We start from the raw sequence: 57,671 nt of genomic DNA, 5'->3' as shown, positions 1-57,671 counted from the left end.
CTGCCGCGGTTTCCTGGCGGTGGCATAGGAGGAAGTCCTGGTCAGTGGTGAGAAGGTGGTCCCGAAATTCGCCCGGCTCGCCACCGTGCCGTTGCCCGCCCGATGTCGGTTGCCGGCGGCTCGCCGTAGAGCCACTCACGGGCCAGTCGATGCCAATTGTTGGTCGTCTCGAGCTGACCGAGTGCAGCGAAGGTGAACAACTCCGCCCGCCTGGAGAACACGTGCTCAGCCGGAAGCAGCTGATGCCGCATACCCCGGAACTCGTCCGCCCTGGGGTCGACGGCGAGCACCACTGCCGCGGTAGCGAGTTCGGGGGTGATCGTGATCTCCTCGTCGAGCAAATGCCAACCCGAGGCGGCCCACACGTATTCCAGGCATTCCTGTGGTGTGACGTTCGCATCCGGGTCGATGATGCCGCGGCCGACCCACGCCTGGTACAGATCCCCGGCCCGGTGTTCCCCGGCGGCCAGCAGGGACGCACGCTCGAACTCGGCGTCCGCAGGATCCATCCGGTAATAGAGCCCGAAATCCACGAAGGCGAGGCGACCGCCCCCATCCAGAAGAATGTTGCCGGGATGCGGGTCACCGCAGAACTCGTAGTCGGAGAACAGCGAACCGATGTAGAAACGGTAGATCAGCTCACCGATCCGATCTCGCTCGGCCCCGGGCAGAGCCTGAATCTCCTGGAAAGACCTGCCTTCGACGAAATCTGTCACAAGAACGTGGTGCGTGCAGTGTTCTCCGGCACTGTCGGGGACGGTAATGAAGGGATGTTCATGGAAGCGCGACGCGACTTCATGCTGAGTCCGCGCTTCGCGCAGGTAGTCCAGTTCACCGCCGATGTTGCGTGCGATCTCGTCCAGCACGGCGGCGTCGGCCGCACTCGGCAGCACGGATCTCCAAAGCTTCGCGAACAACTGCAAGTTACGCATGTCCGCCTGGACGGCCTCGTCCACACCGGGGTATTTCACCTTCACCGCGACCATGCGCCCGTCATGCAACCTCGCCCGATACACCTGGCCGATCGAGGCTGCGGCCACCGGCGTCTCGTCGAAATCGGCGAACACTCGGGACATCGGCCCGAGATCACCCTCGATGACCTTCCGCATCGCCCTGAACGGCACATCCGGTGCGCGATCTCGAAGTTCGGCGAGCTTCACCCGAAACAGTTCGCGGTGGGATTCGGGGACGAGGTCGACATCGAGAACCGACAGCATCTGGCCCAGCTTCATCGCCGCACCCTTCATGCCGCCGAGCACTGTCACCATTTGCTGCGCAGCTTGCAGAGCGGACCGCTCGGCGAGTATCTGCCGGGCTTCGTCAGGCCGACCGATCATAGACAACCTGGTCCCGACTCCACGCACAGCCTGCCCCGCGACCAGTCGGCTCAGCCGACTGCCCCGCACCAGTCGACCTCTGGGCAGCTGACCGGCCGCCATCATCACCTCCGTGGGCCAGCCCATGACCTATATCGCGCGCCGCTGGTGTCGGCCGTTCCCGCAACCTCGGCCGTCGATCCAACGGTCTAACAACTTACAACGAGTGCCGGTGATCGTCGACAGCTGAAGTTGATGTGAACAAAGCTCGGTTTTTGACCACAAGACAGGAAGTGTGATGCCGCAGAAGCCCCCTCGACAGCGGCGTCGCCCGACCCAGCAGCGCGCGAAGGAAACGAGGGAGCAGATACTCGAAGTCGCGGCGCGGTTGTTCGGTGAGTGTGGAATCGCAGGGACCTCGACGAACCGGATCGCGGCGGAGGCCGGGTTGAGCATCGGCACGCTCTATCGCTACTTCCCCGATCGGAACGCGATCGTCGATGAGCTGCTCGAGCGCCTTCTCGAGAACGCGGAGCGGCGCTTCACACACTGGGTGTCCGACTTGTCGCAGCGCCCGATTCCCCAACTGCTCCCTTCGGTTCCGAAGGTGCTCAGCGAGTTGCTGGAGCTGTTCACCGAAGAGTTGGTCGCCAACGCGTATCTGGTACGCGCGCTGGGCGACGGAGTTCGACCCTACGGCAGCGGCACTCCCCAGTTCGAACTGCGTCTGCGTCCACTGGTCAAGGCGCTGTTGGTCCAGCTCCTCGGTCCCGGGGACGATCACAAGTACGACGTGATGGCATATGTGCTGATCGATATCGGCTCCGCGGCGGTGCTGCGCACAACGGCCCGGGAGATCGACGACCATGAACGCCGCGAGGCTATCGCGATGACCGCTCAGATGATCGGCGCATGGCTCGAGGCGGAGCGAGCTGCGCAACGGACGTCACTGCCCTGAGCCCTGCGGCCAGGACTGTGTCAGCGCGTCCTGCGAGCCGCTCGATCCTCTGCGATCTGATGGACGATCCGTGTTCCGCGCCGAATCGGACATTCCACTCTCACAGACCAGCGGCCACTGGCTTCCACTGCTGGACCAGTGGCAGAAGGATTGCACAACTCCTGTCCGACGTCAGCTCCTCTCTGTGCGCCGCAAAAAATGAGCAAACGTCTCGCGTGATCGCCCGATAGTTTCTACGACCGCCGCGACAAACGGTATTCCGCCGCATGTTACCGCCGTGATTCACCGACATCGAACGGTTGACTGAAGAAGAGTGGAAGGTGAGTTCGGGATCCTCTTATCGTTGGACCACGACCGATGAGGACCACAGGTCGAATGCGTTCGCCGTGGGAGGTCGGCCGCCTCGCGCGGCTGCACCGCACCATCGGCCGGTAGAACCGCAGCAATCAGGCGGAAGGGAGTCGACGATGACAGCCAACGGGGCACTTCGAACTGGATTGACCGCCTCGAGCAACCGGACGCCGATACCCACACAAGGCATGCAGGTCGGGCACTCTATCGACAACGTGATGACCTCCGCCATGCTGCCCGGCGACGACGTCACCCGGGTATGTCTCGAGCTGTCTGCCGACATGCTGGACGGGCAGGATATTCCGGCGAAGACCGGCCGGCTGGCCGATGCGGCAACTGATTGGGCCCGGGAGGGCGTGCCGATCGACACGATCCTGCATTCCATCCATGACGGATTGAAGCTCGGTATGGATCTCATCTTCTCGAACGTGACGGCGAAGGACTACGCCACTCTGGTGGACGGCGTGAAACTGGTGGTGGAAATGCTGGACATCATGAGCGCGACTGTCGCCCGCGCCTATGTCCGTGAGCACAAATCGGCGGTCAGTGAGCATCACACCGCCGTGCACACTCTGACCTCCGCGCTGCTAGGGGGATACACCACCGCGACAACGGCCCGGGAAAACGGAATAGTCGTCGCCGACGAGTATTCGGTTCTGGCAGTGGATGTTCCAAAACACCCGGACGAGCAGCATCCGATGCTCGATGGCAGGGTCGTCGCCCGCCGCAAACTGCGCCGCCTACAGGCCGAACTCGCTACCCGCTGCGGCGAGAACGCACTCGCGCTGCTCAGTGTGGACGGCGGGACGATCCTGATCCCGACTGCGTCCCTGAGCGACGAGCGCCTGGACGAACTGCTCGCCCAACTTTCAGCGGCCGCGCGCGTACCGGTGACAGCGGTCGTGGTCACAGCGTCGGCCACTGGAGTGCCCGGTGCAGCCGACCGCGCTCACGAACTGCTCGACACGGTGCGGCGGCTGCAATGTGCCCCCGCTCTGTACCGTTTCGCCGATATGGCGCTGGAGTACCAGCTGACCCGACCGGGGCCGGGCCGTGAAACTCTCGGGTCGCGGCTGGACCCCCTCGACGATCACCCCGAGCTGCTCCAAACCTTGCGGAGTTATACCAGCAACAACCTCAATCGCCAGCGCACCGCCCGCTCGTTGCAGATCCACACCAACACCGTCGACTATCGGCTCAGGCGGATCAGCCAGCTCACCGGACTCGATCCCACCAACACATCGGGTGTGTGGCAGCTACGTTCGGCCCTCATCGCCCGCACGTTCAGCGAGCGCAGCCAACCTGATACGCAGGCCGACGCCGTGTGAACTGCCACTACGAATTCCGATCATTCGGACACGTCCTGGTGGTGGTTATCCGGCGTTTGTCGATGCCTCGATTTCGGCTTCGGCCCCTGCCGCGATCAGGCGGGCGGTCATGACGATGACCTCCTGGCGCTCGACGGTGTCGGCGTCGAGTAGCGCGGCGCGGACTGCCGCCGCGAAACCGACGTTGATCAGAACGAACGCTATCGCGTCGTGGCCATTTTCATTGCCAGGGCCGAGCACCCGGATCAGCAGAACTTTCAGTAGCGCGCGCAGGCGCGGTTCGAATTCCGGGAGACGGCTGTTGTAGTAGGCCAGCCCTCCCGCCAGCGCCCGCACCAGTGCAGCTCTGGCCACCAGTTCGTCGGTGATGGCCTCGAGAATGGTGACGGCCAGTTCCAGAACGGTTCTGCCGGCGGAATCGGACACGCTGCGAATGAGCTGCTGTTCGATATTTTCCAGCAGCCTTTCCAGCAGTTCGTCCACCATGACCCCGCGGTCGGTGAAGTGTCGGTAGACGGTATTGACGCTCACCCCGGCCTCGGCGGCGATCCGGTTGGTCGAGGTGTTGGCGATCCCGTGTTCTCCGAACAGGCCTGCGGCAGTATCGAGAATGTGCTGCCTGGTGACCTTCGCGCGTTCCTGTATCGGACGACGAGTCGCCTTCTTCGGCGGGGTCACGTACTCGCTCCTGTATGCAGGTCCGGGAGGCGGGGTACTGCGCGACCCGACGGTGCGCCGATTGTTCCGCGTTCGACCTGCGTCATGCCGAGTCCTGCGTGCGTTCGGATTCGATCCACGCCGCGACCGCACGCGCGGTGACGGTGAGTGCCCGGCTACGTTGCTGGTTGTCGATCTCGAGCACCGACGCGCGCAGCGCTGCCGCGATCCCGGTATTGACCAACACGACGCTCATGATGTCGTATTTGTGGTCGTCGCCTGGGCCCAGCAGCTGGATAACCAGCACCTTGGCGAACAGACGTAGACGGAGTTCGAGTTCGGGAATGCCGGTGTCATAGAACGAGACCCCGACCGCGAGCGCACGTATCAACTCTGCGTTCGCCACCAACTCGTCGGTGATGACCTCCAAGATGGACCTCACCAGCACTGCGGTGGTTTGCTCGGCGAGACCGAACACACGCTGCGTGAAGCGTTGTTCGGCGTTTTCCAGCAGCCGCTCGATCAGCTTGTCCACCATGACCGTGCGGTCGGTGAAGTACCGGTAGACAGTGCCGACGCTCACTCCGGCCTCGGCGGCGATCCGGTTGGTCGAGGTGTTGGCGATCCCGTGTTCTCCGAACAGGCGTGCGGCAGTGTCGAGAATATGCTCACGCGTCGCCTTCGCACGTTCCTGTGCCGGACGACGGGTCCCACTGTTCGGCGGCATAAGCTCCTCCTGCCCGCTGTCGCTGGGAATGTCCGACGTCGCCAACCCTACGGTCTGTGTCAGCGGCCGCGGCCCGGAACTTTCGACACCCACGCGAGACCCTGGCCACCGCCACACAGACCGATCTGGATCGCCGGCTCGACACCGGGAACCAGACTACTTCCGACTTCCACGGCGGCCCGCGGGTAGGTGTAGTGCCCGCCTTTCGTGAAGCGGACGACCGAGCCGTCCGGGGGTTCGAGCGGAATCGGTCTCGGCGGAATCGGTTTCGGCGGAGGCGGTGGCGTCGGAGGTAGCGGCGCGAGGTGGGCTCGCATGGCTGTCAGGTCGTAAGCGAGGGGATCGCCGGACGCGGGCAGCAAGCAGGGGACGACCGCCTAACTCAGCGTCTTCAGTGCCGCCGCGTCGTAAGGCTTCAGCTCGTCGATCCGCCCCGCCAGGACCTTGGACGCCCACTCCGGATCCTGGAGCAGGGCGCGACCGACGGCTATCAAGTCGAATTCGTCGCGCTCCAGGCGATCGAGGAGGTTGTCGAGGCTGCCGAGCTCGGCACCCTCGCCCGTGAACGCACGGAGGAAGTCGCCGTCGAGGCCGACCGAGCCGACGGTGACGGTGGGCTTGCCGGTGAGCTTCTTGGTCCAGCCTGCCAGGTTCAGGTCCGAGCCGTCGAACTCCGGGAGCCAGTAGCGACGGGTGGAGGCGTGGAAGACGTCTACGCCCGCCGCGGCGAGCGGAGCCAGGATCGCCTCCAGCTCCTGCGGAGTCTCGGCGAGCCGCGCGTCGTAGGCTTCCTGCTTCCACTGGGAGTAGCGGAAGATCACCGGGAAGCCGGGCGAGACGGCGGCACGAACCGCGGCCACCACCTCGGCCGCGAACCTTGTACGGGCCACGGTGCCGCCGCCGTAGACATCGTTACGGCGGTTCGTCCGCGCCCACAGGAACTGGTCGAGGAGATAGCCGTGAGCACCGTGCAGTTCGACGCCGTCGAAGCCGATGCGCTCGGCGTCCGCCGCGGCTTCGGCGAAAGCGCCGATGACGTCGTCCAGGTCACCCTGGGTCATCGCCTTACCGAGACCCTCGGTGCCGTCGACGCGAATACCGGAGGGGCCGACGGCGGGCGCATCGGGGTAGGGCGCGTCGCCCTGGTTGCGGACCATGCCGATGTGCCACAGCTGCGGCACGATCGTGCCGCCTGCCGCGTGTACGTCCTCGGCGACCTTCGCCCACCCCGCCAACTGCTCTTCACCGTGGAACCGTGGCACACGATCACTCTGCCCGGCGGACTCGTGGCCGACGTAGGTGCCCTCGGTGATGATCAGGCCCACGCCGGCGGCGGCGCGGCGGGCGTAGTACGACCGCACATCGTCACCGGGAACGCCGCCAGGGGAGAACTTGCGCGTCATCGGCGCCATCACGATGCGGTTCGGGACGGTCAGTCCGTTCAGCGCGACGGGCCGGGACAGGATCTCGGCTGCGCGAGCGGCGTCGGACGCGGTGACGATCACTGGTACTCCTCGTAGGTACAACTTCGATGGTTGAGAACTTCAAGCAATGGCCACACGCTAGGGGTAAATATTTGAGATAGTCAAGTTTCTGCGGATAGGCTGGCTGTCATGGCAGAAGCCTCCGGCGTCGACACGGCCCAGCTGATGGAGCTGCTCTCGGTGTCGCTCGGCGCCTACTACGGCGACTTCACCGTCGCGGCGGCGAGTGAGAACCTGACAGCGAGCCAGGGCAGGGCGCTGACCGTGCTGCGCCGGGGGCCCGTCGCGATGCGCGCCCTGGCCGAGACCTTGGCCTGCGACGCCTCCAACGTGACCGGGATCATCAACCGGCTGGAGAAGCGTGGCCTCGTGCGGCGGGAGGCCAGCGAATCCGACCGGCGCGTCACCAATCTCGTCATCACGCCCGAGGGCGAGCGGGTAACCGACACGATCCGGGCGAGAATGCGCGCCACCCGAGACGGCCTGAACAGGCTCGGTGACCAGGATCGGGACCGTCTGTACGCACTGCTGGAACGGGTTTTCGTTGCCGGGCTCGGTACCCGACCGGACTCACCTGGGTCGGTCGCCGGTCGCTAGGCGCCAACGACTCCCGTCCCACCCGCGTGCAGCGCACCACCGTCCACCACCGGCTGATTGTTGGCCAAGTTGCGCCCCACCCGGTCGGCCGAGCCACAATCACTCACCGGGTCGGAAGACACAACATAGTGGGAGCGCGTGGTCTCGGCTCTCGCTCAGCACCGAACTCGACATCACTTTCGCTGCTTCTGGGTCGAGCGCCAGAATGCGATCCCACGGCTTGCGGCGATGGTTGCCGGATGACTCGGACCGAGCAACCGAAGCCGTATCGCGTGTAACTCCTCGTACTCGGCAATCGCGCCGTTCATGTCGCCGCTGGCGCCGAGCCAGCCGGCCAGATTCTCCTGAGCGCGCAGCGTGTTGGGGTGATCCGGGCCGAGTAGCCTTCGTCGTTCCTCGACCTGATTTCGATACTCTGCGACCGCAGCCATCGGGCTTCCGCTCGCGCCACTCGGACCGGACCACCCTGACACGCTGTCGACAAGAGGCCCAGCAGCTATCAGGAACATCCCGGTCGGTCCGGACAGTGCCTGGGGCAGACGAGTGTTGCCGGCAGATTGGGGCTGACCTGCGTGGGGCAGCCGGCGAACGATCAGGAACCTTTCGGCCCTCGTCAGCGTCGGCCGGACGCCGGAGGCGAAAAGGCTTGAGGGTTCGCATATTTCAGTCGATCATCGACCGCGTGGACAACAAAAGCGGCTGGGCCGCGTGGGCGCCGAAGCTCGCCCCGATCTGTTTGGCGGTCATGCCGGTTCTCGCCGTTGGCATGGCGCTGGTCGGTTTTCGGGAAGGCGCTCTACAGTTGGCGGTCATCCCTGTGGGGTTCATCGGGATGGCCGTGTGTTTCGGCTACGCCTTCGCGTTGGCGAGCATATCGGAGTCGGCTTGGTCGTTTGCCCTGGCGATCTTCATAGCGTCTCCCGTTCTGCTCATCGGCCCGATTGCGGTGCAAGTGGTCCTGCTGACCACGATGGGTCGCACCGCCGATTGCGTTGTCCTCGATGTCCGGCGGACCGCACCCGGGGGACTGGACACCGTCGAGGTCGCACAGTTGCGATGCGAGGACGTACCCACCTCGATCACTGCCCCGAAGCTCCACTTCACCACGGCCGGGGAGGTACGGATCGCCGAATCCGTCCGCTATCACCCCGGCAACCTCGTCTCGGCTCTGCCACCCGACGAGCGACGGACCCGCACCATGTGGATGTGGACCTGGGTCGGCGCGTACCTCCTGCTCGCCGGCCTGGGCGCTCTGCACTGGCCGTACCGAAACTGGTGAACACCAGACCTCTGAGATTGCTGAAGCGGCAGCAGAGGAAGCCCGTGTCGCCACAACTGGGTGCCGCCCTTTTCCCGCAGCAGGATCAGCAACTGCACCGGATCCAGGTCCTGCGGCCGCAACGCCAGCGCCCCGCCGCGGCGGCACCCTGGTCTCGGTATGTAGTCCCAGCAACAACGTCAGAGGCAGGCCGGGTGCAGCGGAAACCGCTCGCTCGCCGACGGAGCGATCGACCGCGCAGAAGGACGGGAGCACCGGCAGAGTGGACCGAGGCGGGGGTTTGGCGGCGGTTACACCGGGCTGTGCTCGATGAGTTGGGTAGGCAAGGCTTGATCGACTGATCGCGCGGGCGGTGATCGACGCGGAACGCACGATTTCCTGGCTGACCGGCTACAACCGCCTCGACATCCGCGCCACGACCGCAAGCCCACCCACTTCCTCGCCTTCCTCACCCTCGCAGCAACATTGGACTTCCGGCTCACCGACGCGGGGCTCGCTCGGGTCACCGCACCCACACTCATTCTGTGGGGGTGACCCGGACACCTGGTTGCCCGCATCTCGAGCCGATGGACTGGCGGCGCGCATCCCGAACGCCATGTCCGCCGTCCTGCCGAACTGCGGCCACACCGCCCACAACGAATCTCATAATCAAATCTCATAATCATTAGTTTTTGAGATATCGGTAGACGGTTGCCCGGGAGACACCGAAACGGGTAGCGATGTCCTCGGCATCGTCACCGTCGGCGTGCATCGAGCGCGCCTGTTCGATCTGCTCGCCGGTGAGTTTCGCGGGCCGTCCCCCGTTGCGGCCCCTGGCGCGACCGGTCGGCCTGGGCTCGATGGGTTCGCCCAGCAGCGCCCGCGCGCCGTCCAGGATCAATTGCCTCAGCCGATCGACCGGTTCGTTGCGGAACAGGACGACGGGGTCGGCCAGGCCCGCGACCACCTGAGAGGCCCGCACCCGCTGCTCGATCCCGCTCCCGGGACCCGCCACCAGCTCGTTCGCCAAGGCGATCGCGGCGCGGAAACGGTCGGCCACCGGAGCTTGGACGAGCAGTGTCATATCTCTGACCAGCATGGTCAGGGTGTGCCGGTGGCGCAGGTGCACATCGACATAACCCTCGATCGCCCGCCACCGGACCTCCTCGGCGCTCGGTTCCGACTCGGCCTCGGCCAGCACCGCGTCCAATTCGTCCAGCAGCGGCAGCGTGAGCTGATGCAGGATCGCGTCCTTGGAGTCGAAGTGGTAGTAGAGGGCGGCTTTGGTGACGCCCACCTCGTCGGCGATGGCCTGCATGGATGTGGCTCGGTAGCCGCGGGTGGCGAACAGGACGCGCGCGGCCGCCAGTATGCGCTCAGGTGTCATGCAATCACTTACCTACGGTCAAAAAATCCGCTACGGTACTTACCAACAGTCAGTCTATGCCGCAGGGATGGCCCTTATGCGTACCAAGGTCTCGTTCGACGTCGCCGGTGTCCGGTGTGCCGGACGCCTCTTTCTGCCCACCGGCTCCGCTCAGTTGCCATGTGTGGTGCTCTGCCACGGTTTCAGTGGAACGATGGACCGGCTGTTCGACTATGCCGAGCGCTTCGCCGGCGCAGGCTTCGCGGCATTGGTGTTCGACTACCGTAGCTTCGGCGAGAGCGCCGGCGAACCGCGGCAGGTACCCGGGATCGCCGGTCAGCTCGCCGATATTCGCGCCGCTGTCGAATTCGCTCGCGGTCACCCACGCATCGACGCCGACCGGATTCTGTTGTGGGGTAACTCGCTCGGTGGAGCGCACGCTGTTGCCGTCGCGGCCGACGACCCGCGCTTGGGTGCCGTCGTGGCGCAGATCCCGTTCAACGGCTTTCCGAAGCGGGTCGAGGGGAGAACGGTCCGGGACACCGTGAAGCTGCTCGGCGCGATCCTCTGGGATCGGCTGCGTGGCGCGGCGGGCATGCGCCCGTACTACATCCCGATGGTCGGTCGGCCAGGGGAGCTCGCCGTGACCGCGACGCCGGAAGCCGAGCGTCACATTCAGACCCTCACCGGGGGTGGGGAAACCCTGTGGCGCAACATCATTGCTCCCCGCGCGCTGCTGGCGATGATGCGCTACCATCCCGCGGAGTCTGCTGCACGACTATCGTGCCCATTACTGGTCTGTGCTGCCGCCGAGGATCAGGAGACGCCGGTGAAGACGAGTCGCGCGCTGGCCGACGCCGCGCCGCGCGGCGAGTTGAGGGTATATCCCGGCACCCATTTCTCCTTCTACACCGACCCGGCCTTGCGGGACACCGTCGTAGCCGACCAGATCGACTTCTTCCGGCAGGCCCCGACCGGCGGCTGACAGTCCCCGCGCCGGTGCGCCATCGCCGCCTGGGGAATCGAAGCTACGCCACCCGCTGACTCGTCTTCTAGCTGTACTGACAACAAGCGTTCACCTCGAGGAGTCGTTATGAAGAACCCCATCGCAGACGTGTTGATCGTCGGAGCCGGCCCGGTCGGGCTCGCCGCGGCAGTCGTGCTCGAACAGCTCGGTCGCGAGGTGGTGATCGTGGACCGGCAGGCCGAGGGAGCCAACACCTCTCGCGCGGCGGTGGTGCATCCGCGCACCCTGGAAATACTGGAGCCCTACGGCGTGGTCCCCGCTCTGGTCGCCCGCGGTGTGCACACGCCGACGTTCACGATCCGCGACCGGGATCGGCTGCTGGTGGCGGTGCCGTTCAGCGAACTGCCCACCGCCTACCCCTACACGCTGATGATCTCCCAGGCCGACACCGAGAAATTCCTGCTGGACCGGCTCACCGAGCTCGGTGGCAAGGTGACCCGCCCGGCCACGGTCACCGGGATAACCCAGGCACCGGATTCGGTGACCGCCACCCTTTCGGAAGGCGAACCGATCCGCGCTCGCTGGGTCTCCATCGCCAGTCGGCTCACCGACCTCGCCACCGCATCGGCACGCGTTCGGCCGATGCGCAACACCGCCATGGCGCTGGCGGGCAGGGCTCCGGCAGTGCGCAACCGGCTGGCCTGGCGGCTGTCCGGGCTCGACCGCCGCTGAGCTCCAAACCGCCACGCGAGAACGGAAAACGCCGTGAAGATCGTCAACGACCACCTGGCCGTCAAGGCGCGCCTCATCACACCCACCGACAACGGATTTTTGCTGCTGGCCGCCGAAACAGGCGGCTGGGCCGGGCCGTTCCCGCTGCCTGCCCGATCACGACGCCGCGCCTCGGCCCTCGGTACCCTCTGCGCGCGGCTGGCCCGCCGAGACGATGTCCTCGAGGTGTCAGCGTTCCGGGCGGCACTGCGGCCTCCCGGCGAGGGCGGCGAACTGCTGCGCCGGGCCGGAGCTCGTCCCGCCCGCTACGACATCGTCGTACTCGTCCGCACCCGCACCGTCGCCGACCTCGACGCGGTCCGCGCCGACCCGGTATGGCAGGAACCGGTCGCGCTGCTGACCAGCAGCGCCCGGTACGTACACCAGATCGCCATGAGCAGTCCGGCCCGGATCGCCGATGTCACACACGATCCGGGTAACTGGTTCCTGTTCAACTACTTCCACTGCCCGAACCGCGACACCGTCTACGACGTCTGGGAGTACACCGCGGGCTGGTTCCAGCGCACAACCGCACTGCCGGACTCGGTTCCGATGCGTCCACTGCCCGGCGAACCGGACGATTACACGCTCGTCAACCACGCCGGCTGGCCCACCCTGCGCGCCTTCCTGCCCAGCCTGCTGTTGCGGCCGAGCTTCCGCACCTTCGTCCTGGCCAACTTCGCCGCCAACGATATCGCCGCCCAGCCGATCATCTACCGGCTGATCAGCGCAACAGCGACCGCCGCGGTCGCGAGGAGTTGAGGTGTACGCGATACGGCAGTACGAGTTCGGTTCGCCGAGCGGGTGGCCCGGAGCGACGCTGGTGACGACCAAGACGTCGCGGTCGACGACCCGCGTCGCCACGGCCGACTCGATTCCCGTCCCGCCCCGAGCGCGGACACGTCACGGACGTCGGCAGCGAACGTTGCGCCCGTAGCAATGAACCGGCGGTGGATGCGGCGTCCCGTGCAGCCGCGCCGTCCACGTCGAGGGTGGCAACCCGACCGTCGAGCCGGACGGCCTGGCGAGCCGTGCCGAAACCGGTTCCACGAGCTCCACCGGTTACGACGGCCGTGTGCCCGCGAGCATCTCCGCCGCATGCAACCTCCTGATGATGAAATAGTCAGATGTGACTCCAGCATCATGTGAGTGACTACTGATAGCCTCATCACACTTGATCAAGTAACTCAAGTGGAAGGGATGCGGGATGGCCAAGGTCTGCTGAGCGAGCCTTTGGAGATCGGACCCATGCGTGTCGAGGGTCGCCTCTACAAGTCGGCGACGAGTGAAACCCGCGCCACTGCGGACGGGTTCGTAACCGATGACCTACTGGCCTTCTACGAGCCGATGGCTGAGGGCCGCGACGCCGATGATTGTCACCGGCAACCTCTATGTCTCGCTCCAGGGCAAATCGGCGGGTAGGCAAGCGGGGATCGATGACGACGACAAGATCCCGGGCCTACGCGAGTGGAACTGGCTGAACCACCACGGGCCCTTCGCCACCGAGCAAGTCAAAACGCTCGGCGCTACCGCTACGTCCAGAGTCACACCAAGGATTCCACGATCAACCTGCTCCTCGCCACGCAACACGGCACCGGCGAGTCCTTCGACGGCATCACCGAAGTCTGGTTCCCCTCGGAACAAGCGCTCGTCATCGCGAGCGCCACACCCGCCGGGATACAAGCCAACCAAGCGCTGGCCCAGGACGAGAGGAACTTCATCGACCTGCCACGATCCTCCTTCTTCATGACCAAGGAGTTCGTGCTACTCGGTTGAAAGCCGATGGCGAGCAGCGGTCCTGCAGAGCCACCCACCCGCTTCCGGCGACCGTCCACCGCCTGTCGTGGCACTCGGACATTCGTCTGTTCTTGCGGGGGCATGCACGATGTTCAACTCGCCGTCTGGCTGGTCCATCTCGTGTAGGTGGATGCTCAGGTGTAGCGGCTGACGTCGACGACCGCTACACCGCTTCCCTCTCGGGCCCGGCGTCGGCGGCGACCGGCGGGCGAAGCGCGGGGCGCATGCGGCAGGTGCACGGGAGTTGGTGCAGAAGGTGTTCCAACCTACTGTTCGCGTGGTCAGTGCGCGTATGTATGCCGGAGCGGGAGTGGAGGTCGACCAGGCGTGGCGGCCGACTGCCGAGATCGACGCTGGACCTCGTCGACTGATCTGTTGTCGCCGAGCTGCCCGCCGGAGTCGACCGCCACGTCCTGCGCCGTTGGAGCGCCTTCGCGCTGTACCGGATTGAAGCTCGCGTGCCACCGAGTGCGGGGCCCGGGGCACCAGTTCATGCGGCGGTGGGGTCGAACTCGGCGGTGACGCGGTCCACGAGTTTCTTGGCTTCGGGGCTGTCGTGGTCGGTCGGCAGCTCCACGGGCTGTCCGTCGATCGGGACGGTTACCGGCCGACGGTTCGCCAGTACCTTCCTGACCTTCCCGTCACCGTCGCCGAGCGGTACACCGGCCGAGGCCAGGAGGCGGCCCATCACGGTGTCGGCGCCGACCGGCGGGAGGGCTACGACGCCCTGCGGCCACTGGACGCCTTTGATTTCGAAGAACGCATGGTAGCCGCCTATGTGCTGGTACCCGACCTGTTGCAAGTACAATTCGCCTGGCGTCGAGCCTTGCGTTTGATTTATCTCATTGTCGAACGTGCCTTGGAACACGCCGCTGGTGGGGGCGAAGTGTGCATATTGGCCTGATACGGACGCCTGTATCTCGAGCAGGTCGAACACAACCTTCATATCATCGGGAGCAGGCTGGTTGTTCTTGGAGTAGAGAGCCTTGGCGCCATCGATGTCGGGCGGGTTCCACATGTGCGGGACGATGTCGAGGTCGTTGGCGTAGCGCTGCACTCGTTGCAGGCGTTGGGTGGTGTAGTTGACGAATTCCTGATTGCAGAAACTCGGTCCGGCGGTCGAGAGCACGTTGATCCTGGCTTTCTCGGAATTGTCCCATAGCCACTGGGTGTCGCGCAGGAACAGGGCCAGCGTGGGTGACAGGGCACCGCCGAGGCTGTGGCCGGTGACGGTCAGGTCGATCGCCTTGTCGCCGAGCGTGCTCAAGAACTCGGGCAACGTGTGACCGGCACCGGGACGGGGGCCGGAGGGTTTGAGGCTTATGAGGGTTTTCACCCCGATGGCCGTGCCGATCGTGTGCAAGGCGGCGCTATTCGCGAACCACGGCGTCTGGAGAATGAAGGAGTCCTCGACGAGCCAGTCGAACACCAGTGCGTCACTGCTGCCGGCCATGGCGATCACGTACCGGGAGCGATCCTCGATGCTTCGCACCATGTACAGGGCGTTGACCGCGTACAAGTCGGTGTCGAACAACGCGACTCCGGGACCCCAGACGATCTCCCACCCTCCGATGACCTCCTGGTTGGTGTCGAGATACTGCTGGATCTTCTGATAGAGCGTCCCCTCCAGGTCGCTGTCTTCTTTGCTGATGCTGTTGACCAGATTCGCGTACTCGCACAGCTGGTATGTGATCTTGTCTTGCAGCGTCGGCTCATTGATCGTGGTGGATTGTGCGGTCATGTATCGCTCCTTACCGTATGAGTTTCATCCGAAACAGAGAGGAGAAAGCGGTGACGCGAATTCACACGCCGCGTCCGCATCGGGGACAGATCATCCTGGACCGGTAGCTGTGGATACGAGTCCAGAAGGAGCGTACGAACAATTGATCGAGTTGCGCTTCACACCTTTCGGATGAAACACGGAGCACCGCCCGGTAGGTCCCGCGTGGCCACCCGGAAACTGCCGGGGCTCTACAACGGCATGATGTCGGCGGCTTGCTCGCTTGGGCTGTCCGGCCCACAGTCGCATTCGTCCCGACCGATCCGGCCCTGATCGCCGGCTACGCCGAGGCCGGCGTGCAGCGCCTGCTTTTCGGCCTGCCGACCCTCCCGGAACCGGAAACACTGTGCACCCTTGATGAATTCGCGAAGATAGCCGACCACTACGTGGCCTGAAGTTCTGCACACGGCTGCGGCTCGGCTCGAGATCGGCAACGACGATCCCACCGCGTCAGGGCTTGCCTTGACGTCGGCGGCAAGGTCTACCGTTCGACGCTGGTGCGGTGATGAGGTCGCGGGTACGACGACGCGACCTCACATGACCGCTCCGCTCCCGTCCGATCTCTACCGATGGTTCCGCGCCCACGCGCATGCAAAGGAATATCTGTGAAATTCGCGATCAGCTACAGCACGCCGTTCAACGGAACCGATCCCGACCGGCTCGTCACGTTTGCCCAGCATGCCGAGGCGTGCGGTTTCGAGGCCCTGTATCTGCAGGACCACATCGCGCTGTATCCCGGCGCGTCGTACGGTGCCGGAGAACTGCCTCCGGCGTCGCCCTACTTCGATCCCCTGGACTGCCTGAGCTTCGTCGCCGCGGTCACGCAAAGGCTGCTGCTCGGCACCGGCGTCCTGCTGCTGCCGTACCGCCATCCGGTGGTGCTCGCCAAACGCCTGGCCACCGTCGATGTCCTGTCCAAAGGACGCATGCGGCTGCTCACCGTCGGACTCGGCACCCTGCCGGGCGAGGCGCAGGCGGTGGGAGTGGATTTCCACACCCGCGGTCGCCGCGCCGACGAGGCGATCGACGTGCTGCGATTGCTGTGGTCGGGCGGTCCCGACGGCGTCGACCATCACGGTGAGTTCTACGCCTTCGACAAGCTCTGCAGCTATCCCAAACCGCACGGGACAACGGAACTTCCGATCCACGTGGGCGGGTCCAGCCGAGCTGCCGCCCGCCGCGCGGGTCGACGGGGCGACGGCTACTTCGCGGGTGGAATGCTCGACGACGCCGAGCGCGAACTGCAAATCGAGCTGGCACGTAAGACTGCTGCGGAAGCGGGCCGCGACCCGGCCGCCCTGGAGTACACCCGCTGGGGCCCGTCCGATCTGTCGGTCGAGCAGGTCCAGCAGCTCGAAGAACAGGGGGTGACCCGGATCCTCGTCAACCTGGCCCCGGGAACCGCCGACGAGCAGCACGACCGAATGTCGGAGTTCGCAGAACGATTCGATCTCACTAATCGACACTAGCGACGCGGCTATGGAGGCGAACCGGCCCGCGACGCGGCCGGGGCTCCTCCCAGAGCCGACATCGCTTCGCGAGACCAACTCTCAGTACAACCTCACCCGGCAGCAGGGATCTCGCCCGCGGAGACTGCAGGTCCTCGTCGACGGCCCCCGCGCTGCCGTGGAAGAACAGATCGAGGTCGAGGGCGATCGGACTGCCGAAGGGCACGGGCTCCGGATCGGCCGGTGCCACCGCAATGCTCAGCGGCCGTGTTGTCGTTCGGCCGGGGTCGGGTTCCCGTGAGAGGACCGTCCGTCGTGTCGAGATTGCCGGGTGGAAGGTAGATCTCGTACCAGGTGTCGTTCATTCGCGCCCTTCGGTCGCGGTGCCGCCGTCGGCGCGGGCCGCGAGCTCGGAAACCAGGGCGGCGACTTTGGGGTCGCCGGATGCGATGGCCCGTTCCATCCAAACCTGCCCCTCCTCGTCCTGTCCGTTGCGGCGCAGGGCGACCGCGAGACTGAACATCGCCATGGGCTCTCCGGTCGCGGCGATAATGCGTAGTACGCGCTCCAGCCCGTCGGGATCGTGCGAGTGGCCCTGCAGCAACAGGCCGACGTATCTTCCGGCGGTATCGGCCCACTGCCGATCGAGATCGGCTTGCAGGGCCGCGAGATCTATCGACCGGACCGATGATGGGCGCGAGGGCGAATCCGTCTGCCGCGGGGGGCGATCGCTGCGGTCCAGCAGGTGGCGCAGGCGCCGCCAGGGGTTGAAGAATGTGGACACTGGACGCTGTCCTTTGCTCGATTGCCCCGGGGGCTACGTGGTTTCGTGGTGGCAGATGTTCATTCTGGGTGCGGTCGTCCGGGAAGTCGAGCCGATAATTTTCGCCCGTCGGGCCGGGCGGCGGTGGATCGGTCAGATGGCACCCGAGCGGTCGCGGCTCGAGCGCGCGTTCACGCTACGACCACTGGTTGCGCGGGTCGGTGACGGCCGTTACTGGGGGCTCCGGTGCGGCGCAGTGCGGCGTATTTTGCGTTACTTGCCGCGACGGAATCGGCCCATCGTGTGGCTGCGGCGATATTCGATCCGGTCAATCGGGAGACGATGGCAGCTGGCTCGGTCGGCGAGGTGAGCGTCATCGCGCGACAGGCGCGGTCGATCCTCGGACGGCTACAGCAGCCCGACGGAGCTGACGCCAGAGACAGATCTGCCCTACAGGCGTGGCTCACTAGGCTGGCTGGGTGGAGTTCACAACGGATTTCGAGCGTGGGGGGTGGCTGCTGGCGCGCGTCGGCGAACACGGGGTCGGCGGCGTCGCTGGTACCGGCTTTGAGGCTTATGCGCGGATCCTGCACCCGGTCGAGGCGACCCGCCGCGACGTCACGGTCACCGACGAGTGGGGCAATCCCGAGATCGTGGACGAGGCGATGTGGCCGTGGGCCGAGGTCGCCGTGCGCAACGGCAGAGTGATGCATCCGCTGGTGCAGTGGCGCAACCTTACCGACGATGAGGACGAGGCGGCGATGTCGTTCGACGACGGCTGGAAAGTCGGCCAGACCGTCGAGGGGTGGTTCGACCCATGCCTGCTGGCCGCGCTCACTGTCCACCTCCGCGCAGCCACCGAGGCACCGGAAGAGGTGACGGCTGGAGTTTGGAATGGATTCGGCGAGCTGAACACATCCTCGGGTGCGGTGTTCGTCGCGTCCACCGACGGCGATCCGCAGAACCTCGAGCGCGAGCGAGCTCGAATCGACGCCGAGCTGGCTGCCTCTGTCGCGCCGCAGGTCAGACGGGCGGTCGAGGCAGGGCCTTTCCTGCAGTGGCCGGGACGCGACTTCATGTTGTTCGACACCAGTCTCTCCGAACTCGCCGACCCCAGCTGGGTGCATGCGGCGGGCTTGGGATGGACGACCGATTTCCCCGGAGTGACGCCCCAGCTGCTCTGGCCCGCCGACCACGCATGGGTCGTGGCCAGCGAGATCGACTTCGACTCCACGATCGTCGCCGGCTCACGGACTCTGATCGACGCGGTTCTGGCCGACGATCGTTTCGAGGCCTTCGAGATCACCGAGAAATCGGATCTGACCTGGGACGGTGACACAATCAACCCCGCGCCGAAGGGCTGAGATGTCGGTGAGAGCTCGACCAGGGCGTGCAACCGAGGTCCGACGATCTCACGAACAGGGCGGCAGTGCTCATGGAGTCGGCGGCCGCACGCCTCGAGACGCTCAGTAGTCCGCGCGAGGAGCAGTGATCGGACGGCGACCGATGATTGCACCCACGCCCGCGGTCCACTTGCCGAGCACACGACCTCCGCGCGCCCAGCCGGGGGCCGGAACGTGTCGATGAGCCGGAATATTCTGTTGCGCAGGGGGATCCTGCATACCTCGGACTGGCATATCGGGTTCCAGATGCGCCGCGTGCCCCTGCTGGCTGCCCAACAGCTGATACCCGTCGAGGAGATCCCCGCGATCGTCGAGACGGGGCCTTGGGTGGGTATGAGGTCGACGACCACGGCACCCGCCGCCAACTGTGGCGCACCCCGGCCCAGACCAGCGCTGTACTGCTCGGGCAAATGCCCTGTCCGGGCCCACCGCACGCGCAATCTGTCGTCGGCACCAACCTGACCCCTCCACCAACTACGGCGGCAACCAGTGCCGCTGATTTTCAAGCCGACGTGACAGTCCATGTCGAGGGGCTGACCAGATGGTCTTCCAGCTCCGCTCGAGCAGGACCACAGCTTTGGGTTGCCGCGGCTGCCGAGCATGTTGCCGGACCCCGACTACGCACTTGAACTTCTCCGATCAGCGGAGCCCACACGACCACTTTCAAGGCCACGGTCGGCTCGAACGGGGTCGGATGATGCTCATCGTCGCGGTCCCAACAGGGGTTCTTCCCGTCCTGGAGACGTCGACGACGGCGGGACCCGGAGGTAAAAGCGTCGTGGGTTGCGCTCGACTACGTTTGGCCAGCCAGCCGCTTCCAATTTCGCTACCGGACCATCGCGCACGTCGGCCGCCGACGCCTTCGCGGGCACCGGTCGAGGGTCCTGGTGGCTGTTTTTCAATCTGTCGGTTGCTTTTCCCGTAGGCAGCATTATTACTGCCGAGCGCTGGAGATGATCACAGTCCGAACACCCTGTTCGCCGTAGCCATGACCCAAGGTGGGGCTGCGTTCGGTGCGGTCGCGGCGGCGGCGACAGTCGCCAGATAAGTCGACAGTCACCCTTTTCTGCGGCTGGACACCCCCTCTGTCGTGGTGCGGGGGATTTATTCAGTGAGGCCGAAGGCGAGTTGTTGGGCGACGGTGGTGGTGATGACCAGGTCGTCCCAGGTGGAGGCTTCGTATCGGTCCGCTCGGATTGCGTCGTCCAGGAGTCCGGCCGCGAGAACACCGGCGCGGAGCAGGGACGGGAACTGGACGTGTCGGATCGCGGCCGGGTGGAATTTGCCCTTGTCACGTTCGGTCGCGAACAGTTGTGCGACGGCCTTACCGGTGGACAGTGCGCCGACCAGTGCGTGTGCGGCCAGCAGCATCTCGGTTCGTTTCCGAGTGCGTCCGGGCGACAGGCCGGCTATCGTGCCGGTCTCTCGATAGGCCTCGGACGCGGCATGTGTTCGGAGTTGCGAGGGGGGTGTGCAGCGAATTCCGGTCGACATCGCGGCCCGGTTGCGCGCCGAGACGATGCACGGCCGACGCAGCAGTTCGCGGGCGGGGCAGGTCAGGTGCGTGCGGTACGCACCGCCACAGCTACAACTTAACGCAAGACTCTTGCGTTATCTAACGTGGGGTCGTAGCGTCGTGCTAACGCAGTGTTATTGCGTTAGGTGCACGGGTCTCGAAGGAACCGCAATGTCGTATCCATGGCCGCTGGACGCAGCGGAGCTGTTCGGGACTGATGATCGGCTGGCTTCCAACTCACCCTGGGCGGCCTCGCGTCCGGTTCGGCTCGTGAACCACGCCGGCATCGCTCGAGCCTCAACCAATTCCAAACGTCGGCGCCGCAGAATCCGGCAGCGAACGCTCCCCCGTCGATGCCACCGCTGTTCGATGCCGCGGCGGGTCATCGATACCGGCTGCGCGCTTCGATTGCTGGTCATGCGACGCCACCCCGGCTACCTCGACGCACCCCGAAAGGATCCACCGATGAATCGCGCGTCTCGGCTGGCGACGAAACTTTTCATCAGCACCGCGGCCTTCGTTCACGTCACCGAACGCCTGTCCACACCGATCGGTACCCGGTTCTTTTTGCCCGCGCTGTTCGTGGACCGGTTCTCGAATATGGGTGCGATCGACAAACTCGAGTTCACCCGTCAACTCGACCGGTGCCGTTCCTTCACCGACGAGGCCTGGTCCGGGTACTGGAACGACCTCGCCGAGCCCCACATCGCCACCGCCGACGCGGCCCTCGAACGCCTCGGCGGCCCGTCGGTGCGCGAGCTGCTCGACGACACCAATCACACCGCGATCGAGCACCTGGGCAAGCTCCTCGCCCCCGCGGTATCGATTCTGTCCGAGCGCGGTGGGCAACCGAATCCCGATCTGGTCGAGCGGTTCATCGTCGAACATCCCGCCCACGCCGATGCCGCCACCGCGGTCGACGCGCTGATCAAGACGACGGTCTATACCTTCGCCGCGTCTTGGCCCGGGTGGACACCGCACCGGCTGCAGGCCTACGCCGTGTCCCGGCGGCTGACCCATGTGCTGCTGCTCGCACTGGCCCCGGCGATGGACCTGGTCATCGAAGCCGTCGAGATCCCCGCCGGAAACGAAACCGTGCGCGGCTACACCCTCTTCCCGCCCGGGACCCACCGTGTGCCGACCGTGTTGGTCACCAACGGTATCGAGGGCACGATCGCCGAACTGCTGTTTCCCAGCCTCGCTCACCGTCCGGCCGGGCTGGGCGTGTTCGCCATGGAGATGCCCGGCACCTACGACTACACCCAACCGATGTCGCCGGCCTCTGAAGCGATCTACCACTACGTCATCGACTATCTCGCCGAGCATCCCCGCGTCGAGCCCACCAGCATCGGCATGTTCGGGCTCAGTTTCGGCGCTTATTGGTCTACCCGCATGGCCGCCACCGATGCTCGGCTACGCGCGGTGGTCTCCAACGGCGCACCCGCGGAGAAGACCTGGGCGCTGACCGGCTCGATCGGCGTTCCCGAAATCATGGCCTGGACCCTGGCCAACGCCGTGGCGGCCACCGGCACCTTCGACTTGCTGCGCCGGTTGTCGAGCTTGACCGTTCGTGAACTGTGTCCCCAGATCAGCATTCCGTTGCTGGTCATCAACGGCGACTCCGACACACTGGTGCGCACTCAGGACTCCATCGACATCGCCACGCTTGCACCCCGCGGACTGCTCAAGCTCTACCCGGGCGACGACCACTGCGCGATGAGCCACTTCGATGAGTGGCTGGGCATGTCGATGCGGTGGGTGCACACCCAACTGACCACCTGACCCTCCCACCTCTCCCCGGTATCGGCGGCCTGAAGCGGCTGCCGATACCGGAGCGTCGCGGCCAGCCGTTGAGACGGCCGGTTCAGCTGCGGCCAGGCGAAGCGTGAGGCGCGAACGGGTGGGTGACCCGTTCGCTGACACGGTGAGCGAGCGCTCCTGGTTGTCTACAGGCTGATTCCGTGGAGCAGTTGGTCGACCACACGCATGAGGAACGGCTCATCGACGGGCTGGCGGGTCAGTAGCGCCCGGAAATGCACCGGGGCGACCAGCGCTTCCAAAGCCGTTGCCGCGTCGACGGTTTCGGGGAGTTCACCGCGAGCGACGCCGCGGTCGATCATGACCCGGGCCTGGTCGAACCGGGACTGCCAGAACTGTATGCGGTTGCTCGTCAGCCCCGAATCGTCCTCGGCGACGGCCATGGCGCGCGCCAGCGCGATCCCGAGCGGACCCGCCTGATACGCCGCGATCGAGCGGGCGAAGTCGATCAGATCCTCGCGCACCGTCCCGGTGTCGGGTATCGGCAACTGCTGGGAGCTGTAGCTGAGCAACGCGTCGAGGATCAGGTGTTCGCGGGTGCCCCAGCGCCGGTAGATCGAGGTTTCGTGCACTCCGGCGATCCGGGCGACCTCCGGGATGCTCACCGCGTCGGGGCCGTTCTCGGCGGCCAGTTGCAGTGTGGCGTCCAGTACCGCTTGGCGGACCCGGGCCGAGCGGCCACCGGTTCTGCGGCGGACCTCTGACTCGCTCATTCCACACATTTTAACGCAAAGAGCTTGCGATAATTCGCCGCCTGGCTGTACGGTCATTAACGCAAGGTTATTGCGTTAACTTGCGGATCGTGCAAAGGAGCCACGATGTCCTATCAGTGGCCGCTGGACGCCGACGGACCCCCGAACCAGCGGCCGCGTGGTGGGCCGGGCTCTCGGGATGCGAGCTGCTCGGCCGAGACATCCACGCCGCCGTGATCCGTGACGACGACGTCCTCGTCCCCCGGCACTCCGCACCAAAGGAAACCGCGTGACCGATTCTGTACTCGATGACTACATCGCCCGCTTCAGCCGCTGGGGCAAATGGGGCGCAGACGACCAGCTCGGCGCGATGAACCTCGTCGGCCCCGACCAGGTGCGCGCCGCGGCCGCGTTGGTCCGCGACGGCCAGGTGATCTCGCTGTCGCTGCCCTACGACCAGGCCGGGCCCCAGCCCGGGGGGATGCGGCCCAACCCGCAACTGGTGACCACCGCGACCGGCACCGACCACCTCGCCGGAGTGCAGGAGAAGCTTTTGTCCGCGTTGGGCCCGACCGGCGGGTTCGGGTTCTCCGACGACATGATCGTCATGCCCACCCAGTGCGGCACTCAATGGGATGCGCTGTCGCACATCTTCCACAACGGCAAGATGTGGAACGGTTACAGCGCCGCCGAACACACCTCCCGCGGTGCGGTCCGCAACGGCATCCAGCACTGGCGCGACCGCCTGGTGTTACGAGCGGTCTTGGTCGATCTGCCCGTGCTACGCGGCGTCGCCAGCCTGGACCCCGGCTACGCCATCACCGTCGACGACCTCGAGGACGCCCTCGTCGCGCAGGGCTCCACCGTGGCGCCCGGTGACGCTCTGATCGTGCGGACCGGTTTCCTGGGTGCGCGCCGCGGGAACTGGGGCGACTACGCCGGCGGTGCGGCGCCGGGGCTTTCGCTGCACACCGCACCGTGGCTGTTCGAGCAGGAGATCGCCGCGCTGGCCACCGACACCTGGGGTGTGGAGGTGCGCCCCAACGAGATCGAGGCGTTCCAACCGTTGCATCTGGTCGCACTCGTGCACATGGGTTTGGCGATGGGGGAGATGTTCGACCTGGACGTGTTGTCGGCGGCGTGCGCGGCCGACGGCCGGTATGAGTTCATGCTCGCCGCGTCCCCGCTGCCGATCACCGGTGCGGTCGGCTCCCCGGTGGGGGCGGTGGCGATCCGATGACCACACCCACCCCAGCGGTGTTGTGGGAGCCCCACGACACCACCGGCACCGAAATCGCCCGCTACGTGGCCTGGTTGCGCACCGGCGGGCACCTCGACGGGCCCGTGGACTACGCCCGGTTGTGGAAGTGGTCGGTGGCCGACCCTGATCGTTTCTGGTCCACGATCTGGGAGTTCTTCGACATCAAGGCCGACGGTGACCCGCACCCGGCGCTCGCCGGTACCTCGATGCCCGGCGCGAGATGGTTCCCGAACGTCGCGCTGAACTACGCCGAGCACGCCTTGACCCACGACCGGCCCGACATGGCGCCTGCGGTGATCGCGCACAACCAAACCGATCCCGAGCCCACCGAGATCACCTACGGGCAGTTGCGTGAGCGGGTCGCGCGCGCCCGCGCCGGCCTACTCGACCTCGGGGTGCGGCGCGGAGACCGTGTCGCGGCCTACCTGCCCAACATTCCCGAAACCGTGGTCGCGTTTCTGGCCGCGGCCAGCATCGGAGCCGTCTGGTCCTCGTGCCCGCCGGAGTTCGGTACGACCGCGGTGATCGACCGGTTCGGTCAGATCGCACCGACGGTGCTGCTCGTGGTCGACGGCTACACCTTCGGCGACAGGACCATCGACCTGCGCGCCGAACACGCCGCCCTGCGTGCCGGGTTGGCATCGGTGACCACGACCGTGCTGGTGTCGTCGGTGTTCGAGGAAACGACACCGGTGGACATGCTGTCGTGGGGCGAACTGCTCGGTCATCCCGGCGAGCTGAGTTTCGATCGGGTTCCTTTCGATCACCCGCTGTATGTGCTGTATTCCTCGGGCACCACCGGGCTGCCCAAACCGATCGTGCACGGCCACGGCGGGATGCTGTTGACCACCTCAAAGACGGCGCCCTGCACTTGGACGTCAAAGCCGACGATCGACTGTTCTGGTACACCACCACCGGGTGGATGATGTGGAACACCGCGGTCTCCGGGCTGCTGCCGGGTGCTACGATCGTGCTGTTCGACGGCAACCCCACCTACCCCGACCTGGCCACCCTGTGGCGCCTGGCCGCCCACGATCAGATCACCCATTTCGGTGTCAACGCCGCATTCCTCATGGGATGTCGCACCTTTCAGGTCCACCCCCGTGATCACGGTGACCTCGCAGCGCTGAGGTTCGTCGGGTCCACCGGCTCACCACTTCCTCCCGACGGCTACCGCTGGGTCTACGACGAACTCGACCCACGAGTGCTGCTCGGATCGGTCAGCGGCGGCACCGATGTGTGCTCGATCCTGGCCGGCTGCTGCCCGATGACTCCGGTGTGGTCCGGTGAAATGTCCTGCCGCGCACTAGGAGTGCCCGTCGACTCATTCGATCCCGACGGCAAACCTATCGTCGGGGTCGACGGCGAACTGGTCATCACCGGCCCCATCCCCGCGATGCCGGTAGCCCTCTACAACGACACCGACTGATCCCGATACCGGTCGACCTGGTTCGACAACTACCCCGGCATCTGGCGCCAAGGCGACTGGATCACCATCACCGACCGCGGCTCGGCGATCATCAGCGGACGCTCCGATGCCACCCTCAACCGCGGCGGAGTGCGCCTGGGCACCGCCGAGTTCTACACCACCCTCGGCGCGCTACCCGAGATCAACGACAGCCTCGTCGTGCACCTCGACGATCCCACCACCGGGCACGGGCAACTGATCTTGTTCCTGGTTCCCGCGAACCCGGGTCAACCCGCCGACGAATTGGCCGCGTTGGCGGCGAAGACGTTGCGCGCCAAGCTTTCCCCCCGTCATGTGCCCGACCGCACCATCATCGCCCCCGAGATCCCCTACACCCGCACCGGCAAGAAGCTCGAGGTGCCGGTCAAACGATTACTCCAGGGCGCGGACCCCGACACCATCACCAGCCCCGGCGCCCTGGCCAACCCCGGCAGTCTCGCGTTCTTCCACGCCTCCCTGCTGACCCAGTGAGGCATGGACATGACACGCACGCATCACCACCTGCTGCTGGTGATCAACGGCGACACCCGACACCCCCGGTCAGCACCCAGCCACTCGATCGATCTCGCCACCACGCCCCCAACGCCGCGCTCGAGCACTACCGCGGCGATGACCACTGCGCGATGGACCATGTCGAGCAACGGATCGAACAATCCATCCACGTCCTCGCCCTGCACATTTCCGCACCCCACGACCACCACAGCCAGGCCAGCCTAGGGGGCGAAGTCACACGGTATGCGCACCTGCACCGACATCCACTCCATCATCGACGCCTCACCCGCCCGGGTGATGGACGCCCTCGTCGCAGTCGAACGACTCCCAGAATGGTCGCCCTCCTACAGCAACGTCCGCATCGCCGACTATGACGAATTCGGCCGCCCCCACCAAGTCTTCGTCCACGCCGAACTGCTCGGCAACACCGACCTACAGATCCTGGAATACGGATGGAGCCATAACCGCTGCCACTGGGTGGTCGCCGACAGCACCCCGGCGGGTCGAAGCAAACGGGTGGTTCGAACTCGAACCCGAGTTCGCCAGCACACACCTCTGGTACCACATCGATCTGTCCCTACCCATCCCACTGCCCGGATTCCTGATCAACCGAACCATGCGACGCTCCAACGAAACCGTGGTCCAACTTCATCGCCTTCGCCCGGACATTCCACCCACCGCATCCGCAGTCGCCCCGGCACCCCGCCGGTGAGAGACCGCGAATGATCGCCACGCCAAACGACCACCCACCGCGACGAACCGCAACCTGAACGCTGGAACCTGTGAAGGTGATGCCGACCCCAGCAACCGCGGCGAGCCCATCGGATTGCCGGAACGCACGAAGCAGCGCACGCGGTCCCAGAACATCGACACCACACCGCGGAAGTTCCTCGACAACTCGCGCTTCACCGCGACGTCGTCACCATGTCGGCCGGCACGCCACCACCAACGTCCACGCTCAATACAGCTAGTGCCTCGCCCGGAAAGGTCGACACGGTAATGCCTGGGGATAGCGATCAGCCATGACCGCCAATGGATGGTTCCCACCCGAAGGTGAGGTCCACGTGCGAATCCGGCTGGCCGGCGTCGTCTTCGACTACACGGCCACCACGACCGCAGTACGCAACCTGATCCACGATTGGAGACGAACCCACTGGTGCACAATCGAATTCACACGCGGCAACGTCGAGGACTGTCGGCCGCTGACGCGCCTGCCGCGCGAACGACTTTTCCTCGGACCCTGACCAGCAGCGCTATGGCCAACCAGGGGTCGAAGTGTGGGTGCCCGAGCTCGGCGGACGCTTCGACCCGCGCAACGTCACGCACTCGGTGATGATGAGTATGCTCGGCGGGCTCAGTGAGTCCCAACGCCGGCATGTTCAGCAACGCACCCGCGCCAGTATGGACCCTCAAGTCCTCGACGAAGGCCGACACCAAGGCGGGCGCCCGCCCTACGCATGTGGTGGTCGACGGCCCGCCGCACCGAACCCCCACCGCGCATCCGACGGATTGAAGCTGCGGATCCTCTCACTCGACGTGAGTACCGCCCCGGTTGGTGCAACGGATCTTCCGTGACCACCTCGCTGGCCGCGGCGAAAAGGCGATCGCCATGGCTCTGAACCGGGAGGGTGTGCCGTGTCCGTCAGCGCATCGGCCGGAGCAGAAAGGCTCACCGCGCTCGCCCGCGACTACATCAGGCCGATCATCACCGACTAGTTCGAACGTCTGTCAGCGATCGCGCACCTGGCGAACAGGTCAGCGGGTTCTTGTATGCACGGCATCCGTGCCGGGTGCGCGCTCGGCTCAGTGGCCGCAGGAACGGCCGGTTGCCCGTGCCAGCTGACCAGTGAGCCGGGTCAGCGGGTCGAGTACGGTTCGAATGAATACTTCGGATCGAGGGGTCGGGAGGCAGGGTTCGGCGCCCCGTGTCACCAGGACCGTGCGAACTTCCTTGGTGAGTTCCCGGTATGTCGTGTGAAAGCGTTGGTGAATGCGGTTGCCGATTGATATCCGACGCGACGCGCTACCTCGGTCATCGACAGCTTCTCGGCGCGGAGCATGTCCATCGCGGCCGCCATGCGCCAATGGATCAGGTATTGCATCGGCGGCATTTCCACTGCGCGGCTGAATCTTTCCGCGAAGACCGCACGCGAGACGTTCGCCTCCCGCGCAAGACGCTCGACAGTCCAGCCGTATGCGAGGTCGGCGTGCATTGCCCGTAAGGCCGGAGCCAGCGCGGGATCCGACAGTCCCGCGATCAATCCGCGTTCCACACCCGGCGTCGGTGCGGTATGCAGTCGCATCGCCTCGACCAACAGCACTTCGACGAGCCGTTCGAGGATCAAGTCGTTGGGCGTCTGCGAGTCTGCCTCGTCAGCGATGAGCTCGACGATCCGGTGCAGTCGCGTTGCTTTCGGCTCGTTTCGGCGGACCAGGACGACACGCGGCAACAGTGGCGTCAGAAGGGACGCATTCGCGGGCTCGAATCGGAAGTACCCGCCGAGCATGCTCATCGTGGCGGCGCCTTCACCGTTGCCATGGCGCGTTTCCCGAGCGTTCGGCTCGAGTGGCGCGGTGGTCGGTTCGATATCGTGTCCGCTGGAGAGGACGAACCCTGGCATATCAGGAAGAAGTAGAAAATCGCCACGCTGGAGTTCGATAGCTTCGAGCCCGTCGAGCCAGAGCAGGCATGCGCCTTCGAGCATCAGGCAGAAAGCCGGATCTGCGTACCGAGGCTTGCGCACACTCCACTCGCCGGCTCCGCTGACGATTTTCGATGAGACCGTCGTGGGACGCAGCAGAGAAATCAGCATCTCTAACGGACCCAGGCGCTCGGCAGGGGACGGCTGCACATGCTCCGGACGGCGTAGCTGCACACAGTCAAGATATCCAAGGCCCGCCGTCCCCGCGTCGCGATGCGCTTTACGCGAACTGGGCCAGCGCCACCGCGTCTTCTCCCGCCGGAAACCTCAACTGGTCAGAGGTGTCGTTCGCGGCCCGTAGTACGACCTCCGCGACGTCTTCCGCGGTGGTGATCGCGCCGGGCCGGCCGAAGCCAGCAAGGATGGGATCCGCGAACGGCGCATAGGCATCGGGGATCATCCCCGCCATACGGCGACTCCCGTTCGCGGTGAACTGCGTCGACGGACCGTATCCGGGCTCCACCAGTTTGACCCGGACACCGAAGTAGTCGAGTTCCAACGCCAGCGATCCGGTGAATCCTTCGATGGCCATTTTGCTCGCGGTATAGACCGCGGCGAGCGGCATCGCGGTCAGCGTCACGCTGGAGGTCACGTTCACCACCACACCCGCCCGCCGCTCGCGCATCTGGGGCACGACCGCCTGTGTCATCGCCATCACGCCGAAGGTGTTGGTATCGAACAATTCTCGCGTGACCGACATCGGTGTTGCCTCGAACGCCCCGATCGCGCCGATACCCGCGTTGTTAACCAGCACATCGATGGGTCCGCTGGCTGCCACCGCGGCATCGATACTCGCGGTGTTCGTCACATCAAGTGGCAGAACCGTCATTCGGTCGACCGCCGGCAGCACGCCCGCACGCGGTGTGCGCATCGTAGCGATGACATTCCAGCCCTCGCGGTGGAACCGCTGCGCCGTCGCAAGCCCATAGCCCGAGGAGCACCCGGTGATGAGCACTGTCTTCTCTGTCTTCATACGCCAAAGCTATGGTCGCCTGGCCCTGACCTGCAACGACGAAGCGTCTGGGATTCTTCACCGATCGTCTGGCCGGACCCGGGATGCGAGAAGATGCCGCACGGAACTTACTTCCCACGGACAGGTCGTAGCCGGATGTCCAGAGGTAGGTCACTGGAGCCGCACCTTCAGCGAACTGTTTGCGCGGGAGTTGCCGCTAGGGCACAAGCGGGGAAGTTTACCGATGGCTTGCTCGAACGGAGCTCGGTTTGTCTGTCTCACTTCTGTGATGCGTTGACAAGCCTCGAAGGGTGGCTGTGGATTCGCCGTGGGAAGAGTCATGGGCGAGATGGGACGTCTGTCGTGGTGCGATTCAGTGCGTGTCGCAGTTCTATTCGATCGTCGAAAGCGAGGGTTGTGGCACCGTATGTTTGGACGGGGTCATGTCCGCGACCGGCGACGACGAGGACATCACCGGGTTGCGCGAGGGCGACGGCCATGCCGATCGCGTCGGCGCGGTTGGGTTCGAGGATGACCTCGGCGTGCGTGGCGGCGTATGCGCCGGCGGCGACGTCTTCTCGGAGTCGAGCCGGGTTGTCGGAGAAGGGACTTTCGTCGGTGACGATGACTGTGTCGGCGAAAGTTGCTGCTGTCCAGCCGAGAGGGCGGCGTTTGCTCGGGTCGCGTTCACCGGTGGCTCCGATGACGACGATGACCTTGCCGGTGGTCAAGGACCGCAGGTAGGGGAATTGTCGTTGTTGGCCTGCGGTGTTGTGCATGTAGTCGACGAAGGCCAGGAACGGTTGCCCGGCATCGATGCGCTGCATCCGGCCCGGAACGCAGTCCAGGCTTTCCATGCCCGCGATCGCCACATCGAGGTCGATCCCTGTTGCTGACAGCGCGGCGATCGCACCGAGGGCGTTGTCGACCTGATGGCGGCCCAACAGTTCGAGCCGGACAGCGGTGTTGTGGTCGGTGCCGTGCACGACAAACGCGGTGCCGTGCTGGTCGGCTCGGACGTGGTCAGCGTAGAAGTCGGCCGCCGTGGACTCTGTCGAGAACGTGCAGTGGGGGATGTCGATTTCAGCGGCGAGCCGTCGACCGTAGTCGTCGTCGATGCCGATGACGGCATACTCGCATCGTTCGGGCAAGAACAGTTTGGCTTTCGCCGAGTAGTAGCCTTCGAGGTCGTCGTGGAAGTCCAAATGGTCCGGGCCCAGATTGGTGAAAACACCTACGCGGAATCGGATCCCGTCGACCCGGTGCAGTGCGAGAGCGTGACTCGACACCTCCAGCGCCATCGCGGACACTCCACTCGCATGGAAAGCCGCCAACGTTCGTTGCAGTACGCTGGCCTCGGGTGTCGTCCGTACAGCTGGACGCGCACCCCAGGGGCCGTGGATGGTGACGCCGTTGATCAGACCGGTTTCGATTCCTGCTCCGTTCAGGCCCGCGCTGAGCAGATAGGTCGTGCTGGTCTTGCCGTTCGTCCCGGTAACGCCGAACACGTCGAGGTTGCGGGAGGGATGGCCGTAGATCCATGAGGCGAGCGGACCCAGCACGCGCCGGGGGTCATCGACCACGAAGGTCGGTAGCTCGATACATGGCCGGTCGCTGATCGCGGCTACCGCGCCGCGAGCGGCCGCCTCGACCGCGAAGGTAGCGCCGTGATGGCGAGAACCGGGTAGCGCCGCGTACACCTCGCCGGGCGAGATCAGCCGTGAATCCTGACTGATCCCGGTAATCGTCCTGTTTGTAGATAGATCGCTCGGGATCCATGGCACGCCCAAATGCGCAGCCAGATCGCTCAGTGTCCGCTGACGCGGCGGTCGCGGACGATCGTCACCCCAGGGCTCCGAGGTCATGAGGACAGTGAACCACCTCACCGCCGCTAACTCGTGAAACCGCGCCGTTGGCATCCACCGCTGCAGGTAAGAGCAGTTGAAGGACTATGCGTGTCCGAGCGCTGCTCGAACACCTTTCCTGCAGGGCGGGGGATGTTCGCACGAAGCGATGCGCGTCAGGAGTGGTCGGGTACCAGGGTGACTACGTCATGGTCGGCGTCACTTGACAGATGTGGCGGCGGGGCCGCGGGACCCACAGTGGAATCCGCACCACCTGCCTCACATTTTTGGAAAGGACGCCGACATGGCCGATATCCGACGCCCCCGTATGCGGCGGTTTGCCCGGATGACCGCGGCGGTCACAGCTGCGGTGGCCGCTGGCAGCCTCGCCGTCGCGTGCACCGCGAGCACTACCACCCACGCCGGGCCGACCGAGGACGCGCCGAAGCCGACCGTCGTCCTGGTCCACGGTGCGTTCGCGGATGGGTCGACCAACAAGTTCCCGGGCTCCACTCTGCCCGGCACGCTCGACCCGGTCGCGTTCACCGGCACCGACGGCAGCGCCGGCACCGATCTGTACATCCAGCAGGCCTCGTTCCACGAGCAGTTCGCCGCCGACGTGCCGGCCGACCGTGCCGCCCTGGCGGCCGCCGCGCAGCGCCCGATCGCCCAGGCGGCGCTGGAGGAGAAGGCCATTGTCTCCGCGTGGACGGACAAGCCCAGCTGGGACGTGATCACGACCCAGGACCTCAATATCCCGGTCGCCGCTCAGCGGTTCATGGCCGAGCGGGCGCACGCACAGGTCACCGAGATCGCCGCATCGCATTCGGTCGCCGTCTCACATCCCGATCGGGTGGCCGAGGTGATCGAGCGGACGGCCCGCGACTCCGCTCACTGACCACGCGAAAAGACCTTCGAGGAAACACGAATCATGGATCTGAAATTGGAAGTCGTCGTCCTGCCCGTGGCCGACGTAGACCGCGCCAAGGCGTTCTACACCGAGCGCCTCGGATTCCGTCTCGACGCCGATTTCCCGGTCGACGACGGCTACCGCGTCGTGCAGGTCACCCCGCCCGGCTCGGAGTGCTCGATCATCTTCGGCAGCGGCGTCACCGGGGCCGCGCCGGGATCCCTGCAGGGCCTGCACGTGATCGTCACCGATATCGAGAAGACCGTCGCGGAGCTGACCGAGCGCGGCATCGCGGTCGATGGACCGTTCCGCGATGCCACCGGTGTCTTCCACCACGCCGGAACCCAGAGCCGCGTTGCCGGGGCGGATCCGCAGCGACGCAGCTACCGTTCGTTCGCCGCGTTCACCGATCCCGACGGCAACGGCTGGTTCCTACAGGAAGTCACCCAGCGCGCCCCCGGCCGCTGATTCAAGAGTTGGAGGTGAACTCGTGTCCGACAAGGCAATTCGCATCTACGATGTCGTGATCATCGGTGCCGGGCCGGTCGGTGAGAATGTCGCCGACCGGACCCGTGCCGCCGGGTTGAGCACCGTGATCGTCGAATCCGAACTGGTCGGCGGCGAATGTTCGTACTGGGCTTGCGAACCCAGCAAGGCTCTGCTGCGCCCCGTCCTGCTCTACCGCGAGGCCGCACGCTTCCCCGGCATCGGCGGCGCGGTCACCGGACGACTCGAGGCGCCCGCGGTGTTGAAACACCGCGATCGCATGGCGGCCGATTGGAACGACCGGGACCAGGTCGACTGGCTTGACTCCGTGCGGGTCGAACTCATTCGTGGCCACGGAAGGCTCGACGGACCCCGGCAGGTGGCGGTCCACACTCCCGAGGGCGGCATCGTGCGGCTCGGCGCCCGGCACGCGGTGGCGCTGTGCACCGGAACATCCGCGGCCTTGCCGCCGCTGCCGGGCCTGGACGCGGTGCGGCCGTGGACAAGTCGCGAAGCCACCAGCGCCCCGGATGTGTGCGATCGGCTCGCGATTCTCGGTGCGGGTGTGGTCGCTGTCGAAATGGCCACCGCCTGGCAGGCGCTGGGTGCGCAGGTCACGCTCATCGCCCGCGAATCCCGGCTGTTGGGCCGCGTGGAGGCTTTCGCCTCGGACCTGGTCGCCGAGCGGCTCCGGGAGGCCGGTGTCCAGCTGTGCTTGGGCACGACTATCACCGCGGCGGAACGCGCGGGCGGACCCGACGACGGCATCCATCTCAGCCTCGGAGACGGCACTCGGCTGGTCGCCGACGAACTGCTGCTGGCGATCGGACGCACGCCACGCACCGAGAACCTCGGCCTCGAGACCATCGGACTGACACCCGGCCAGTGGCTCACCACCGACGACAGTTTCACCGTGACTGCGGTCGACGGCGAGTGGCTGTACGCGGTCGGCGACGTCAATCACCGTGCGCTGCTCACCCATCAGGGCAAATACCAGGCCCGCATTGCCGGAGGCGTCATCGCCGCCCGGGCGCGCGGGCTGACGTTGGACACCGAGCGGTGGGGCCCGCACGCCGGAACCGCCGATCTCGAGGCGGTGCCGCAGGTCGTGTTCACCGATCCGGAGATCGCGGCGGTCGGCCTCACCACCGAGGACGCCGCCCGCGCCGGGCGGGCCGTGGATGTGGTCGATTACGACATCGGCCGGGTCGCGGGCGCGATCCAACACGATCCCGGCTATCGAGGACGGGCCCGGGTCCTGATCGACCCGGACCGCCGGGTGATCATCGGCGCCACCTTCGCCGGGCCGGGCGTCGCCGAACTGCTGCACTCGGCCACCATCGCCATCACCGGCGAGGTCCCTCTCGACCGACTCTGGCATGCCGTTCCGCCGTTCCCCACCATCAGCGAAATCTGGTTACGGCTGCTGGAAACCTATCGCGACCGACAGAATTCGCCGGACTCGTACAGCTGATGATCACCTACCCACCACGATCGAAATGGATGGTTCTCCGTGACAGGACAGCTCACCGGCAAGACGGCACTCGTGACCGGTTCCACCAGCAATATCGGCCGGGCGATCGCCCTCGCGTATGCGGCGGCCGGTGCACACGTGATCGTCTCGGGTCGTAATGAAATGCGCGGCGCGGCGGTGCTCGAGGAGATTCGAGCGGACGGCGGCCGAGCGGACTTCGTACCCGCTGATCTCGACGGCACTGCGGCAGCCTCGCGCGCCCTCGCCGACGCGGCGACTGCCCGACTGGGTGGGCGCCTCGATATTCTCGTCAACAACGCGGGCATCTACCCGCCGTCCACCACCGAAACCGTTGACGAGGAAGTGTTCGACCGCGTGTACGCGGTGAACGTCAAAGCGCCGTTCTTCCTCACCCAAGCCGTCATACCGAGGATGCGGGCCGGCGGTGGCATCATCAATCTCGGATCATGGGTCGCCCGGCTCGGCCTGCCCGTCGGCGGGCTGTACGCCTCGACCAAAGGTGCCATGGAGACATTGACGCGGGCCTGGTCCGCGGAATTCGCGGGGTCCGGGGTGCGGGTCAACGCGATTTCGCCCGGCGTCACCCTCGATCCAGAGGTCGATTCGGGACATACCGCCGCGGTCGAAGCGATGATGCACGGCACGCCCGCCGACCGCGTCGGTCACCCCGACGAGATCGCCGCCGCAGCGGTCTTTCTCGCCTCCGATGCTGCGGCTTTCGTTCATGGGATCGTCCTCGACGTCGACGGCGGGCGCACAGGTGTCGCGGTCTCCCGCGCCGCAGCGGTGTAACCGGGCCCTGCGGAACCTGACACGTCGAGCGCAGCGGCATCACGCGGTCAGGCTGATGGACCTGGTCGCGATCACCAGAATTCGATTACCACAGGAGAGAAAACCAAATGATCACCTACGACCGGCTCTACGTCGGCGGTTCGTGGACCGAACCCAGCGAACCGGCCCTACTGGAAATCCTCTCTCCGCACGATCAATCGGCCATCGGCCGGGCGGCGCAGGCACAACCCGTCGATGTCGACCGTGCGGTGGCGGTGGCGCACAGGGCCTTTGAAAGCCGCGTGTGGCGCGACATCCCGCCTGCTGAGCGAATCGCATCGCTGCGACGGTTCAATACGCTGCGCGAGGCAGAGGCGGATCGGATCGCCGAGCTCATCACCGCCGAAAACGGTTCCGCCGCGTGGTTCACCAAGGCGGGTCAGGATGGTCTGACGCGGCTGGCGAATGCCTACCTCACGGCCGCGGAGCATTTCGACTGGGAGCGCGTGCTCACCCCCTCAGACCCGGATGGGCGCGTCCGCAACGTGGTGCGGCGCGAACCGGTCGGGGTGGTGGCGGCGGTGATCCCGTGGAATTCGCCCTTCTCCTCCGCGACGTCGAAGATCCTCCCCGCCTTGCTCACCGGAAATTCTGTGGTGCTGAAGGTGTCTCCGGAGAATTCGCTGAGCATGGGTCTGCTGGCCGAACTGGTGGATCGGATCGGGCTGCCGGAAGGCGTGATCAGCGTGCTGCCCGCGGATCGGGAAACGAGTGAGTATCTGATCTCGCATCCGCGGGTGGACAAGATCGCCTTCACCGGTTCGACCGGGGCCGGGCGCCGGATCGCATCCATCGCAGGCGCGCAGCTCAAACGGGTGAGTCTCGAACTGGGCGGCAAATCCGCGGCCGTGATCCTGCCCGATGCCGACCTGACCGCGGTGATGAACGGCCTGAAGTTCGGTTCGTTATTGAACAACGGCGAGTCCTGCATTGCCCAAACGCGGATCCTCGCCCCGCGTTCACGCTACGAGGAGGTGGTCGCGGCGCTGGCGGCGCTGGTCGAATCGTTGCCGGTAGGTGATCCGCGCGACCCGGAAACCTTCATCGGACCATTGGTTCGTGGCGATCAGCGACAGCGAGTCCGCGACTACATCGAGGTCGGTATCGGTGAAGGCGCGCGGTTGGTCTGCGGCGGACCGCAGGTTCCGCCCGGTTTGGGAGACGGCTTCTATGTCACGCCGACGGTTTTCGCCGACGTGACGCCGACCATGCGCATCGCGCGTGAGGAGATCTTCGGCCCGGTCCTGGTCGTCCTCGCTTACGACGACATCGACGATGCGGTGTGCATCGCCAACGACTCCGAGTATGGGCTCTCCGGTGGCGTATGGTCGGCGGACGAAGCCGCGGCGCTGGCCGTCGCCCGCCGAATCCGGACCGGCACGGTCACCATCAACGGTGCGCCGATCGGATTCGACGGTCCCTTCGGGGGATTCAAGGCCAGCGGGATCGGCCGCGAGTACGGTGCCGTGGGTTTGGGCCAGTACACCGAATACCAGACAATCACCGTCTGACACGCTGATAGGGTGGTCGAGTGCTCGTCGAGGAAGTCGACGGAATCCAGCCGCCCAGTCGAAGGCGGTGTTTCCCCCCGGCGCCGGATATCGGCTGTGCAGCGGTCGTTTCCGCGACCATCACAGGTGGTCGGCGTCGATGATCGCCCGGGCGAACGGATGCGGCGCTTCCTGCGGGACGTTGTGCCCGATCCCGTCCAGGACGCGGTGTTCGTACTTCCCGATGAACTTGTCGCGGTATGTTTTTCCGTCCTTGGCCGCGCCGTCGAAGTCGCTGCTGATTGTGATGGCGGGCACGGAGATTGCCGGTCCGGCGGCGAGTTGCTGTTCGTAGATGTCGTATTGTGGTTCGCCGGGCGCCAGGCTCAGTCGCCACCGATAGTTGGAGATGACGATGTCGACATGGTCGGGATTGTCGAAGGCGGTGGCGCTGCGGTCGTAGGTGGCGTCGTCGAAATTCCATGCCGGTGACGCGCGCCGCCAGATGAGTTTGTTGAAATCGTGTCGGTTGCGGGTATATCCGAGGCGGCCGCGTTCGGTGGCGAAGTAGTACTGGTACCACCAGCCGAGTTCGGCTTCGGGCGGCAGCGGCTGCTGTTGTGCCGCCTGCTGGGTGATGATGTATCCGCTCACCGCGACCATCGCCTTGACCCGCTGCGGCCACAACGCGGCGATGATGTCGACCGTGCGTGCGCCCCAGTCGAATCCGCCGAGCACGGCCTCGTCGATGTGCAGGGCGTCCATGAAGTCGATGATGTCGCGCGCGATGGCCGATTGCTGCCCGTTGCGGACGGTCTGCGCGGACCGGAAGGTGGTCCCACCGTATCCGCGTAGGAATGGGACGAGCACCCGGTATCCGGCCGCGGCCAGCAGCGGGCCGACATCGGCGTAGCTGTAGGCGTCGTAGGGCCAGCCGTGCAGCAGGATCACGGGTTGCCCGGTGGCGGGCCCGAATTCCGCGTAGGCGACAGTGAGGACACCGGCGTCGATCTTCTTGATGGGCTCGAGGCTGGTGTTGGCTCCCGATCCGGCCCGCAGGGCCGCACCTGGTGTGGCGGTCGCGGGCCCGGTGGAGGAGCAGGCGCTGAGGGAAGCCGCGGACAGGCTGGCGGCGCCCGCCGCGAGCGCTCCACCGAAAAGTCGTCGTCGGTTGATGTTCATGCCGTCGACGCTAGGCAGCGCGCCGGCGACGCCGCGAGCGTCGGATGACGTAATCGGTGTCCATCGGTCGCGGGCGACCGGTTGATCAACCGGTCGTTTCGTCCAAGGTGGGCAGCAGCGCCGCGAGGTCGCCGCGTGAACTGATTCCGAGCTTCGGGAAGATGCGGTGCAGGTGAGTGCTGACGGTCCGGTGCGACAGGTACAGCCTTTGCCCGATCTCCCGATTGGTCAGTCCCTGTGCCGCCAGTTGCGCGATGCTCAGCTCGTGCGGGGTGAGCCGCTCGCGGGCGTCCGGGTCGCGATTCGGGCTCGATTCGCCCGCGCTGCGCAGTTCCAGGCGGGCCCGCTCACTCCACGCGGCGAAGCCGAGGGCATCGAAAGTCTCTCGGGCCGTGCGCAAATGGGTGCGGGACTCGACAACCCGCCGCTGCCGCCGCAGCCACTCGCCATAGGCCAGATGCAGGCGGCCGCGTTCGGCGGGCCAGCGGGTGAGATCCGCCGCCAGCGCGACGGAGAACGACTCCCCGGCCGACTCGCCAGCGAGAACCGCTCGGGCATAACGCATTCCAATGTGCAGGGCGGGCGACGGCGTGGACGCCGCTACCGGTTCCAGTTCGCGCAGGAGTTCCGCCATGGCGTCGGTCTGCCCCGCTCGGACCGCGGCCTCGGCGAGTTCGGTGAGGAAATACGCGCGCAGCGCCGGCGAATGCGACGGGTCGCGCGGATCGTGCAGGCGGGCCAAATCGGTGAAGGCGTCGTCGAATCGGCCCTCACCGAGCGCGATGAGCCCGCGGGCGAGTTGCACGGTGGCCAGCACGGGGCGCGCGCCGGCGGCGAGTCCGGTGCGTTCGGCGGCCGCCGCGAGCGCTGCGGCCTGCGAATAATCCCCACGCAGAGCCGCGATTTCGGACTGCACGGCGACCACCGCCGCGTGCATGAAGGGCTGCCCGGTCTCCCGGGCGAAGGACTCGGCCTCGGCCGCGATGGCCGCGGCGGCGGCGAGGTCGCCGAGCCGGGCCAGGCTCCAGGCTTGGATCGCGAGTGCGCGGGTGAGCAGCCCCAGCCGCCCGGCGGAACGGAACCCAGGTGCGGCGGCGCCGGCGAAGTACGCGGCGAGGTCGAAAGCGCCGACCTGGAATGCCGCACTGCTGAGAAAGTGATCGACCTCCGGATCGCGCAGCGTGGTCGCGGCCAGCGCACGCAGGTGGCCGAGGACCTGTTCACCGCGTTCGAACGGGGCCACGATCGAGTCGATCGCGATCTTGCGAGGATCACCGCCGGGAATGTCAAAGGTGTCGGCGACCGCGAGCACCGCGCGCCGGATATCGGGCCCGGGTTCGGACCAGAAGCATCGCATGGCCGCACCCCACATGATCCGCAGCGCGGGATCCGGATACCCGTCGGCGGCGACGGAGGCCGCGAGTGCGGCCAGTTCGCCGATGCGCGAGGGGCTTTCGCGCAGCCCGTCCTCGAACCCGCTGAGCAGCCACTTCGCGGTGGCCTCCTGCGCGGCTGTGAGGGGGAGCGCACGCGCGGCGTCGACCAGCCGTTCGGCCGTGACGCGGTGACCCGAGTCGACGGCCAGTTCGGCTGCGCGCAGCAGACGATCCGCGCGTCGGCCGGGAGTGTCGCTCAGCGCCGCGGCACGTTCCAGCGCCGCGACCGCGCCGCCGCGGTGCCGGGACCGTTCGGCGGCGTCCTCGAGGGCCGCGGCCACCTCCTCGTCGGCGCCGGCCGTGCTCGCCGCCCGATGCCACACCTGGCGATCCGGAGACTCGGTGAGCAGGTCCGCGAGGGCCTGATGAGCGCGGCGGCGCTCCTCGGCCGTCGCCGCCGCCACAAGGGCCGAGCGGACCAGCGGATGACGGAAAGTCACTGTGCCGGAGCCGATGTCGACCAGTCGGGCCGTCACGGCGGGCGCGAAAGTCTCGGTTCCCACCTCGGATCCCAGGAGAATCGCTGCGGCAGTCAGTGTTTCGGTGAGCGAATCGCTGTCGTCGAGCGCCGCGACGAGCAATGCCGAGCGGGTGCGTGCGGGCAGCGCGGCACCGCGCGTCGAGAAGGTCCGCTCGAGACGCTCGGTCAAGGGCAGCGTCGGAGCGGACTCGGCGAGGTCCGCTACGGCCGTCGGCAGTTCGGTCAAAGCCAGCGGGTTGCCGCGGGCCTCGGCGAGCACCCGGCGGCGTACCTGGGCGGGCAGTTCCGGTGCGATGCTGTCGAGCAGCGCGTTCGCGTCGTTATCGGGCAGCGGGCCCAGTCGCACGGTGGTCAGCTCCGCGTCGCGGAGCGGTGAGTTCATGCCGTCGCGCACGGTAGTGAGCATGGCAACGGGTTCGGAGTCGATGCGGCGCGCGACGAAGGCGAGGACCTCGGCGCTGGCGGGATCGAGCCAGTGCACGTCCTCGGCGACGACCAGCAGCGGACGTTCGGTCGCCAGGTCGGCCAGCAGCGTCAGGGCGGCGAGCCCCACCAGGTGCGGGCTGGGCTCACCAACGGCATCCGACATGCCCAAAGCGGTCGTCAGCGCATCGAACTGGCGTGCCGGTAGGGCATCGAACGCACGGCGCAGCGGGTACAGCAGCCGATGCAGTCCGGCGTAGGAGAGGCCGTGTTCGGCTTCCACACCTGCGGTCCGCAACACCCGCAGCCCCGCCGCGGCCGCGGTGGCGACCGTCCGTTCGACAAGCGACGACTTTCCGATTCCGGGTTCCCCCTCGACCAGGATCCCGCTCCGCTCACCGACGGCGTCCACGAGCGCGGCCAGGTCTTTCAGCTCGGTGTCTCGTCCGAACATCGACATGTGTGGCGCTCTCCTCCCGGACCCGTGACGGCATCCGGGACCGCTCGTGACCTTACCGAAACAGGATTACGTCACTTCAGCGTCAACCGACAGATTCGGCGCCCTGCCCTCGGCGGCGAGGGTACTTCCATGGTTACGGTTCATTTTCATCTCCTGTCCACCCTGACTCCCGCCGAGGTCGTACGGGTGCTCACCGACTTCGGACCCACCCGTGCCGAGGTGTGGCCGAGCATCGACGCCGAGCATTTCGTCGTCCACGACCGCGGCGAGAACTGGGCCGAGATCACCGAAGGCACCGCGGCTGCCTGGGAACGCGCCCGCTACGACTGGGATCCGGACGGTGACACCGTCACCGTCACCACACTGGACTCCAAACTGTTCGGCGCGGGCGGCGGCTGGTTCTTCCGCGCTACGCCCGACTCGAACGGCACCCGGGTCGACGTCGAGCTGACCCGGACCCCGCGGGCGCTCAAGGGCAAGCTCCTGGCGGCGCTGCTGCCGCTGGTCGGCCCGTCCTCGCTGCGCAAGTCGCTCTCCGGACCGCTGCAGGCCGCGTGATGTCCACCTCGCACTCGACACCTGAGACCGGACAACTCGCACCTGGTACGTATGCCTTCGATTCCGACGGAATCACCCAGCGGTACCACGTGTACGGCCGCGGGCCGGTCTGCCTCGCCCACCCTGGCGGCCCCGGGATGCACTGGCCTGCGGGCGAGTTATGTCTCGGGACTGGACGCGGACCTGACTCCCGATCTCATCGACGACCGCGCGGACCTGCCGAACTCGACCGTGCCGACGCTGGTCGTCGTGGGCCGCCACGATGTCATCTGCGGACCGCGCTGGGGGCGGGAACTGCATGAACTGATCCCCGATTCCCGACTGGTGATCCTGGAGCACAGCGGGCACATGGGTCATCTGGAGGAACCCGAGCGCTTCGTTACCGCGGTACGGGAATTCGTTTTCTCACCGAAGGGATGATCGGCATGCTCTCGTTTCGAGCAGTTCGATCGATTGGGGCCGGTGCGGCAGCGGTTTTCGCGGACCCGGTGTCCCTGTGGATCTGGGCCGAGCTCGCGGTACTGCACGGGGCGGGGCCCGCCATCCGGGATCTTCTCGATCAACGATCGAATGGAAAGCTTTTCAGCGGAACCGGCGCCCCCCGGGGAGATGCCGGTCCCGTGCGGTACAGCCGTGGGGCGTCGGGACCGAGTTTCCACTCTGCCGGCACCTGGGCGGCGAAGGCTCGTTGAGTTCGATGAGGTCCATGTCGTCCAGGGCCAGACGTCGCCCGCGTCGAAGACAACACCCCCGACGACGACTGGATCGGCATTCTCCGGCTGCCGGGGCCAGAGCGGACCGCGGTTCGTGCGCGCGCGGTATCCGAGGTGGGACTATCGTCCGGGCAGCTTGATTGCCGACATATACATTTCGAGAGTCGGTCTGTACAGGTCGACGTCGTCGATTTGGGTTCCCAGTGCGACGGAGTCGGTGGTGGCGATGAGCACGCGCGCGAACGTCAACGGAGGGATCAGTAGGGTGGCGCCGATTCGGTCGAGGCCCTCGACGATGAACCGCCCCAGCGCTTCGACGACCTCTGCTCGCTTGGCCGCTACCCGTTCCCGCGCCTCGGGGTTGCGCAACAGATACAAAGTGAATTCGTAGCCCAGAGCGGCGGGCGCGGCCCCTCGAACTTCACTGAGTTGGCGCCACCGCTGGGCAACTTGGTCGAGTTCATGCGCTCCCACCTCGGATGCCGCTGACAGCAGTTCGCTGAACGTATCGAAGTAGCGCTGCCAGTACCGGTCGCTCACCGCCAGGAAAAGCTCTTCCTTCGTGGAAAAGTGCTTGTAGATGGCGCCTTTCGTGTAGCCGGCCGCCCGTGCGATGTCGTCGAGACTTGCCAGCGTGAAGCCTTTCTCGGCGAACACCTGCTCCGCGGCGTCGACGAGAAGCGAGCGGGTGTGCTCGAGGCGCCGCTCCCTCGTCCAAGGCTCAACCATACCTGCGATTATGCCATGAATCTCAGAAACCCTTACGATACTCAGATTCTGACTGGTATATTTTCGGACGTCAGGCTACTGAAGGAGGGCGACCGATGACTGCCCCATCGATGACAGACATTTCCTGTGATGCCGACGAGCTTGCGGTGCGTTGGGCAACGGTGATCCCGAAGGAGGCCGTGCGATGAGCGGCCCGGGGGAGAGGAAGAAGGCGACCACCGTCACCGAGCCGCTCGGCGAAGCGGCCTCGCTGGGCGCCCGGGTTCAGTCACCGAGCAAGCCCGTCCGGATCTGGGCGATCGTCGGCGGTCTGATCCTGGCGTTCCAGGTGTACGTGTGGATCCGCTGGGTCTCCGGGCCATTCTTCGTGCGGGTGCCCACCGGACCCAGTGATCCGCCGACGTGGATGAAGACGATCCTCATCACCTGGACGGCCGTGATCTTGGCCGGCTGGCCGATCGGCATCTACTACTTCATCGTCAGGCCGTGGCGGCGTGAGCGGCGGATCACGACCGACGGCATGTTGCTGGTGGCCTGCGGCCTGCTGTTCTTCCAGGATCCGCTGCTGAACTACTTCAACACGTGGAGCACGTACAACACCTGGATGTTCAACCGGGGCTCGTGGGTCGCGCACATTCCGGGCTGGCGGTCGTATGCGGAACCGGGCCAGATGATGGCCGAACCGCTGCTGATGAATGCCGCGGGCTACTCCTACGGAGTTCTGCTGTGCACGATCCTCGGATGTTGGATCATGCGCCGAGCCAAGGTGAAATGGCCGAATATCAACAACTACGGATTGATCGGTGTCCTGATCGTCTGGACGTTCTTCTTCGATCTCGTCATCGAAGGCATGTTCTTGATGCCGATGGGGCTTTTCACCTACCCCGGCGCGATCCAGTCTTTGTCGATCAATGCCGGTACCTACTACCAATGGCCGATCTATGAAGGGCTCATGTGGGGAGGCGTCCAAGCTGGTCTGTGCGCTCTGCGCTATTTCACCGACGATCGTGGACGGACATTCGTCGAGCGGGGACTCGAACGCGTCCAAGGCGGGTTCGTGAAGCAGCAAACTACGCGCTTCCTGGCGATCTTCGCGGCGTGCAGCCTTTTCTTCTTCGTGTGCTACAACCTTCCCGCGCAGTGGTTCGCCATGAACGCCGATCCCTGGCCCGAGGACATCCAGAAGCGCTCGTACTTCGACATGGGTATCTGCGGTGAGGGCACAGGGCGGCTCTGCCCCGATCCTGTCCTGCCGATCCCCGGCAAGGACACCGGCTACATCGATCCGGATGGCCGGCTCGTTCTACCCGAGGGCGCGAAGCTTCCGGAAGTCGTTCCATTCGAGCGAGGGAATTGATATGTCGATCAGTCGATCCACCGCTGTACTGCCGGTTTTGGATGCGCCGTTCTACCGGCCGGTCGGTGATGAAGTGGAAGTCTTCCGTGCTGCGGCCCGGCGTGGTTCGCCGGTGCTGTTGAAGGGCCCCACGGGATGCGGGAAGACGCGCTTCGTGGAGGCCATGGCCCACGAACTCGGCCGCGAGCTGATCACCGCCGCAGGTCACGAGGACATGACCTCGGCGGACCTGGTGGGCCGGTTCCTGCTCGTGGGCGGGGAGACGGTCTGGTCGGACGGGCCCTTGACGCGGGCCGTGCGCGAGGGCGCCATCTGCTACCTGGACGAGGTGGTGGAGGCGCGCCAGGACACCACCGTGGTCATCCATCCGCTCGCCGATCACCGCCGCGAACTGCCGATCGATCGACTCGGCACGACATTGCGCGCGGCGCCCGGCTTCCAACTGGTGATCTCCTACAACCCCGGCTATCAGAGCGTCCTGAAGAGCCTCAAGGAGTCCACCCGTCAGCGTTTCGTCGCGATCGAGCTCGACTTCCCACCCGTCGACATCGAGACGGAAGTGGTCGCCTACGAAGCCGGAATCGGATCGGAGACCGCGAGTTCACTGGTCGAGCTCGGTCACGCCATTCGAAACCTCGATGGCTCACCTCTGCGCGAAGTGGCCTCCACCCGGTTGTTGATCCTGGCCGGCGGCCTCGTCGCGGAAGGGCTGAGCCTGCGCAGTGCCGTCCAGTCGGCCATCGTCCAGGCACTGTCGGATGATCCGGATGTCGTGCGCGCTCTCGGCGAACTCGTCGATGCCGTCCTGCCTCGAACATGAACGCTTCCGATCCGAACAGCCTCGACCGGTTTCGCCTCCTCGCCACCTTCATCGCCGGCCGGTCTGTCGATATCGCTGAGGCACCGGCCGGCGAGGCTGCGCACACCAACGGTCAGATGATTTTCGTCTCGGCGGGCCGTTCGGTCGCCGAACAGCGCCGTGAAATGCTGCTCCAGACCGCGTTGCTGGGGGCGGGGAGCCTGGATCCGCGACTGGTGAAGGCCTTTCGGGCACGTCCCGCAGTAGCGCGACGCTACCTGGCGCTGGAAGGTCGGCGAGTGATCGCCGACCTCGCCGAGCGAGTTCCACTCGCGGCAGCGCTCGGTCCTGACGAGCAACCGGCCACCACGACCGCCGAAGAGTCACTCGAGGTGGCCGCAGGCCGCGCGCCGGTCACCGACCCGCCGCAGTGGTTCGGTGTCATCAAACCCTCCCGATTGCCGGCACCTAGGACTGGACCGGGCGCGCGGGCCACCGACAAAGAGCTGCGCATGGAATTCGATCTCATCGACTTGCCCGAGGCCGATGAGGACGACGATGACAGCGAGCAGTCCGGGGCAAGTAGAATCCTCAAACTGTTCGAGAATCCACTGTTCAACTCGCGGGCGCTGTCGGACCGACTGCGCAAGCTCCTCGGCAACTCCCGCGCCCCCGGGGACGGATCTGCCGGCGCAGAGATGCAGGTTCGCAGTGTTCGGCGAGTGCGCACGGTGGGAGCCGATGCCCAACCTCTGCCTACCCGTATCCGATTCACCGATGACGGAAAGCCCGGTGCGGCGCTGGGGGTAGGCGGTGCACTGCATCCGGAGTGGGACGTGCACAACAACCGGTATCGGCCCGAATGGTGCCGGGTCATCGACTTTCCGCTCACCGTCGCCGCCGACATCGCGGCCTCCGGTGTTCCGCACGACGACGTACTCCGCCGACGCTTGTCTCGCATCGGCCTCGGCCCCAAGGTCCTGCGCGGCCGTCCCGATGGCGACGAGCTCGATATCGAAGCGCTCATCGATCTGTTCGTCGATCTGCGTTCGGGCTATTCACCACCGGAAAACGTCTACCTGGAACGCCGCAAACTCGAGCGCAATCTCGGCGTCCTCATTCTGCTCGACGCCTCCGGGTCGGCCACCGATACCGATACCGAGGGCCTCGCCGTCCATGATCACCAGCGACGGGCAGCCGCCGTACTGGCCGTCACGCTCGAAGATCTCGGCGACCGCGTCGCGGTCTACGCGTTTCGCTCACAGGGCCGCCACGCTGTTCATCTGCCGGCGATCAAGACGTTCGGGCAACGTTTCGGCGCCGTCGGAAGAGCCCGGCTCAACCAGCTCCAACCCTCGAACTACACACGCCTGGGCGCCGGCATCCGCGGTGCGGGTGACATCCTGAAAACCCAAGCGGGCACCCAAAACCGGCTGCTGATCGTCCTGTCGGACGGCTGTCCCTACGACGACGGTTACGAAGGCCGCTACGCGGAAGCCGACGCCAACAAGGCACTCGAAGAACTCCGCGCCGACGGTATCGCCTGCCTGTGTCTTTCCATCGGCGCCACGACACCCACCGATGCCCTCGAACGTGTCTTCGGCTCTGCCGGCCATGCCAGCGCCGCGACCCTGAGCGAACTGAGCCCGCGCATGGATGAACTGTTTCTGTCCTCCCTTCGAGAACTCGCCGCACCGAAATCGCGGTAACGAGGAACCGTATTCGAGCCAGGGATCCACCGCCATGGTGCGGCAGATCGAGAACAGGTTCGTTCCGCGTCACCGTCAAGCACCAACGTCCACACCGGAAAGAGGAGGCTCATAGTGACACTCGATGAGACCTCGAATTCCCATCCGGCCGCGTCATCCGCGGTCACCGAGATCAAGGATTGGTCGAAGAATTACGCACAGCGACACCCCATCGCGTCGCTGCGGACCGTCGGACGGCAAGTCGCGCTCGGTCGACGTGCTTTTCGCTACCTCGTCACCGACATCGCCGGACGCCGCTTTCCCTTCGACGAGTTCGTCGCGCAAGCGGTGTTCATGGTCAAGACCTCACTGCTTCCGACGGTGGCGGTCGCACTGCCCATCAGCGCCACACTGTCCATCCAATTCGGTCTGCTGGCCGGACAGGTCGGCGCCACCGCGCTGGCCGGCGCGGCGAGCGGCTTGGCCGTGATCCGTCAGTCGGCGCCGCTCGTCACCGCCCTTCTGCTTGCCGCGGCGGTCGGTTCGGCACTGTGCGCCGATCTCGGTTCGCGCAAGATCCGCGAGGAGATCGATGCGATGGAGGTCATGGGAGTTTCGGTGCTGCGCCGGCTCGTGGTGCCTCGACTGGCCGCGGGAATCGTCATCGCCATGGCACTCACCAGTGTCAGCTGTTTTGTCGGTTTCCTCGCCGGCTACCTGTTCAACGTCTATGTCCAGGACGGAACACCGGGCAGTTACATGGCGACCTTCTCCTCCTTCGCGACCGCGGGTGATCTGTACCTGGCAATGGTCAAAGCCGCCGTGTTCGGTGTGATCGTCGTTGTCATCGCGTGCGAGAAGGGCCTGAACACGCGTGGCGGCCCGGGGGGCGTCGCGAACTCGGTCAATGCTGCCGTCGTGGCCTCCATCGTCGTGCTGATGGTGGTCAATCTCGGCTTCACCCAGATCTACACCATGCTGTTCCCGAGGACGACACTGTAATGGCCACCGTCTATCGCCCCCCAGGAGTCCGGGCCGCGATCGCCGTGGCGCGCCCACCGTGGTACGGCATCATCCGGCTCGGGCACATGTTCACCTTTTTCGTGCGCGCCGTGGTCTCGATACCGGTGGCCCTGCGGCACTACACCAAGGAATCCATGCGGATCCTGTCCGATGTGACCTGGGGAAACGGCTCGCTCATTGTCGGTGGCGGAACCGCGGGGGTGATGATCATCCTGGGCGCCGCCGCCGGAGGCATCGTCGGTATCGAGGGATTCAACGCGTTGAAGCTGCTCGGCATGCAGCCGGCGACCGGGATGATCGCCGCGACCGCCGCGACCCGTGAGCTGGCTCCGATCATGGCCTCCATCGCATTCGCCGCCCAAGCGGGGTGCCGGTTCACCGCCCAGCTGGGCGCGATGCGGATCTCCGAGGAGATCGATGCGCTCGACGCCATCGCGATCCGCCCGGTTCCCTTCCTCGTCTCGACACGGTTGGTCGCTTCGATCGTGGCGGTGATTCCTTTGTTCCTGGCCGGCCTCGCAGCGGATTACCTTGCCGTGGAGCTGTTCGTCGGATTCATCGGCGGACAATCGTTCGGGACCTACGAACACTATTTCGACCTGGTGCTCAGCGGCACCGACATCCTGTACTCGCTGCTGAAGGCGATCGTATTCGTCATCGTCACCACCACGATCCAGTGCTACTACGGCTATTACGCACGCGGTGGGCCACAAGGAGTCGGTGTCGCGGCCGGTCGAGCGATGCGCGCGAGCATCACCGTGATGATCTCGGTGAATCTGCTGATGACATTGGCACTGTGGGGTTTCGACGCCGGTTCGAGAATAAGCGGGTAGAGCGATGTCGATACTGTTCGAATCCGATGACAGGCATCTGACCAACGCGGGCCTGTTCGTGCGCGGCGTAGCCGTCCTGGCCGTTGTCACCGCCGCCGCCGCGGCGATGATCGCCCGGTCCGAGGGTGCGTTCACGCCCACCGTCGAGGTCACCGCGCTGCTGGTCGATGTCGGCGACGGGCTGCCGAAGCGGTCCGACGTCAAATATCGCGGCGTGCTGGTGGGCAGCGTGCAGGAGGTGGTTCCCGCAGCCGATGGGCAACCCAACAAGGTACGCATCGACCTGGTGCCCGAGCACGCCGCGGGGATTCCTGCCACCGTGACCGCGCGGGTCGTCCCGAGCAACGTCTTCGCTGTGCCGTCGATCCAGCTCATCGACAACGGTCCTGGTACCGCCGTGACGGCCGGCGCGTCCATCCCGGAGGATCACAGCCGCGCCGGTGTGCAGCTACAGACCTCGCTGACAGCGTTGAGCCGCATCGTCGCCGCGGTGGGACGCCCCGGCTCAGATCCCACCGTCGGGATCTTCGAAACCGTCGAGCGAGCGACGCGGGGCCGGGGGGAGGACGCGCTGGCAGCCGCTGCCCAGCTCGAGCGAGTAGTGCGCGCCTACAACGCAGAGGCAACTTCCGGTGGCGAACTCTCTCTCCTCACTGGGCTCTCAGAGGCAGTGCGCGGGTTGCAGCAGTCAGCGCCCGACCTGCTCGCCGCCCTGCACGACGCGGTCGGGCCCATGCGCAGCGTGGCCGAGCAGCGGCTCCGGTTGACGCAATTGCTGACCGGCGGCATCGCGACCACCGAACGGGTCGGCACAGCGATGACCAATCGGACCGACACCATCATCGACCTCAACAGCAGAATGGGGCCGGTCCTCCAGATCCTCGCCGCAGGCAGCGGCAACTTCGTCCAGATGACGACCTCGCAGACCCGGATCGCTCGAGTTTTCGCTCGCGATTTCTGGCAAGCCGACAGCCAGAGCGGCACCGCCAAAGTCATCATCGAGCTCACCCCGCACAAGCAGTACACCCGGACCGACTGCCCCCGATACGGCGAACTGGCCGGGGCGAGTTGCGAAAACGGACCTGCCGGCGGGCCGCCCGTCATCGGCTCCACCGATCCGCCGCTGAACACACCGGAACAACGACAACGCGTCGCCGAGCGCCTCGGCCTGCCACCCGAATCCGTCGGCCTCGCAGAGTTGTTCGGCCTGACACAGCAGCCACTCGCCGACCTCGGCACACCGCCCGTGGCCGATCCCACGGCGAGCGCTCCCACATCACCGGCATCAGGGGGACGGCGGTGAAACATAGACGCGACCTCGCCGGACTGACCGTGTTCCTGCTCGTCGCCGCGCTCTTGACGTGGATGGTCCGGGTGACGCTGCAACGCGACGTCGCCGGCGACACGCACTCCTATTCCGCGGTGTTCACCGATGTCTCCGGACTGCGTGTCGGCGATGACGTTCGGGTCGCCGGGGTGCAGGTAGGCCGAGTCGATGCCATCGACATCCACGGACCGCAGGCGAAGGTCACCTTCCGGCTGCGCCGGGATCAACCCGTCTACGGCAACACCCTCGCCTCGGTGATCTATCAGAATCTGATCGGGCAACGCTACCTCGGACTGAGCATGTCCGACTTCGGTGACGCGGCGCCTCTGGCACCTGGAGCGCAGATCCCGCTCGAACACACCGAACCTTCCTTCGATCTGTCCGGTCTGCTCAACGGATTCCAGCCATTGTTCAGTACGCTCGCCCCTCAGGACGTCGACAATCTGACCTCCGCGTTGATCCGAGCACTCCAGGGCGACGACGGCGCGATCGCCGCCCTGATCACCGAGACCGCGACACTGGCGCAGGCCTTCGCCGGGCCCGACCAGATCCTCGGAGCACTCATCGACAATCTCTCGGCTGTCATGACCGCGCTGGCCGGCCAAAGCGCGGGGATGCGGACAACGATCGCCCAGACCCGCAAGATCTTCGACGCACTCCAGGACCGCCGTGACACACTGATGGACCAGACCGGCCGGATCGCCACCGTCGTGGCCGATGCCGCGGCCGTCGTCGACGGCGCCACGCCGTCGCTGAACGAGTTCGTCGGCCGGGAACCCGGATTCGCAAGGCATTTCGTCGCCGGCCGGGAGCGTTTCGCCTATCTCGGCTTCAATCTTCCGCTGCTGCTCAAATCCATGGTCCGAGCCACCGACAGTGGCGCCTTCGTCAACGCCTATGTCTGCGATATCGGATTCAGCATCGTTCCGGGAGTCGATCCAGTGATCTCGCAGATCTTGGGAGCCGCTTCTCCCACAGGCCGTCACCAGAACTCCGCGATCTGCAGGTAACCATGATGATGCAACTGCACGCCCTCACCCGCCCACTACCCCGGCCGCGCACAGCGGGCACCGGCCCGTCCGACGCGGACAAGTCGCTGCGCACCGGGCTCATCGCCGTCGTCGCGATGGTGCTGGTGCTGGTCGCGATGGTCGTACTCGACTCGCTGCATCTCGGCTCACGCACCTACCGAGCCGACTTCGCGCAGGCCGCCGGGCTCGGCGCGGGAGACGCGGTGACCTGGGCAGGTATCCCCGTCGGCACGGTGACCAGCACGCGACTGGCCGGTGACCATGTCGAGGTGACCATGGCGATCGATAATGATGACGTCACATTGGGCGCGGACACCGAAGCCGCGATCAAACTGACCACCCTGCTCGGCTCGCGTTATGTCGAACTGCGCTCCACCGGCACCGGCGAACTTCGCGACAATCTGATCCCGTTGTCCCGCACCACCGTCCCCTATGATCTCGAGACCGCGCTGCAGGACGCCACCACCACATTCGGCCAACTCGACGCCGACCGGATCGCCCAGTCGATGACGTCGCTGTCTCGCGGGCTCGAAGGTGTGCCATCCTTGATCCCCGGCATACTGCGCGACATCCGAGCACTCTCGACCGTCATCGCGCAACGCCGTGACCAGATCGGCGCCCTGATCACCAGTGCCGGCCAGGTCAGCACCGTCATCCGTACACAGCAGGCCGATCTCGCGGCGGTGATCGGCCAGGGCCGCACCGTCCTACAGCAGATCATCGCCCGCCAGGACGCGCTGCGCCGGCTGCTCGATGCGACCACCACGCTGGTCCGGCGACTCGAACCGATCGTGGTCGGCGAACACGCCGAGATCGAGCAACTGATGACCGACCTGCACGACATGGCCGCGATGATCGCCGGCCACGACGAGCTGCTACGCAACATCCTGCAAATCCTTCCGGTCCCGTGGCGGCTGTTCGCCAACGCCACCGGTACGGGAGCAGAACTGAGCGCCAACGCACCCGATGGCGCTTTCATCGACTCCTGGATGTGCGCGTTGAGCGCCACCGCTGTCGCGGCCGGCCGAGCCCCCTACCTCCAGGACTGCCGATGAACGTCACGCTGTCCACCCTCAAGCTGGCCGTGGTCACGCTGACCGCCGCTTGCCTGGCCGGATGCCCGTCCGGACCGGGCACGGATACCACCACCATCACAGCGCAATTCGCCAATGCCAACGGTCTCTACGAGGGCAACTCGGTCTCGGTACTCGGCATGCGCGTCGGCCGGATCGTGCGCATCGACGCCCGCGGCACCGACGTCGAAGTCGAGATGAGAATCGACAGCGGAATCCGGCTTCCAGCCGATGTCCAAGCGGTCACGATCTCCGACTCGATACTCACCGACCGCCACATCGAACTCACGCCGGTCTACCGAGGTGGGCCCACACTGCCTGCGGGTGCGGTGCTGGACACGACCCGCACGAAGACCCCGGTCGAGTTCGACGCCCTGCTGTCGATGGCGCAGAAGCTGTCCACCTCGCTCGGCGGTGACGGCAACGGCTCAGGCCCGATCGCCGACCTGATGAACGTGGGGGATGCGGCCACCAGCGGCAACGGCGGCGACATGCGGGCCGCGCTCGGTGAGCTTTCCCGCGCGCTGCAACTGGGCGAGGACCACGGTGCCGCGACACGCGACGCGATCACCACCGTCGTCACCAACCTCGACTCCCTGACCGCGGCCGCCGCGCGCAACGATCGAACGCTCCGTGAATTCGGCACCGCCATAGCGCAACTCAGTGATTTCCTGGCCGAGCAACAGCTGGGCGCAGGCGCCACCGGCGCCGCGCTGAACAGGATCATCGTGCAGGTCACCGAACTACTCCGACGCCACCGGGGCACCATTTCCGAGCTGGCGGCCGACGCGAACACCGTGTCGGCCTCCCTGGCCGCCTACGACTACAACATCGCCGAATTCCTGGACGTGTTCCCCTTGGTCACCGACAACACCTACCACGCCATCGACCAGAACGTCGGCGCGCTACGCGCCACGATCGACATCAACAGACTTTTGCTCGACGGCCAGATGGTCAAGGAGATCTGCAATCTGCTGCAGCTGCAAAATCTCGGCTGCGCCACCGGGACCATGCGGGACATGGGACCCGATTTCGGTATCACCGCCATCCTGGCGGGAATCGCGGAGAAGCACAGCCGATGACACGATCGAGTCGCATGTTCCACCTCGCCGCCGCCACCGTGCTCGCACTGTCCGCCCCCGGATGCGCCGCCGGGCTGGACCGGCTACCGCTCCCCGCGCCGGGACTCGGTGGTGACACCTACACCCTCACAGCGACCTTCTCCAACGCCCTCAACCTGCCCACCAAGGCGAAGGTGAAGCTCAACGGCGCCGACATCGGCCAGGTCGACTCCATGTCCGCCCGCGACTACACCGCCGTGGTCACCCTGCGCATCATCTCTACCGTTCGTCTGCCCCTCGGCACGTCCGCAGAGCTGAGATCGGCCACGCCCATGGGCGATGTCTTCGTCGCGATGAAACCGCCCCGCGTCCGGGAGCCCGACACCGCAATGCTCGATGACGGCAGCGCGATTCCACTGGAGGCCACCTCGGCTGCCACAACGATCGAGGAAATGCTCACTCGCGCATCACTTCTGGTCAGCGGCGGCACCATCGACTATCTCACCGAGGTGATTTCCGCGCTCGGCGAGCACGTCGGAGGGCGCGGCGAGCGACTCGCCGCGCTGCTCGACCAGACCTGGACACTACTGGGCACGCTCTCGGCTCGATCCGAGCAGATCGACGAACTCTTGCGCTCCGCTGCCGACCTCAGCGCGACCGTCGCCACCCATCAGGCCACCCTCACCGACACCGTCGCCGCGGCAGGACCAGCCATGCAGGTGCTCGCCGACAACACCGACTCGTTCGTCACACTCGTGGACCGCATCCACACGATCACCGCGCAACTCGCGCGGTTCCCCAGCATCCAGGGCACCAACGACACGAGCATGATCGCCAACATCAACCAACTGGCCGCGGGGCTGAATGCCGCGGCGGTCAATCCCGACGCCGACCTCGACGAGTTGAACAACATGCTGGGCATCGTCCTCAAGATGATCAGTGGTCCCAACGGCCACGTCGACGTCGACCTCGTCCAACTCGCCGTCGGCGCCGTCCCCGACCCCGGGTTCCCCGGCACACCCGGTGGCAGGCTTCCCGACGTGACGGACTGGACCGCCTTCGTGGGCTCGCTGCAGCACATGCTCGATCGACTGGGCAACCGCCTGGAAGACCCGCCACGATGACCAGTACATCCGGCCAGAGCAAGTGGGAAGCACCCGCCCGCCTAGCCGTCGGCATCGTCCGCCGCGCACACCGGTATCGGGTGGCGGCCTCGCTGCTCGGCCTGCTCGCCATCCTCGGCAGTGCCGGTGGGTATCTGCTGATCGGCACACTCGAGATCGATCCGTTCGACCATTCGTATCGGGTGCGCGTCGAACTGGATCGATCCGGCGGGCTGCTCCCTGGACAGGAGGTCACACTGCGTGGAGTCCGCGTCGGGCATCTCGACGCCGTCGACGTCGCAGGCGACAAAGTGATCGCCGTGGCCGCCATCGATGAGCACGTCCGGATCCCCGCATCCGGACAGGTCCGTGCCGCCGCCCTCTCCGCGGCCGGCGAGCAGTATCTGGATTTCCTTCCCGCCGGCAATGACGGCCCCTACCTCACGGACGGCGCACTGATCACCGCCGACCGCACTTCCACCCCCGTGCCGCTGTCGGACATGCTCGAAAGCCTCAGCGGCACACTCGCCCAGATCGATCCCGCCCGGCTCGCAGCCATCTCCCGGGAACTGGGTGTCAGCCAGGCGGGCCCCGACAAACTGGCGACGATCATCGACGGCGGTACGTTCCTCATCTCGACGCTGGACACGGCACTACCGCACACGGTGAGCCTGCTCCACAACAGCAGAGTCGTCTTCGCCGCCCTGCGCGACGGCCAGGACGCACTGCAGTCCACCTCGGCAGACCTGGCGGCCACACTCAGCGGCATATCTTCGATGACCGACGGCTTCGAACAACTCGTCACGCAGACTCCGCCGATGCTGACCACCCTCGACACCATCATCGTCGAGAACGCACCGACCATGGTGCAGTTGCTGGGCAACCTCGTCACCGTCTCCCAGGTCTCCTACTCCAGAATCCCCGCCTTCAACGAGTTCTTCTTCCCCCAGCAGCGTGCCGGATCGGCACTCGATGCCGTGACCTCGGCGTTCCACGACGGCGGTGTCTGGGCACTGGCGAGTATCTACCCCCGCTACGCCTGCGATTACAACGTGCCACGACGCCCCGGTTCCGTGCCCGACTACGCCGAGCCCTACCTCCACGTGGACTGCACCGACCCCGACATCACGCTCCTGCCTCGCGGCGCCCGCAACGCTCCACGACCACCCGACGACCCGGTGCCACGCCCCCCGCACAGCGATCCCTTCCAGACTGCCGACCCCGCACCGGTCGGACCACTGTCCATCCCCACTCCCTACGGCGGTCCCCATGCCCCTGTGCCGATCCCACGATGACAGATTGCGAGCGGACCGTCCGCCATCACCGTCAGCTCCTGGTGGCTTCCACGCTCGCACCACGTTCGGGCTTGCAGCGAAAGCGCTTTCATTCGTGGCGCGTCGACTGTCCGTGCTGCAGCTCATCGGCTACCGGCTGGAAAGGTGCCGCCAGGGTAGGACTCACGCTCCATGTGGGCGTATCGTGCTGAGCCATCGTGCTTCCTATGCCGGCCGCTGCGCGATTGTCGCTGGTCAGCCGGTGCACAGCTCGTTCGAGAATCGGTAGTATCTCGGTGATCTCGAGGCTGCGGTCGACGAACTGTCCGATCAGTGCGTAGGTCATATGGGACAGGACCAGTGCGACATCCTCGACGTAGGACGAGTCGGCACCCTTGAACAGCGCAGCGGCGATCGGCAGCAATGCGTGAATGCCTTGAGTGTCCAAGCGATGTCCGCCCGCACCGGTGCGGGCGCGGTGGTATGCCTCGAGCATCCTGGGGTTGCGCTCCCACGGTTCGAATACGTACCTCAGGACTCGCATCAGCCCCTCGTGCAATGTCTCATCCGCGCGCGGTCGCTCCATCGCCGAGTAGCTGTGTCTCGCCATCCAGCGCTCGACAGCGGTGAGGATCAAGTCGTCGCGGTCGGTGAAATGCTTGTAGACGGTGGTCAGTGAGACATGCGCTCGGCGCGCGACCTCTCTGAGCTGGACGGCGTCGTAGCCGTCGGATTCCAACAACTCGAGCACAACGCCGATGATGACTTGCCGGGTGGAAGCGGCTCTCGGTCCCGGACCCACCCGCCTACGGTAATGCCGAGGGGAGCTCGGCACCACTCCGGTGTCACGCTGTTCTGCGCCCGGCTTGCCGGGATGCCCGCCACGAAGGCTGTCGGCGACCGCGGCGGTCGCCTCGAGCGGCAGTGCAGCGGCTTCGGCCGCCACAGAGAGTAACTGTGTTACCGTTCGGTGGTCGCGCTTGTGATGGACGTCATGTTCATCACCGTTCAATTCGGATCACGCCGACGGCAAGTCGCGGTAGTGGAGTTCGTGGGGAGGTTTCGATGCATCGACAACGTCCGATCGGGAGGGCGAGCACATGCCGAGCGGAGCGCGGTGGCGGTGGTCCTGCGATCGTGCACCGTGGCCGTGGCCGTGCGGGAATGAGGATCGGCACCCGCGAGTCGACAGCCGCCGGACTCGGTGGGCGGAGGGGGAGGCGATGAGGTATCGCCTCGACGTGGTTGCCAGCAGTGTGCCTGATGCCGTAGAGCACGCCGGCGGCTGGCTGTTCGATCGAGCGGTCGCGGGCTGGGATGTGACGGTGCTCGTTGCGGAGATGTCGGATTCCCGGCCGCTGCGCATCCTGGGCGCGGAGGTGGCGGAACTCGAGTCGGCGCTCGCCGCAGGGGGCGAGGGGCGTCGACCGGACGCATTGGCCGTTGCCGCGCACGTTTGCGAACGCGATCACCGGGCGCGCCGGGGCCTGCTCGAGGCGCTGAACGACGGCGGAGTCGAAGTGGTCGTGTGGGGTGAGGGTTGGCCGTCTCCGTCCGGGCATCGGGTCGATCCGGTGCTGCACCGGTTGAGTGTCGCCGCGCAGGCATTCAAAGCGCAGGCGTTGATTGCCGCGGCGGCTCCAGGGGTCTCGGTCGGCGCGATCGAGATCTTCCGTAGCGGACTCTGGCCATATTCCCCCGCCGGTGCCGATCTCAGCCCACTCGGCAGACCGCGCCCATATTGCGTACCGCCTCGGTAAGGTCAGCCGCCGCGCGGGGTCGACGTGTCTCATCCGTTAGGCCCGTGGCGACTCACCTGTGCCCGTGCCATGACGCGGTACGCATCGCCGCGGCTGAACCCGTCGAACTCGCTGCGGCGCCGACCGCGCAGAAGGCCACAATGAGGATTGCTCTGGGCTTGCTCGGTAAGCGCCGAGCTTCCTGGGCGGGCTACTCCAGTCATCAGAAGTTGGCATCGCGCGATTCCAACTTCTCGGTAACCGTGTTACCGTTCGGGAGGTCGCAAGGCTGTGACGTACTTCATGTCGCACTGCTATAGCGACTCAGGACACTTCGGCGACGGTGCCGGGTGGAGTTCATGGAGAGTTATCGATGCAGCGACAGCAGGGGCAGTCTCGGTCGGGGTGGCGGCGGTGGGCCGTTGTGGTGGCGGGGGTGGTGGCCGTGGCGTG

General features: G+C 66.0%; 54 protein-coding genes. 37 read left to right on the top strand and 17 right to left on the bottom strand.

What is annotated here, in order from left to right; genetic code table 11:
* Positions 1 to 41: 41 nt before the first annotated feature.
* Positions 42 to 1,439, bottom strand: a complete 1,398-nt coding sequence (locus IU450_RS35860; protein WP_195154180.1) for an ABC1 kinase family protein — start codon at positions 1,437 to 1,439, stop codon at positions 42 to 44.
* 175 nt (positions 1,440 to 1,614) lie between these two features.
* On the opposite strand from IU450_RS35860, the gene IU450_RS35855 reads away from it, so the two are divergent.
* Together IU450_RS35855 and IU450_RS35850 are read left to right on the top strand one after the other, a co-directional pair.
* Positions 1,615 to 2,274, top strand: coding sequence for a TetR/AcrR family transcriptional regulator (locus IU450_RS35855; RefSeq protein WP_195154150.1), 660 nt, complete (start codon positions 1,615 to 1,617; stop codon positions 2,272 to 2,274).
* 467 nt (positions 2,275 to 2,741) lie between these two features.
* The gene (locus IU450_RS35850; protein WP_195154149.1) at positions 2,742 to 3,953 is read left to right on the top strand and encodes a PucR family transcriptional regulator; all 1,212 of its coding nucleotides are present in this window, start codon (positions 2,742 to 2,744) and stop codon (positions 3,951 to 3,953) included.
* A 45-nt stretch (positions 3,954 to 3,998) separates the two neighbouring features.
* Here IU450_RS35850 and IU450_RS35845 read toward each other — a convergent pair whose 3' ends face one another.
* From IU450_RS35845 to IU450_RS35835, 3 genes are all read right to left on the bottom strand, one after another.
* Positions 3,999 to 4,631 carry a TetR/AcrR family transcriptional regulator gene (locus tag IU450_RS35845; RefSeq protein WP_195154148.1) on the bottom strand — a complete coding sequence of 211 codons (633 nt, stop codon included), beginning with the start codon at positions 4,629 to 4,631 and terminating at the stop codon, positions 3,999 to 4,001.
* 82 nt (positions 4,632 to 4,713) lie between these two features.
* Positions 4,714 to 5,430 carry a TetR/AcrR family transcriptional regulator gene (locus tag IU450_RS35840; protein WP_324197951.1) on the bottom strand — a complete coding sequence of 239 codons (717 nt, stop codon included), beginning with the start codon at positions 5,428 to 5,430 and terminating at the stop codon, positions 4,714 to 4,716.
* A gap of 284 nt (positions 5,431 to 5,714) precedes the next feature.
* Positions 5,715 to 6,842 (bottom strand): NADH:flavin oxidoreductase, encoded by a 1,128-nt coding sequence (locus IU450_RS35835; protein ID WP_195154147.1) that lies wholly within the window; start codon positions 6,840 to 6,842, stop codon positions 5,715 to 5,717.
* Positions 6,843 to 6,950: 108 nt separating this feature from the next.
* Between IU450_RS35835 and IU450_RS35830 the strand changes: the two genes are divergently transcribed.
* A complete protein-coding gene (locus IU450_RS35830; RefSeq protein WP_228835597.1) occupies positions 6,951 to 7,418 on the top strand; it encodes a MarR family winged helix-turn-helix transcriptional regulator in 468 nt (155 codons plus the stop codon).
* A 173-nt stretch (positions 7,419 to 7,591) separates the two neighbouring features.
* On the opposite strand, the gene IU450_RS35825 is transcribed toward IU450_RS35830, so the two are convergent.
* On the bottom strand, positions 7,592 to 7,849 hold the full coding sequence (locus tag IU450_RS35825) for a tetratricopeptide repeat protein (RefSeq protein WP_195154146.1): 258 nt from the start codon (positions 7,847 to 7,849) through the stop codon (positions 7,592 to 7,594).
* A gap of 251 nt (positions 7,850 to 8,100) precedes the next feature.
* Here IU450_RS35825 and IU450_RS35820 point away from each other — a divergent pair, with 251 nt between their 5' ends.
* A complete protein-coding gene (locus tag IU450_RS35820; RefSeq protein ID WP_195154145.1) occupies positions 8,101 to 8,697 on the top strand; it encodes a hypothetical protein in 597 nt (198 codons plus the stop codon).
* 664 nt (positions 8,698 to 9,361) lie between these two features.
* Here the strand turns inward: IU450_RS35820 and IU450_RS41120 are convergent.
* Complete coding sequence (locus tag IU450_RS41120) at positions 9,362 to 10,063, bottom strand: TetR family transcriptional regulator (protein WP_195154144.1); 702 nt, start codon at positions 10,061 to 10,063, stop codon at positions 9,362 to 9,364.
* On the opposite strand from IU450_RS41120, the gene IU450_RS35810 reads away from it, so the two are divergent.
* The 4 genes from IU450_RS35810 to IU450_RS35795 all read left to right on the top strand — a co-directional run bounded on the left by IU450_RS35810 (position 10,047) and on the right by IU450_RS35795 (position 13,556).
* Positions 10,047 to 11,027 carry an alpha/beta hydrolase gene (locus tag IU450_RS35810; RefSeq protein ID WP_228835596.1) on the top strand — a complete coding sequence of 327 codons (981 nt, stop codon included), beginning with the start codon at positions 10,047 to 10,049 and terminating at the stop codon, positions 11,025 to 11,027. The two genes, IU450_RS41120 and IU450_RS35810, sit on opposite strands and share 17 nt — an antisense overlap.
* A gap of 108 nt (positions 11,028 to 11,135) precedes the next feature.
* The gene (locus IU450_RS35805) at positions 11,136 to 11,741 is read left to right on the top strand and encodes an FAD-dependent oxidoreductase (RefSeq protein WP_195154143.1); all 606 of its coding nucleotides are present in this window, start codon (positions 11,136 to 11,138) and stop codon (positions 11,739 to 11,741) included.
* 33 nt (positions 11,742 to 11,774) lie between these two features.
* Positions 11,775 to 12,542, top strand: coding sequence for a hypothetical protein (locus tag IU450_RS35800; RefSeq protein ID WP_195154142.1), 768 nt, complete (start codon positions 11,775 to 11,777; stop codon positions 12,540 to 12,542).
* A 705-nt stretch (positions 12,543 to 13,247) separates the two neighbouring features.
* A complete protein-coding gene (locus IU450_RS35795; RefSeq protein WP_195154141.1) occupies positions 13,248 to 13,556 on the top strand; it encodes an EthD domain-containing protein in 309 nt (102 codons plus the stop codon).
* Between the two features lie 511 nt (positions 13,557 to 14,067).
* Here IU450_RS35795 and IU450_RS35790 read toward each other — a convergent pair.
* Positions 14,068 to 15,318: a lipase family protein gene (locus IU450_RS35790; protein WP_195154140.1), complete on the bottom strand. Its 1,251-nt coding sequence runs from the start codon at positions 15,316 to 15,318 to the stop codon at positions 14,068 to 14,070.
* 254 nt (positions 15,319 to 15,572) lie between these two features.
* On the opposite strand from IU450_RS35790, the gene IU450_RS35785 reads away from it, so the two are divergent.
* Positions 15,573 to 15,752: a hypothetical protein gene (locus IU450_RS35785; RefSeq protein ID WP_195154139.1), complete on the top strand. Its 180-nt coding sequence runs from the start codon at positions 15,573 to 15,575 to the stop codon at positions 15,750 to 15,752.
* 210 nt (positions 15,753 to 15,962) lie between these two features.
* Positions 15,963 to 16,826, top strand: a complete 864-nt coding sequence (locus tag IU450_RS35780; protein WP_195154138.1) for a TIGR03619 family F420-dependent LLM class oxidoreductase — start codon at positions 15,963 to 15,965, stop codon at positions 16,824 to 16,826.
* Positions 16,827 to 17,166: 340 nt separating this feature from the next.
* Here IU450_RS35780 and IU450_RS35775 read toward each other — a convergent pair whose 3' ends face one another.
* Positions 17,167 to 17,589, bottom strand: a complete 423-nt coding sequence (locus IU450_RS35775) for a hypothetical protein (RefSeq protein ID WP_195154137.1) — start codon at positions 17,587 to 17,589, stop codon at positions 17,167 to 17,169.
* Positions 17,590 to 18,047: 458 nt separating this feature from the next.
* On the opposite strand from IU450_RS35775, the gene IU450_RS35770 reads away from it, so the two are divergent.
* A complete protein-coding gene (locus IU450_RS35770) occupies positions 18,048 to 18,932 on the top strand; it encodes a hypothetical protein (protein WP_195154136.1) in 885 nt (294 codons plus the stop codon).
* Between the two features lie 1,143 nt (positions 18,933 to 20,075).
* Here the strand turns inward: IU450_RS35770 and IU450_RS35765 are convergent.
* The gene (locus IU450_RS35765) at positions 20,076 to 20,342 is read right to left on the bottom strand and encodes a hypothetical protein (protein WP_195154135.1); all 267 of its coding nucleotides are present in this window, start codon (positions 20,340 to 20,342) and stop codon (positions 20,076 to 20,078) included.
* Between the two features lie 610 nt (positions 20,343 to 20,952).
* Here IU450_RS35765 and IU450_RS35760 point away from each other — a divergent pair.
* On the top strand, positions 20,953 to 22,269 hold the full coding sequence (locus IU450_RS35760) for an alpha/beta hydrolase family protein (RefSeq protein WP_195154134.1): 1,317 nt from the start codon (positions 20,953 to 20,955) through the stop codon (positions 22,267 to 22,269).
* A gap of 164 nt (positions 22,270 to 22,433) precedes the next feature.
* Here the strand turns inward: IU450_RS35760 and IU450_RS35755 are convergent, their stop codons facing one another.
* A complete protein-coding gene (locus IU450_RS35755; protein ID WP_195154133.1) occupies positions 22,434 to 23,018 on the bottom strand; it encodes a TetR/AcrR family transcriptional regulator in 585 nt (194 codons plus the stop codon).
* Positions 23,019 to 23,286: 268 nt separating this feature from the next.
* Here IU450_RS35755 and IU450_RS35750 point away from each other — a divergent pair, with 268 nt between their 5' ends.
* The 6 genes from IU450_RS35750 (at position 23,287) to IU450_RS35740 (ending at position 27,731) form a co-directional block, all read left to right on the top strand.
* Complete coding sequence (locus IU450_RS35750) at positions 23,287 to 24,237, top strand: cyclase family protein (RefSeq protein WP_324197950.1); 951 nt, start codon at positions 23,287 to 23,289, stop codon at positions 24,235 to 24,237.
* Entirely contained in the window at positions 24,234 to 25,184 is a 951-nt protein-coding gene (locus IU450_RS35745; protein ID WP_267470671.1) for an AMP-binding protein, read from the top strand. The genes IU450_RS35750 and IU450_RS35745 overlap by 4 nt, the downstream gene beginning before the upstream one ends.
* A complete protein-coding gene (locus tag IU450_RS40735; RefSeq protein WP_267470670.1) occupies positions 25,181 to 25,687 on the top strand; it encodes an AMP-binding protein in 507 nt (168 codons plus the stop codon). Before IU450_RS35745 ends, IU450_RS40735 begins: the two co-directional genes overlap by 4 nt.
* A gap of 129 nt (positions 25,688 to 25,816) precedes the next feature.
* A complete protein-coding gene (locus tag IU450_RS40335; protein ID WP_324197949.1) occupies positions 25,817 to 26,197 on the top strand; it encodes an AMP-binding enzyme in 381 nt (126 codons plus the stop codon).
* Positions 26,198 to 26,461: 264 nt separating this feature from the next.
* Positions 26,462 to 26,944, top strand: coding sequence for an SRPBCC family protein (locus tag IU450_RS41115; protein ID WP_324197948.1), 483 nt, complete (start codon positions 26,462 to 26,464; stop codon positions 26,942 to 26,944).
* A 631-nt stretch (positions 26,945 to 27,575) separates the two neighbouring features.
* Complete coding sequence (locus tag IU450_RS35740; RefSeq protein WP_195154132.1) at positions 27,576 to 27,731, top strand: hypothetical protein; 156 nt, start codon at positions 27,576 to 27,578, stop codon at positions 27,729 to 27,731.
* Between the two features lie 415 nt (positions 27,732 to 28,146).
* Here IU450_RS35740 and IU450_RS35735 read toward each other — a convergent pair whose 3' ends face one another.
* From IU450_RS35735 to IU450_RS35725, 3 genes are all read right to left on the bottom strand, one after another.
* On the bottom strand, positions 28,147 to 29,031 hold the full coding sequence (locus IU450_RS35735; RefSeq protein WP_195154175.1) for an AraC family transcriptional regulator: 885 nt from the start codon (positions 29,029 to 29,031) through the stop codon (positions 28,147 to 28,149).
* Positions 29,032 to 29,140: 109 nt separating this feature from the next.
* Complete coding sequence (locus IU450_RS35730; RefSeq protein WP_195154131.1) at positions 29,141 to 29,893, bottom strand: SDR family oxidoreductase; 753 nt, start codon at positions 29,891 to 29,893, stop codon at positions 29,141 to 29,143.
* A gap of 317 nt (positions 29,894 to 30,210) precedes the next feature.
* Positions 30,211 to 31,737: a UDP-N-acetylmuramoyl-L-alanyl-D-glutamate--2,6-diaminopimelate ligase gene (locus tag IU450_RS35725; protein ID WP_195154130.1), complete on the bottom strand. Its 1,527-nt coding sequence runs from the start codon at positions 31,735 to 31,737 to the stop codon at positions 30,211 to 30,213.
* Positions 31,738 to 32,020: 283 nt separating this feature from the next.
* Here IU450_RS35725 and IU450_RS35720 point away from each other — a divergent pair, with 283 nt between their 5' ends.
* The 5 genes from IU450_RS35720 (at position 32,021) to IU450_RS35700 (ending at position 36,949) form a co-directional block, all read left to right on the top strand.
* A complete protein-coding gene (locus IU450_RS35720; protein WP_195154129.1) occupies positions 32,021 to 32,614 on the top strand; it encodes an alpha/beta hydrolase in 594 nt (197 codons plus the stop codon).
* Positions 32,615 to 32,647: 33 nt separating this feature from the next.
* Complete coding sequence (locus IU450_RS35715) at positions 32,648 to 33,094, top strand: VOC family protein (RefSeq protein WP_195154128.1); 447 nt, start codon at positions 32,648 to 32,650, stop codon at positions 33,092 to 33,094.
* 22 nt (positions 33,095 to 33,116) lie between these two features.
* On the top strand, positions 33,117 to 34,586 hold the full coding sequence (locus tag IU450_RS35710; RefSeq protein WP_195154127.1) for a dihydrolipoyl dehydrogenase family protein: 1,470 nt from the start codon (positions 33,117 to 33,119) through the stop codon (positions 34,584 to 34,586).
* Positions 34,587 to 34,625: 39 nt separating this feature from the next.
* The gene (locus IU450_RS35705) at positions 34,626 to 35,399 is read left to right on the top strand and encodes an SDR family NAD(P)-dependent oxidoreductase (RefSeq protein WP_195154126.1); all 774 of its coding nucleotides are present in this window, start codon (positions 34,626 to 34,628) and stop codon (positions 35,397 to 35,399) included.
* Positions 35,400 to 35,506: 107 nt separating this feature from the next.
* Complete coding sequence (locus tag IU450_RS35700) at positions 35,507 to 36,949, top strand: aldehyde dehydrogenase (protein ID WP_195154125.1); 1,443 nt, start codon at positions 35,507 to 35,509, stop codon at positions 36,947 to 36,949.
* A 120-nt stretch (positions 36,950 to 37,069) separates the two neighbouring features.
* On the opposite strand, the gene IU450_RS35695 is transcribed toward IU450_RS35700, so the two are convergent.
* Positions 37,070 to 38,110, bottom strand: coding sequence for an alpha/beta fold hydrolase (locus IU450_RS35695; RefSeq protein WP_195154124.1), 1,041 nt, complete (start codon positions 38,108 to 38,110; stop codon positions 37,070 to 37,072).
* An 85-nt stretch (positions 38,111 to 38,195) separates the two neighbouring features.
* Entirely contained in the window at positions 38,196 to 40,910 is a 2,715-nt protein-coding gene (locus tag IU450_RS35690; protein WP_195154123.1) for an ATP-binding protein, read from the bottom strand.
* Between the two features lie 129 nt (positions 40,911 to 41,039).
* On the opposite strand from IU450_RS35690, the gene IU450_RS35685 reads away from it, so the two are divergent.
* Together IU450_RS35685 and IU450_RS35680 are read left to right on the top strand one after the other, a co-directional pair.
* A complete protein-coding gene (locus IU450_RS35685; RefSeq protein WP_195154122.1) occupies positions 41,040 to 41,468 on the top strand; it encodes a hypothetical protein in 429 nt (142 codons plus the stop codon).
* A 51-nt stretch (positions 41,469 to 41,519) separates the two neighbouring features.
* Positions 41,520 to 41,888: an alpha/beta fold hydrolase gene (locus tag IU450_RS35680; protein ID WP_195154121.1), complete on the top strand. Its 369-nt coding sequence runs from the start codon at positions 41,520 to 41,522 to the stop codon at positions 41,886 to 41,888.
* A 413-nt stretch (positions 41,889 to 42,301) separates the two neighbouring features.
* Here the strand turns inward: IU450_RS35680 and IU450_RS35675 are convergent, their stop codons facing one another.
* The gene (locus IU450_RS35675; protein ID WP_195154120.1) at positions 42,302 to 42,910 is read right to left on the bottom strand and encodes a TetR/AcrR family transcriptional regulator; all 609 of its coding nucleotides are present in this window, start codon (positions 42,908 to 42,910) and stop codon (positions 42,302 to 42,304) included.
* Positions 42,911 to 43,094: 184 nt separating this feature from the next.
* Here IU450_RS35675 and IU450_RS35670 point away from each other — a divergent pair, with 184 nt between their 5' ends.
* The 11 genes from IU450_RS35670 to IU450_RS35620 all read left to right on the top strand — a co-directional run bounded on the left by IU450_RS35670 (position 43,095) and on the right by IU450_RS35620 (position 55,500).
* Positions 43,095 to 44,267, top strand: coding sequence for a spirocyclase AveC family protein (locus IU450_RS35670; protein ID WP_195154119.1), 1,173 nt, complete (start codon positions 43,095 to 43,097; stop codon positions 44,265 to 44,267).
* Between the two features lies 1 nt (position 44,268).
* Entirely contained in the window at positions 44,269 to 45,087 is an 819-nt protein-coding gene (locus IU450_RS35665) for a CbbQ/NirQ/NorQ/GpvN family protein (RefSeq protein WP_195154118.1), read from the top strand.
* Positions 45,084 to 46,775, top strand: coding sequence for a nitric oxide reductase activation protein NorD (locus tag IU450_RS35660; RefSeq protein WP_195154117.1), 1,692 nt, complete (start codon positions 45,084 to 45,086; stop codon positions 46,773 to 46,775). The genes IU450_RS35665 and IU450_RS35660 overlap by 4 nt, the downstream gene beginning before the upstream one ends.
* Before the next feature lie 114 nt (positions 46,776 to 46,889).
* Positions 46,890 to 47,756 (top strand): MlaE family ABC transporter permease, encoded by an 867-nt coding sequence (locus IU450_RS35655; protein ID WP_195154116.1) that lies wholly within the window; start codon positions 46,890 to 46,892, stop codon positions 47,754 to 47,756.
* Positions 47,756 to 48,610, top strand: coding sequence for an ABC transporter permease (locus tag IU450_RS35650; RefSeq protein ID WP_195154115.1), 855 nt, complete (start codon positions 47,756 to 47,758; stop codon positions 48,608 to 48,610). The genes IU450_RS35655 and IU450_RS35650 overlap by 1 nt, the downstream gene beginning before the upstream one ends.
* A 4-nt stretch (positions 48,611 to 48,614) precedes the next feature.
* Positions 48,615 to 49,913 carry an MlaD family protein gene (locus IU450_RS35645; protein ID WP_195154114.1) on the top strand — a complete coding sequence of 433 codons (1,299 nt, stop codon included), beginning with the start codon at positions 48,615 to 48,617 and terminating at the stop codon, positions 49,911 to 49,913.
* Positions 49,910 to 50,947: an MlaD family protein gene (locus IU450_RS35640; RefSeq protein ID WP_195154113.1), complete on the top strand. Its 1,038-nt coding sequence runs from the start codon at positions 49,910 to 49,912 to the stop codon at positions 50,945 to 50,947. The genes IU450_RS35645 and IU450_RS35640 overlap by 4 nt, the downstream gene beginning before the upstream one ends.
* A gap of 2 nt (positions 50,948 to 50,949) precedes the next feature.
* On the top strand, positions 50,950 to 52,023 hold the full coding sequence (locus tag IU450_RS35635) for an MCE family protein (RefSeq protein WP_228835595.1): 1,074 nt from the start codon (positions 50,950 to 50,952) through the stop codon (positions 52,021 to 52,023).
* Complete coding sequence (locus tag IU450_RS35630; RefSeq protein ID WP_195154112.1) at positions 52,020 to 53,123, top strand: MCE family protein; 1,104 nt, start codon at positions 52,020 to 52,022, stop codon at positions 53,121 to 53,123. Before IU450_RS35635 ends, IU450_RS35630 begins: the two co-directional genes overlap by 4 nt.
* Entirely contained in the window at positions 53,120 to 54,226 is a 1,107-nt protein-coding gene (locus IU450_RS35625) for an MlaD family protein (protein WP_228835594.1), read from the top strand. Before IU450_RS35630 ends, IU450_RS35625 begins: the two co-directional genes overlap by 4 nt.
* On the top strand, positions 54,223 to 55,500 hold the full coding sequence (locus IU450_RS35620; protein WP_195154111.1) for an MlaD family protein: 1,278 nt from the start codon (positions 54,223 to 54,225) through the stop codon (positions 55,498 to 55,500). The genes IU450_RS35625 and IU450_RS35620 overlap by 4 nt, the downstream gene beginning before the upstream one ends.
* Before the next feature lie 88 nt (positions 55,501 to 55,588).
* Here IU450_RS35620 and IU450_RS35615 read toward each other — a convergent pair whose 3' ends face one another.
* Positions 55,589 to 56,230, bottom strand: coding sequence for a TetR family transcriptional regulator (locus IU450_RS35615; RefSeq protein WP_195154110.1), 642 nt, complete (start codon positions 56,228 to 56,230; stop codon positions 55,589 to 55,591).
* A 472-nt stretch (positions 56,231 to 56,702) separates the two neighbouring features.
* On the opposite strand from IU450_RS35615, the gene IU450_RS35610 reads away from it, so the two are divergent.
* Positions 56,703 to 57,239 (top strand): hypothetical protein, encoded by a 537-nt coding sequence (locus IU450_RS35610; RefSeq protein WP_195154109.1) that lies wholly within the window; start codon positions 56,703 to 56,705, stop codon positions 57,237 to 57,239.
* Positions 57,240 to 57,671 lie beyond the last annotated feature (432 nt).

Origin of the sequence: Nocardia abscessus, from assembly GCF_015477775.1 — a bacterium.
Taxonomy (GTDB): domain Bacteria; phylum Actinomycetota; class Actinomycetes; order Mycobacteriales; family Mycobacteriaceae; genus Nocardia; species Nocardia abscessus_A.
This window is presented reverse-complemented; position numbering and strand designations above follow the sequence as displayed.

Excerpts from the sequence above, each read along its gene's own strand:
- IU450_RS35860 (WP_195154180.1), bottom strand. The coding sequence starts at position 1,439 with ATGGCGGCCGGTCAGCTGCCCAGAGGTCGACTGGTGCGGGGCAGTCGG.
- IU450_RS35855 (WP_195154150.1), top strand. The coding sequence starts at position 1,615 with ATGCCGCAGAAGCCCCCTCGACAGCGGCGTCGCCCGACCCAGCAGCGC.
- IU450_RS35850 (WP_195154149.1), top strand. The coding sequence starts at position 2,742 with ATGACAGCCAACGGGGCACTTCGAACTGGATTGACCGCCTCGAGCAAC.
- IU450_RS35830 (WP_228835597.1), top strand. The coding sequence starts at position 6,951 with ATGGCAGAAGCCTCCGGCGTCGACACGGCCCAGCTGATGGAGCTGCTC.
- IU450_RS35825 (WP_195154146.1), bottom strand. The coding sequence starts at position 7,849 with ATGGCTGCGGTCGCAGAGTATCGAAATCAGGTCGAGGAACGACGAAGG.
- IU450_RS35810 (WP_228835596.1), top strand. The coding sequence starts at position 10,047 with ATGCGCTCAGGTGTCATGCAATCACTTACCTACGGTCAAAAAATCCGC.
- IU450_RS41120 (WP_195154144.1), bottom strand. The coding sequence starts at position 10,063 with ATGACACCTGAGCGCATACTGGCGGCCGCGCGCGTCCTGTTCGCCACC.
- IU450_RS35805 (WP_195154143.1), top strand. The coding sequence starts at position 11,136 with ATGAAGAACCCCATCGCAGACGTGTTGATCGTCGGAGCCGGCCCGGTC.
- IU450_RS35790 (WP_195154140.1), bottom strand. The coding sequence starts at position 15,318 with ATGACCGCACAATCCACCACGATCAATGAGCCGACGCTGCAAGACAAG.
- IU450_RS35765 (WP_195154135.1), bottom strand. The coding sequence starts at position 20,342 with ATGCTGCTGGCCGCACACGCACTGGTCGGCGCACTGTCCACCGGTAAG.
- IU450_RS35760 (WP_195154134.1), top strand. The coding sequence starts at position 20,953 with ATGAATCGCGCGTCTCGGCTGGCGACGAAACTTTTCATCAGCACCGCG.
- IU450_RS35755 (WP_195154133.1), bottom strand. The coding sequence starts at position 23,018 with ATGAGCGAGTCAGAGGTCCGCCGCAGAACCGGTGGCCGCTCGGCCCGG.
- IU450_RS35745 (WP_267470671.1), top strand. The coding sequence starts at position 24,234 with ATGACCACACCCACCCCAGCGGTGTTGTGGGAGCCCCACGACACCACC.
- IU450_RS40735 (WP_267470670.1), top strand. The coding sequence starts at position 25,181 with ATGATGTGGAACACCGCGGTCTCCGGGCTGCTGCCGGGTGCTACGATC.
- IU450_RS41115 (WP_324197948.1), top strand. The coding sequence starts at position 26,462 with ATGCGCACCTGCACCGACATCCACTCCATCATCGACGCCTCACCCGCC.
- IU450_RS35735 (WP_195154175.1), bottom strand. The coding sequence starts at position 29,031 with ATGCTGATTTCTCTGCTGCGTCCCACGACGGTCTCATCGAAAATCGTC.
- IU450_RS35730 (WP_195154131.1), bottom strand. The coding sequence starts at position 29,893 with ATGAAGACAGAGAAGACAGTGCTCATCACCGGGTGCTCCTCGGGCTAT.
- IU450_RS35725 (WP_195154130.1), bottom strand. The coding sequence starts at position 31,737 with ATGACCTCGGAGCCCTGGGGTGACGATCGTCCGCGACCGCCGCGTCAG.
- IU450_RS35720 (WP_195154129.1), top strand. The coding sequence starts at position 32,021 with ATGGCCGATATCCGACGCCCCCGTATGCGGCGGTTTGCCCGGATGACC.
- IU450_RS35715 (WP_195154128.1), top strand. The coding sequence starts at position 32,648 with ATGGATCTGAAATTGGAAGTCGTCGTCCTGCCCGTGGCCGACGTAGAC.
- IU450_RS35700 (WP_195154125.1), top strand. The coding sequence starts at position 35,507 with ATGATCACCTACGACCGGCTCTACGTCGGCGGTTCGTGGACCGAACCC.
- IU450_RS35695 (WP_195154124.1), bottom strand. The coding sequence starts at position 38,110 with ATGAACATCAACCGACGACGACTTTTCGGTGGAGCGCTCGCGGCGGGC.
- IU450_RS35690 (WP_195154123.1), bottom strand. The coding sequence starts at position 40,910 with ATGTCGATGTTCGGACGAGACACCGAGCTGAAAGACCTGGCCGCGCTC.
- IU450_RS35685 (WP_195154122.1), top strand. The coding sequence starts at position 41,040 with ATGGTTACGGTTCATTTTCATCTCCTGTCCACCCTGACTCCCGCCGAG.
- IU450_RS35680 (WP_195154121.1), top strand. The coding sequence starts at position 41,520 with ATGCCTTCGATTCCGACGGAATCACCCAGCGGTACCACGTGTACGGCC.
- IU450_RS35675 (WP_195154120.1), bottom strand. The coding sequence starts at position 42,910 with ATGGTTGAGCCTTGGACGAGGGAGCGGCGCCTCGAGCACACCCGCTCG.
- IU450_RS35670 (WP_195154119.1), top strand. The coding sequence starts at position 43,095 with ATGAGCGGCCCGGGGGAGAGGAAGAAGGCGACCACCGTCACCGAGCCG.
- IU450_RS35665 (WP_195154118.1), top strand. The coding sequence starts at position 44,269 with ATGTCGATCAGTCGATCCACCGCTGTACTGCCGGTTTTGGATGCGCCG.
- IU450_RS35660 (WP_195154117.1), top strand. The coding sequence starts at position 45,084 with ATGAACGCTTCCGATCCGAACAGCCTCGACCGGTTTCGCCTCCTCGCC.
- IU450_RS35650 (WP_195154115.1), top strand. The coding sequence starts at position 47,756 with ATGGCCACCGTCTATCGCCCCCCAGGAGTCCGGGCCGCGATCGCCGTG.
- IU450_RS35645 (WP_195154114.1), top strand. The coding sequence starts at position 48,615 with ATGTCGATACTGTTCGAATCCGATGACAGGCATCTGACCAACGCGGGC.
- IU450_RS35635 (WP_228835595.1), top strand. The coding sequence starts at position 50,950 with ATGATGATGCAACTGCACGCCCTCACCCGCCCACTACCCCGGCCGCGC.
- IU450_RS35630 (WP_195154112.1), top strand. The coding sequence starts at position 52,020 with ATGAACGTCACGCTGTCCACCCTCAAGCTGGCCGTGGTCACGCTGACC.
- IU450_RS35625 (WP_228835594.1), top strand. The coding sequence starts at position 53,120 with ATGACACGATCGAGTCGCATGTTCCACCTCGCCGCCGCCACCGTGCTC.
- IU450_RS35620 (WP_195154111.1), top strand. The coding sequence starts at position 54,223 with ATGACCAGTACATCCGGCCAGAGCAAGTGGGAAGCACCCGCCCGCCTA.
- IU450_RS35610 (WP_195154109.1), top strand. The coding sequence starts at position 56,703 with ATGAGGTATCGCCTCGACGTGGTTGCCAGCAGTGTGCCTGATGCCGTA.